A 57671-nucleotide genomic window follows, 5' to 3' on the forward strand; every position below is an offset into this window, starting at 1 on the left:
AAGCGAAGCAGTCCACACACCAGGCCCCGGAGGCCCGTCACCGCACCCACAGCCCCGCGCAGCGGACCCCGCCCGCCGCAGGCGAAACGGCGAGACAGCCAAAAACGTGGGCTAGAACGCCGGCCGTTCCGGGTCGAGGTCCGGTACGCCCTCCGTGGGCGAGGACGCCAGCGCGAAGTGACGGCGGGGGATCCGGCCCGCCCTATAGGCCAGCCGGCCCGAGGCGACCGCGTGCCGCATCGCCTCCGCCATCAGCTCCGGCTCCTGCGCACGGGTCACCGCGGTCGCCAGCATCACCGCCGCACAGCCCAGCTCCATGGCCAGCGCGACGTCCGACGCCGTTCCCGCGCCCGCGTCGAGGATGACCGGGACGCCGGCCCGCTCGGTGATCAGCTGGAAGTTGTGCGGATTGCGGATGCCCAGCCCGGAGCCGATCGGCGAGCCCAGCGGCAGGATCGCGGCGCAGCCCACGTCCTCCAGCTTGCGGGCCAGCACCGGATCGTCGTTCGTGTAGGGCAGCACGGTGAAACCGTCGTCCACCAGGGTCTCGGCGGCGTCGAGCAGTTCGATCGGGTCGGGCAGCAGGGTGCGCTCGTCGGCGACGACCTCCAGCTTGATCCAGTCCGTGCCGAGCGCTTCCCGGGCGAGCCGGGCGGTGAGCACCGCTTCACCCGCGGTGAAGCAGCCCGCGGTGTTCGGCAGTACCCGGATGCTGTGGCGTTCCAGTACGGACAGCACCGAGCCCTGCACGGTCGGATCCAGCCGCCGCATGGCGACCGTTGTCACCTCCGTACCGGAGGCGAGCAGCGCCCGCTCCAGGACGTCGAGGCTGGGCGCACCACCGGTCCCCATGATCAGACGGGAGTCGAAGGTGGTGCCGGCAAGAGTGAGCGGATCGTCGGCCATGTCTGCGGATCAGCCTCCCTGGACTGCGGTGAGTACCTCGACGCGGTCGCCGTCGCCGAGTGGGGTGGTGGGCCACTGGGTGCGCGGCACCACGATTTCGTTGACCGCCGCGGCCACCCCGGCGGGTGCCTGGGACAGCGTCGCGACGATCTGGTCGAGGGTGAGTCCGCCGGGGATCGCACGGGCCTCGCCGTTGACGGACACGGACACGGTGGACGCGCTCATGCGCCGGCCTCGCTTCGTTGGGCGGGTGTGCCGTGGCCACCCGCGTACCTCTTCACCGTTCGGTCACTGCGCTCGCTCATACGGGCTGCTCCTCGGGGGCACGGGTGCGCTCCGGTCCCGGGGTGGCGGGGGAGAAGCGCACGGGGGAGAAGGGGCGGGCCTCTTCGGGGAGGCTCCCGGTGGCCAGCACTTCGGCCATCGCGTCACCGGTGACCGGCGCCAGCAGGACACCGTTGCGGAAGTGGCCGGTGGCCAGATGGAGGCCGGGCAGCTCGGTCGGCCCGAGCAGCGGCGCGTTGTCGGGGGCGGTGGGGCGCAGCCCGGCGCAGGTCTCGACCAGCGGCAGCTCGGTGATGCCGGGGACCAGCTCGTGGGCGTCCCGCAGCAGCTCGTAGACCCCGCCCGCGGTCACCGTGGTGTCCCAGCCCAGCTCCTCGCTGGTGGCGCCGACGACCAGTTCGCCGTTCTCCCGCGGCACCAGGTAGAGGGGCCCGCCGCGGACGACGGCCCGTACGGTGCGCGACAGGAAGGCGGGGCTGCCGGCCGGCACGTCCGGCAGCCGCAGCCGCAGCACCTGGCCCTTGACCGGCCGCACCGGCGGCAGCACCTCGTCGGGGACGCCGGCGAGACGGCCGCTCTGGCTGCCCGCGGCCAGCACGACCTGACCCGCCGACAGCCGTGTGCCGTCGGCGAGTTCGGCGCCCGTGGCGCGCCCGCCGCTGACCGTCAGCCGCGCGGCCGGGCTCCGGTGGAACGCCACTCCGGCGCGCTCACAGGCGGCCAGCAGGGCGCTCACCAGCCGCCGCGGATCGACCTGATGGTCGCCGTCCACCCGCAGCCCGCCGCGCACCCCGGGGGCCAGCATCGGCTCCAGACGGCGGCACTCGCGCCCCGTGAGCCACTGCGAGTCCAGCCCCGAGCGGGTCTGCAGCGCATGCAGCTCGCGCAGATGGGCGCGGTCGTCGGCGTCCAGCGCGACGGCCAGGGTGCCGCACCGCCGGTAGCCGATCCGCTGCCCGGCGGCCTCCTCCAGCTCTTCCGTGAAACGGGGGTAGCGCTGTGCCGAGGCGAGATTGAGGCCCAGCAGGGTCTGCTCGCCGTAGTGGAGCTCGGTGACCGCGGCCAGCATCCCGGCGGCGACCCGGGCCGCGCCGCCGCCGGGCGCGGGGTCGGCCAGCGCGACGGTCAGCCCGCGGCCGGCCGCCCGCCAGGCGGTGACCAGGCCGATGATGCCGCCGCCGAGGACGAGTACATCGGGACCCGGCGCGGCCGCTCCCGACGGTGTGGCGGATGAATGCATGGGCTTCCAGCCCCTCCCTTCGCCGGCATGACCCGGATCAGGTTCGTACGGTCGGAGGCCGGCCAGCCTCCCTCTCAGCCCGGTCCGCCCGGGCTCCCGCGAGTGCGTGTATCCATCACCCTAATACGGGGCTGCGACGCGCCGTAAGGCCACGCTCCGCGGCTACCCGGGGCCCGCACCCCGGGACGGCCGATCGTGACGGTGTGTCAGAGATCTCCTTGCGTGCTGCTGCGAGCGGCGTCACGGACCGTCCTAGAGTGATCGGGTGAGCGAGCAGAGCAAGTCCTCCCAGGCCCCTGACCGCACGCCGCGCGTCGTGATCGTCGGCGCGGGAATCGCGGGAGTGCAGACCGCGGTCGCCCTGCGCGAACAGGGCTGGCGCGGCGCGATCACGCTCCTCGGCGACGAGCCCCACCAGCCCTACGACCGGCCGCCGCTGTCCAAGGCGGTCCTGCTGGGCAAGGCCGAAGGCTCCACCTTCGACGTCGACTTCGCCGCGCTCGGCATCGAGCTCCATCTCGGCCGCCCGGTCACCGCCCTGCTGCCGGACGCCCATGTCGTCGAGACGGCCGGCGGACCGGTCTCCTACGACTACGCGGTCATCGCCACCGGTGCCGACCCGATCGTGCTGCCCGGCAGTGAGGGCCTGCCCGGCGTTCACCTGCTGCGCACCCTGGACGACGCCGAACGGCTGCGGCCGGTGCTCGCCGCCCAGCACGAGATCGTGGTCGTCGGGGCCGGCTGGATCGGCGCCGAGTTCGCGACCGCGGCACGCGAGGCGGGCTGCGCGGTCACCGTCGTCGAGGCCGCCGACCGCCCGCTGGCCGGTGCGCTGCCCGCCGAGGTCGCCGCCCATATGACCGGCTGGTACACGGACGCCGGTGCCGAGCTGCGCACCGGTGCCCGGGTGGCGTCCGTCACCGCGGGCGCGGTCACCCTCGCGGACGGCACGACCCTGCCGGCCGACGCGGTGGTCATCGGGATCGGCGCCCGGCCCGCGACCGCCTGGCTGGCCGGCTCGGGCGTCGAGGTCGCACCGCAGGACGGCTCCGTCCTCGCCGACGACCAGCTGCGCACCTCCGTGGCCGACGTCTACGCGGTGGGCGACTGCGCCTCCTTCCCATCGGCCCGCTACGGCACCCGCCTGCTGATCCACCACTGGGACAACGCCCTCCAGGGCCCCCGTACGGTCGCCGAGAACATTGCCCGCGGCGACGCCGAAGGGCTGGTCTACGACCCTGTGCCGTACTTCTGGTCCGAGCAGTTCGGCCGGTTCGTGCAGTACGCGGGCCATCACGGGAACGCCGACGAGCTGGTCTGGCGCGGTGACCCGGCCGGGGCCGCCTGGTCGGTGATCTGGCTGCGGGAGGGGCGGCTCGTCGCGCTGCTGGCCGTGGGGCGGCCGCGGGACCTCGCCCAGGGGCGCAAGCTGATCGAGCGGGGCGTCGTACTGGACCGTGAGCGGGCCGCGAATGCGTCGGTGCCGCTGAAGTCCGCGGCCGTGTAGCGGGCGCCGGCCCGCCCTGTGACCGCCGGCTGCCGGCCTGTCGGACAGCCCCTTGCGCCGTCACCCGCCGGTGTGCAGGAAGCCCCTGATGGCGATGCCCGGCTACCGGCTGTCAGTGCGAGGTGGCAGGCTTGTCCTGTGACCGAGATTGACGCAAACATCGATGGACTCGTCCCCGCCTGGCTCACCCTCCCCGACATCGCCGAACAGCTCGGCGTCGAGGTGACGCGTGTGCGGCAGCTGGTCAAGGAGGGCCAGCTGATCGCGGTGCGCCGCGGCGAGAACAGGGCGCTGCATGTGCCCGCCGATTTCATCCAGGACGACAAGGTGGTCAAGGGCCTCGTCGGTACCCTCACCCTCCTCAAGGACGACGGCTTCACTGACGTGGAGATGCTGGAGTGGCTGTTCACCCCGGATGAGAGCCTGCCCGGCACGCCTGCCCAGGCGCTGCGCGAGAATCGCGGTACGGAGGTGAAGCGCCGGGCCCAGGCGCTCGCCGTCTGACCCGCCCGGCGCGGCGCGCTCGGCCGCCGCACCCGCATCCGTAACCGCACCCGAGGGGCGTACGTGCCGGAAGGCCCGGCCGTACGCCCCCGACCTGGGGGGAAGCCGCCCGATGAGCACCGCACGACAGGCCCTGTCCGACGCCCGGCTCTATCTCTGCACGGACGCCCGTAAGCGGCAGGGCGATCTCCCGCAGTTCCTGGACACGGTGCTCGCCTCGGGCGTGGACATCGTCCAGCTGCGCGACAAGGGCATGGAGGCCGGAGAGGAGCTCCGGCATCTCGAGGTCTTCGCGGACGCCTGCCGGCGGCACGGAAAGCTGCTGGCGGTCAACGACCGGGCGGATGTCGCCCATGCGATCGGCAGCGAGGTGCTGCACCTCGGCCAGGGCGATCTGCCGGTGCCGGCCGCCCGCGCCCTCCTCGGCCCGGACATCCTCATCGGCCGCTCCACCCATGCCGAGGCCGAGGTGGACGCCGCGCTCGCCGAGGCCGGTGTGGACTACTTCTGCACGGGCCCGTGCTGGCCCACCCCCACCAAGCCGGGCCGCCACGCCCCCGGCCTCGACCTGGTCCGCCATACGGCTGCCCGGGCCCCCGAGCGCCCCTGGTTCGCGATCGGCGGGATCGACGCCGGGAATCTGGACGAGGTGCTGCGGGCCGGTGCCCGTCGGGTCGTCGTGGTCCGCGCGATCACCGAGGCGGACGATCCGGGAGCTGCGGCCGCCTCCCTGGCCAAGCGCATCCGGACCTGGGACGCCCAGAAGCTCCCGGGGTGACCGGGATCACTTCGCGGCGGCGACTTGCGGGCGAGGGAAACTTTCCTGTCGTCCTGGCGACCGGAAAATGTCCAACCAGTGGACACGAAGCCGACCAACCAGGCATTACGCCGATGCCGGTTGGTGTGCGCCCGGCCGGTGGTTAACCTGCCGGTATGGCCCTAGGTACAGCTTCCACCAGGACTGATCGTGCGCACACGGTGCGCGAACTGCTCGCTTCCGGCAAGCAGTCCTATTCGTTCGAGTTCGCTGCCCCGAAGACCGAGAAGGGTGAGCGGACCCTGTGGAACGCCATTCGTCGGATCGAGGCCGTCTCCCCGACCTTCGTTTCCGTGACGTACGGCGCCGGCGGCACCTCCCGTGACGGCACGGTGCGCGCCACTGAGCGCATCGCCACCGACACCACCCTGACCCCGGTCGCCCATCTGACCGCGGTCAACCACTCCACGGCGGACCTGCGCAACATCATCGGCCAGTACGCCGGCGCCGGGATCCGCAACATGCTCGCGCTGCGCGGCGACCCGCCCGGTGACCCGATGGGCGAGTGGGTCAGGCACCCCGACGGCGTCGGCTACGCCGCCGACCTGGTCCGGCTGATCAAGGAGTCCGGCGACTTCTGCGTCGGCGTCGCGGCCTTCCCCGAGATGCATCCGCGCTCGGCGGACTGGGACACCGATGTGGCACACTTCGTCGCCAAGTGCCGGGCCGGTGCGGACTTCGCCATCACCCAGATGTTCTTCTACCCGGAGGACTACTTCCGGCTCCGGGACCGGGTTGCGGCGGCGGGTTGCTCCACGCCGATCATTCCGGAGATCATGCCGGTGACGAACGTGCGCCAGATCGAACGGTTCGCTCAGCTCAGCAACGCGGCTTTCCCGCCCGAGCTTGCGGAGCGCATCCTGGCCGTCAAGGACGACCCCGCGGCGGTACGCTCCATTGGGATCGAGTACGCAACGGAACTGTGCGCACGCTTGATGGCCGAGGATGTTCCCGGGTTGCACTTCATTACCCTGAACCACTCCACGGCGACCCTGGAAATCTACGAGAATCTGGGCCTGCACCAGCAGTCCTGATCACGGTGGCCGGCGAGCGGCGGAAGAGGGGCGTATATGGGCTGGACGATCCTCTACATCGCATTCGGTCTGGTCGCCCTGTGGCTGCTGGGTGAGGTGCTGCTCCAGTACAAGGCGCGGCTGCGCTGGCGACTGGTCGCCTTCACCGGCTTCCTCGGTGTGGTCATCGGCGTGATCATCCCCTCGGTGATCGTGATCGGGCTGGGCCTGATCGCCTTCGCCATCGGGCAGACGAATGTGACGCTCTCCTTCCGCCGCGGCTTCACCACCGGCTGGTCCCTGGGCGGCAAGCCCGGTGAGAGCCGGCGCCGGCGGGCCCGCCCGGCCGGTCCGCCGTCCGCCGAACCGACCCTGCAGGTCTCCGGCCTGGAGGCGGTACCGCCCACCGACGGCACCGGCCCGGTCCTCGACGGGGGCCCGGACACCTTCGAGAGCACCGGCGGCTTCCAGAGCCGGGACGCCTTCGCCGCGCAGGAGACCTTCGTCGCACAGGAGCCCTTCGCCGCGCAGGAAACCTTTGCCGGGCAGGGCTCCTACGGCGGGCCGGGCTCCTACAACTACAACGCCGACGACGGCTACCGCGGCCAGGACCCCTACCAGCCGCAGCAGGACCAGGACGCCTACGCCACCCAGCCGTTCGCGGTCCAGGACGACTACGCGGCACGGGCCGACGCCACCGCCGTCTACGCCCCGCAGCCGATGCCCGACGAGACGGGCCAGTACGGCATCTACAGTCCCGATGCCCGCGCCCAGCAGAACGGCTACGGCTACGACGCCTACAACGGCGCCGCGGGCAACGGGAACGGCGACGGCAACGGCTATGCCTACGACGGCAGTTACGGCCAGGGCCCCGGCGCCCAGGACCCCTATGCCGACCCTTACGCGGCATACGGCGACGGCCTGGGCCAGGGCGGGCAGGCGCCCTACGCAGACCCGTACCTCGGCACCCAGCAGTACGCCGCGCCCTACGACCCGTACGCGCAGCCGGACCCCTACGCCCAACCGCCCTACGCCGCGCAGCAGTACGACAGCCAGGGGCAGCCGCTGGGCCAGTACCCGGGCCAGGGCTACGGGGAGACCCCGCCCGGCGGCGTCTGGGTCCCCCAGCAGCGCGACGGTGAACTCCCGCCCGAGCAGCCCTATCCGCCCTACCAGCAGCCGGGTTACGACGGGCAGCAGTACCGCTACTGAGCCGGCGGCCGGATGACCGGCCGGACGGTGCTACGGGTCCCCGCGGCCCGTCACCCTTCCCTTCAGTCGAGCCGTGTCTCAGGTGGAGGCGCGCATCGCGTCGAGCCGTGCCTCAGGTGGAGCCGTGCCTCACGTCGAGCTGCGCATCGCGTCGAGCCGTGTCTCAGGTGGAGCCGTGCCTCGCGTCGAGCCGCGCCTCGCATCGAGCCGTGCCACGCGTCGAGCTGCGCCTCAGGTGGAGCCGTGCTTCACGTCGAGCTGCGCCTCAGGTGGAGCCGTGCTTCACGTCGAGCCGTGCCAGTCGTCGCCGTTCACGATGAGGCCCGCGACGATCGCGCCGGACATCCCGGCATGCGCCGGCCCGCCGCCCGGGTGCGACCAGCCACCGACCGCGTAGAGCCCCGGTATCCGGGTGCGGTTGCCGGGCCGCAGGAACCGGCCCTCCTGGCCCGCCAGCGCCGGTCCCGGCACCAGCGCGTCGTCCGCCGGGGGTAGCACCTCCCGCCACAGCACCCGCTCCCGCAGCCCGGGAACCGCGGCCTCGGCGACCTCGGTCATCCGCTCCGCGCCGGCCGCCACGGCCTCCCCGTCCTGCCAGTCGACCGGCCCGTGCGGAGCCACCGTCGCGGTGAGGGTCACGGCCTCATGGGCATCGTCCGGCCGGGTGGTCGGGTCGTCCGGGCGCAGCACCGTCACCGTGGGCCGGTCACAAGGGGTCCGCGGCCCGGACCCGTCGCCGAACACGCCCTCCAACTCGGCCGTGCGGTCCGCAGCATGGACCACCGTCCGATGCGCGGCGTCCCCGGGGCGCGCGCCGCGCAGCGCGAGACAGACCGTGAGCCGTCCGGTGGCACGGTCACCCGGCCCCAGGGCGGGGCGGACATCGTCCGCACCCCACGGCTCCCGCCCCCGGCAGAGCTCCACGAGCCGCACCGGGTCGACGCCCGCGACCACGAACTCCGCCTCGGACACCCGGCCGTCGGCCAGCTCGACGCCCGCCGCCCGGCCGTCCTTCTCCACGATCCCGGTCACCGCCGCGCCGAAGCTGAACTCCACCTTGCGCGCCACACAGCGCTCGTACAGCGCGTCGGCCAGCGCCCCCATACCGCCGCGCGGGTACCAACTCCCGAAGGTCTGCTCCATGTACGGCAGCACGACGGCGCTCGCCGGGGCGCTGCGCGGGTCGAAGCCGTACGCCAGCGCATGGCTCTCCAGCAGCGCGATCAGCCGGGGATCGGCCAGCTCGCGGCGGGCCACCTCGGCGAGGGTGGCGGTCGTGGGGCCCTTGCCCCGGCCGAACAGGCCGCGTCTGCGCACCGCCGGATACGGATCGCGCCCCAGCACCCGCCAGTCCTGCCACAGCGGCTCCTCCAGGAGCGGCCGGCGGGTGGCGTCCCAGGCATCGCGGGCGCGGCCCACCAGCTCGCTCCAGCGCTCCCCGGAGCCCGCGCCCAGCGCCTCGTCCAGGGCCGCCAGCACCCCGGCCCGCGAGGCGTTCGGCAGCGAGACGGCCGTGCCGTCGGCGAAGACATGCCGGGCCGCGGGGTCGACCTGGGACAGCTCGATACAGCTCTCCAACGGCTCCCGGCCGGTCTTGAGAAACAGATCGCGGTAGACGGCCGGCAGATGCAGCAGCCCCGGCCCCGTATCGAAGGCGAAGCCGTCCCGTGCCAGCCGCCGCACCGCGCCGCCATACGTCGCGCCGCGCTCGAACACCGCCACCCGGTGGCCCGCGACGGCCAGCCGGGCAGCGGCTGCCATCGCGCCCATCCCGGCGCCGATCACCGCAATCCGTGCCATGCCTGCGACTTTATCCGGACCCACTGACAACGCCCGCACGGCTGTGGAAGGCCGGGCCCGACAGCGCCCGCGCGCCACCGGCGGCAGCCCGCCGTCAGGTCACCGGAGGTGCCGCACCGTCCACCGCGGCCGGCCGCTTCTCCGCCCGCCGCTGCCGCCGCCGCTGGAGGAATCTGCGGATCCGCGACCACAGGAAGACCACCACCGCGATCCCCGCGGCCAGCAGCGTCCCCGCGATGACCGCCGCGGCCACCGGATGGAACACGGCGAAGGCGATGAGCGCAGCGACCCCCAGATCCTCGGCCAGGCTCACCACGATGTTGCTGGCCGGCTCCGGCGAGGTGTTGACCGCGATCCGTGTGCCCGCCTTGACCAGATGGCTCAGCAGCGCCGTGGAGCCGCCCACCACGCCCGCCGCCAGCTCGGGCAGCGAACCGTTGTGGCCGGCCAGCAGCGCCGCCACCACACCGCCGGCGACCGGCCGGATCACCGTGTGCACCGCATCCCAGACCGAGTCCACGAATGGGATCTTGTCGGCGACGGCCTCGACCACGAACAGCACCCCGGCCACGATCAGCACATCGGGGCGCTGCAGCGCGGCGGGCACCTCATCGGTGACGCCGGTCGCGCCGAGCAGACCGAAGAGCAGGACGACGGCGTAGGCGTTGATCCCGCTCGCCCAGCCACTGGTGAACACCAAGGGAAGTATGGACACTCCGCAGATCGTAGGCCCCGGCTGGGGGCCGGTGCTCAGGTTTGAGTATCCGTACTCAGACACCGAGATGAGTAGGTACGCGGATGGGCCGGAGCCCGCCCGGACGGAAGAGTAAGGGCCACGGAAGGGAAGCGGCGCCGCACCGCCGACACGGGGCGGCGGAGCGGCGCGGCTCCCGGACGTGACGGGGGAACACGGGGGAGTACGGGGGAGTACGGGGGAAGCGCTGTCCTGGTCGGATCGAAGGGGGAACGATCCGTGCCAGGGCAGCGCACTTTTTTGTGCAGGACCAGGGGGAAGGGAAAAGGGGTGCGCGCCGCACCTGACCACTACGGCGCGCGCCCTCTTCCCGATGCCGGGGGAGGCCCGCCCGTCACTGCGAGGGCCGGCCGCTGATCCGCCCCTGGAGCAGCCGCGACAGCGCCGCGTGCACCTCGTCGATCGACCGGTCCGGCTGGTACGACTGCCAGTCCAGGGCGGCCACCAGGACCATGCCGAACAACGCCGAGGCGGTCAGCGGGATATCGATCTCCTCACTCAGCTCCTCACGGGCGACCGCCTCCCGCAGCACGTCCTCCACCACCGTGATGGCCCGCTCCCGCACCACCATCAGCGTCGACTGCCAGGCCCGGTTGGTGCGCCACAGCTCGGCGACGTAGAGCTGGGTGAGCGCCGGGTAACGGGAGATGAAGTCCAGCCCGGCCCGGATCATCGCGTCCAGCGCGTCGATCCGGCTGCCGCCCCGGTCGGCCACCTCCTCGGCGGCCGCCTGCAAGGACGTCGCCAGCATCTCGATGCCGTGCCGCAGCAGCTCTTCGAAGAGAACGTTCTTGCTCGCGAAGTTGTAGTAGACGGTGCCCTTCGCGACACCCGCCCGCTCGGCGATCTCGTCCACCGTGGTGGAGGAGAAGCCCTGTTCGGCGATGAGCGTGACCGCGGCCTCGAAGAGCTTGCGCCGGGTGGCGTCGCGGCGTGTATTGGAGCTGTCCATGGGGGCGATTGTGCCGCCCCCCGACGGCTGCGTGCTCACAGGCTCAATTCCGGATGCAGGTCCTTCATCCGCACCACCTGGCGGCTACGCGCCGTCAGGGACGTCAGCGCGAGCGCCCCCGCGGTGAACGCCAGCAGCACCACACCGCCCTGCCACACGGGCGCGAGATCCCCGCCCGTGATGAGCCGGCGCAGCCCCTCCACGATGTAACTCATCGGCAGATACGGGTGGATGGCGGCGAAGAAGCCGGGGCTGGTCTGCACCGGGTAGGTGCCGCCCGCCGAGGTCAGCTGCAGCATCAGCAGCGCCAGCACCAGGATCCGCCCGGCCGGTCCGAACTGCGCGTTCAGCCACTGGACGAGTGCCGAGAAACACGCCGTGACCAGGACGAGGAAGCCGATCGTGCCGGCCGCCCGCACCATCTCCAGGCCGATCGCGAAGTGCAGTACGGACATCAGCGCCGCGGTCTGCAGCACCCCCACACCGAACACCGGTAGCCACCCGGACAGCGCCACCCGCCAGGAGGCCGCGCCCATCGCCAGTGCCCGCCGGTTGAGCGGCTGGATCAGCATGTACGCCACCATCGCGCCGACCCACAGGGACAGCGGGATGAAGTACGGGGCGAACCCCGTGCCGTAGTTCGGCGCCTTGTGGGCCGCGTCCGAGGACAGCTGCACCGGGTCGGACATGACCAGGGTGTGCGCGTCACGGTCCTTCTTGCCGTAGTCGGGGATCTGCTTCGCCCCGTCGTGCAGCCCGCCGGCCAGCTTCTGCGAGCCGTCGGAGAGCTTGAACATGCCGCCGTTCAGTGTCTGCGCACCGTCCTTGAGCTTGCCCACACCGGAGTCGAGGTCGCCGATCCCGGCCGCCGCGCGGCCCGTACCATCGTGCAGCCGGTGCGCCCCGTCGTTGAGCCTGTCCGCGCCGGAGGCCAGCCGGGAATTGCCGGCGGCCAGTGTGCGCGCCCCCGCGGACACCTTGTGTGCACCGTCGTTCAGCTCGTTGATCTTCTTGACCGCGGCGTCCATGTCGGCGCCCAGGGTGGGCCCGCGCTGCGCCAGCTCGTTCGCCAGGGAGTGCAGCGTGTCCAGATCCCGGCCCAGTTGGTCGAGGTTCTTCTGGTCGTGGACGTAGCCGCTGACCTCCTCGGCCTTGTCCGCCGCGGTGGCCGCCTCCTCCTTGAGCTGCTTCAGCTCCGCACAGGAGGTGTCGAGCTGCACCCCGCCCGCACAGCGCAGCAGGCGGCCATGTGGTCGGAGATCCCCCGGGAGAGCTTTGCCTCCGTGGATGCCGCGGCGGGGAGCTTGTCCAGGTGGTCACGGACCGCCTGCGAACCGTCGGCCACGAGCTGCGCCGCCTCGCCGATCTCCTTGCCGTGCGCCCGGATGAAGGGCCCCACCTTGCCGACGACTCCGTTGACCTTGGCGGCCAGCTGCTGGGTGCCTTGCGCCACCTGCCCCGAACCGTCGGCCAGTTGGCGCGAGCCGTGGGCGGCGGTCCCGGCTCCCCGGGCGAGATCGGAGCTGCCCCGGGAGAGCTGCCCCGCGCCCGCGTCGAGGTCGCCCAGGCCGGTGACCAGCTTGCCGCTGCCGTTCTTCGCGGTGCCCAGACCGTCGGCCAGCCTGCCGGTGCCGTGCTCGGCCTGCCCGATGCCGTCCTTGAGCCGGTCGGCGCCGTCCGCGGCCTGTTCGGTCTTGCCGTGCAGTGTCGAGAAGGAGACAAAGATCTTGTCGAGGAAGGTGCGCGACGACTTTGTGGAGGCCGCGGAGCGCACCTCGGAGAACACCGTCCGGGAGATCTGCCCCACGATGTAGTTGTTCGCGTCGTTCGTCCGCACCTTGAGGGCACCGGTCTCCGGCTGGTCCCCGGAGCTGGAGGCGATCCGCCGGCTGAAGTCCTTCGGGATGGACAGCGAGAGGTAGTACGAGCCGCCCTCGACGCCCGTGGCGGCCTCCTCGGCGTCCACCGGCCGCCAGTCGAAGGTGTGGCTGTCCCGCAGCCCCGAGACGATGCTGTCGCCCGCCGAGATCCGCTTCCCGTCGACGGCCGCGCCCGTGTCCTCGTTGACCAGCGCGACCGGAATCTTGTCCAGCCGCCCGTACGGGTCCCAGAAGGACCACAGGTAGAGCGCGCCATACAGGAGCGGCAGCAGCAGGAGGGCGGCCAGCGCAGCGCGCGGCAGCTTCCCCCTCCCGAACCGCTTCAGCTCAAGCGCGGCCAGTTTCGGCGAGCGCATCGGCCGCCCCCTCCCCGTCCCTGTGCCCGTTCTCGTGCCCGTCGGTGGCGGGGGCGCCGACCGGTGTGCCGTCGGTGCTGTCAGCGCTGTCAGCGCTGTCAGCGCTGTCGGTGCCGTCCGGTCCGGACTGGCCGCCCTGGCTGCTCTTCCCGGTCTCGCTGTCCTCGCTGTTCTTGTTGTTCTTGCTGTCCGTGGCGTCCGTGGGGTCCGTCGCGTCCGGGCCGTCCGGGCCGTCCGGGGTGGCGGTGGATGTGCTGGGCGCGCCCCCGGGGGCGGTGGGTTGCGGGCGGGTGCCGGTACGCACCAGCACCACGTCCTCGTCGCCCTCCGGCGGCTCGCTGCACACCGCGAGCACCGTGGTGCCGGCCGCCGCGAGGCCGCGCAGCATCTTCCAGGCCGCGGCGCGCTCGCCGCCGGACAGCTTCAGATCGGTGTCGTCGACGGCGAGCAGCCGGGGGCCGCCGATCAGTGCGAGCGCCACGGAGAGCCGCAGCGCCTCCAGCCGTTCCAGGTCGCGCACGGACGTACGGATCCCCTTGGGCAGCGATTCCAGGTCGAGGCCGGCCGCCGTCAGCGCGGTGTCCACCAGGGCGCGGGCCGCGGCCCTGCGCCCGTGCCGTGGCCGCAGCAGTGCCCGCAGGGAACCGCCGAACCGGCCCTGCAACAGGGCGCGTTCCCGCAGATGCTCGCCCACGGTGAGCGCCGGATCGAGCTCGGCGACGCCCGGCACATGGGCGAGCGCGGTGACGGACCGGACCGCGGCCTTCTTCTGCGGCAGTGGCAGTCCGCCGACCTCGGCGGTGCCCGCGGCGGACTTCATCCGGCCGGTGAGCGCGAGCAGCAGACACGTACGGCCCGAGCCCGAAGGGCCCTGAACGGCGATCAGCGAGCCGGGTCCGGCCGTGAAGTGGATGTTCTGGAACGCCCATCCACGGGGGCCCTTGACTCCGAATCCCGCGGCCGTGACCGCCGCCCCGTGCGGGGTGCTGTCCACGATCCCCTCCCTTGAACTGACTGGTCAGTTCAAAAAATATGCCGCACCCCACCCCCCGCTCCGCAAGGGGACGTTGGGAATCCGTTCCCGCGAATCCGCGGGCGAACCCGTCCCCTTTTCGACGAAAGAGCAGGTCAGTGCCGATTGTCAGTGGTGTACGTCACGATGGGTTCATACGGTCCGAATCGGCATTCGGTCCCGAACCGGCATGCGACGACAGGAGGTTCGTCATGGCAGCTCGTCCCGACAGGGGCAGCTCCGCTGCGTACGGTCCCCCGAGCGATGTCCACCCCGTCCTGCGGCGGGCGGCCGCACCACCCGCCGCACTCGACCTGCTCGCCCAGGCCCAGCAGGGCCTCGACGAAGCCCAGACCCTCGAAGCCCCCAACGAGCAGTTCGCCACGGCCCATCTGGCCGCGCTGCGCACCGCCGCCGCCGTCCTCGCCGTCCGCGGCCGGCCGGAGACCACCGTGCGCCGCAGGCAGCGTATCCGCAGCGCCTGGGAAGTGCTGCCCGAGGTCGCTCCCGAACTGGCCGAGTGGAGCGCCCTGTTCGCCGCCGGCGCCGCCCGCCGCGCGAAGGCCGAGGCGGGTATAACCGGCGCGGCGAGCCGCCGTGACGCCGACGATCTCCTGCGCGACGCCGCCATGTTCCTGCGCCTGGTGGAGCGGATGCTGCTCCTCCAGCCCTCTCTGCCGCCCCAGCGGGCGGGGTGACAAGCGGCTGAGCCCAGGAATCCGGAGGAGGGGAGCGGGTGAGTGGGGGAGGGGGATGGGGTGGGGGTGGGGTGGAGCCCCCGGGGGGGAGGGGGAGCGGAGGGGGAAGGGAAAGTACCGGCGCTCGCCCCCACCGCCGCCCAGCGCGTCCGCCGCCCCGCCTGCCCACCCTTCTCTACCGCCACCTCCCCTCCCGCCACCCACCCCGACCACGACCTTCCGCGACCGCCGCCCCCCCCGGCACCGCCCCTCCACCCACCGCCTCCACCCACCGCCTCCACCCACCGCCTCCACCCACCGCCTCCACCCACCGCCTCCACCCACCGCCTCCACCCACCGCCTCCACCCACCGCCTTCACTCACCGCCTCCATCACCGCCTCTGCCCCCGCCCCGTCGAGCGCCACGTTCGCTGCGGGCGTCTCCGCAGGCGGTGGACGGCGCGGGACGGAATAGGGTGGTGGACGCCTAGACGTTCATGCCCCCGCCGAGGAGCCACCCGCCGTGTCTGACCCGCTGCGCCCGCGCGCATCCCTTCGTACCGCCGTGGTCTGGGAGGTCCTCAAGGACGCCCTGGAGCGCCGGGTCAAGGCCGCCGGCCGCGACGCCCTGGACGTCCTCGACACCGGCGGCGGCACCGGCAACTTCGCCGTGCCGGTCGCCCGCCTTGGCCACCGCGTCACGGTCGTCGACCCCAGCCCCAACGCCCTCTTCGCCCTGGAGCGCCGCGCCGCGGAGGCGGGCGTCGCCGACCGGGTACGCGCGGTCCAGGGCGACGCCCACGGGCTGTTCGACGTCGTCGAGCGCGGCGGCTACGACGCCGTGCTCTGCCACGGCGTGCTGGAGTACGTCGACGACCCGGCCGAGGGCGTCCGCAACGCCGTCGATGCGCTGCGCCCGGCCGGTACCCTCAGCCTGCTCGCGGCCGGTCTGGGCGGCGCCGTTCTCGCGCGCGCCCTCGCGGGCCACTTCACCGAGGCCCGCCAGGCCCTCACCGACCCGGCCGGACGCTGGGGCGAGGGCGACCCGGTGCCGCGCCGTTTCACTGCCGACCAGCTCACCGAGCTGGTGTCCGCCACCGGTCTGGAGGTCGGCGCGGTCCACGGCGTACGGGTCTTCGCCGACCTGGTCCCCGGGGTGCTCGTGGACACCGAGCCGGGTGCCATGGAGGCGCTGCTGAAGCTCGAGGCGGCCGCCGCCGAACAGCCCGCCTTCCACTCCGTGGCCACACAGCTGCACGTCCTCGCGGAGCGCGACTGACCCACCCGGCTCACGCGACTACCGCGTGCAGTCGGCCACAGACCACCCGATCAGCCCCTTCGCCCCGTATGATCGGGGTACGACGTTCCGGCATGACGGACAGGCGGGTGGGGAATGCAGGCAGCATCACCACCGGTCGCCGTGGCGGCCCGGACAGTGAACTGGCGTCGAGGGGCGGGTTTCACGGGGGCGATTCCCTGCCTATCCTGAAAGGGTCGCACCCCGGTCGCCCCCCGCGACCGACGAGTAGGAGGACTCCGTGCCGCTCTCGGAGCACGAGCAGCGCATGCTCGAGCAAATGGAGCGAGCGCTGTACGCCGAAGATCCCAAGTTCGCGACAGCGCTTGAGGGAAGCGGGCTGCGTACGTACACCCGGCGACGGGTCTACCAAGCGGTCGCGGGCTTCCTGGTGGGTATCGCCCTGCTCATGGCCGGCATGGTCGCGCAGCAGATCTGGATCAGTGTGGTGGGCTTCCTCGTCATGCTCGGCTGCGCAGTGCTGGCGGTCACCGGCTGGCGCAAGGCTCCCAAGCCGGGTGAGCAGCAGTCCGGTGCGGTTTCCGGAGGCGGCACAGGTGCCCCGGCGCGCCGTCAGGCCAGGCAGCGGCGCTCGATGATGAACCGTATCGAGGACCGCTGGCAGCGACGCAGGGACGAACAGCAGGGCCACTGAGCCACGACGGGCCGTGGGTTTTCCTCGGGCCCGTCGGGAGCGTGGCCTTGAGCGAGTCCCCCCGCGCTCCTGGAGACGTTTCTTTCCGTCGTTCTTCCAGTTGCGCCGTGCTGCACTTTGCGTGACTCTTTCCCGCCGAGTTTTGCCGTCGCAGTTGGCAGTTCGCAGTCTCCGGCCCGCAGTTCGCCCTCCGGTGGTCCCGGTAGATCTCCGCTGATTCCCGCTGATTCCCGCCCCTTGGTGCGCAACAGCGTTCCCCGGTGGCGCCGGAAGGCAAAAGGTGCTGGGGCCGCCCCATCCTGTCGGGCGGCCCCAGCACCTTTTCCGTGCCGTGTGGTCAGGCCCGCCGCGGGCCCGGCCGGAGGGCGGCCAGCGCGCGCCGTGCCGCGGCCACCGGGCGGCTGCTACGGCACCGGTGCAGAAGCGCCGACCAGCGGGCTGACCAGGCCCAGCGGAGCCGGGTCGCGGAACGCGGGGCGAGCTGGGCACGCAGTCGCAGACCACGGCTTGCGCCCGCCCGCAACCCGGCCCGCACCTGCTGGACGTCCGGGGCGAGCCCGGACACCGGCTGCGGATGCGGGGCGTACAGGACCTGTTCGACCGCCGCGGCTACCCTGCGGGCGGCCGCGGCGGGTTCCGGTTGCAGATCTCCGATGCGGATGATGCGCGCGGCGGCCTTGCGCGGCGTCAGTGACTCGTCCGGCAGGATGCCGAAGTCCCAGGCGGTGTCCAGCAGCTCCCGCCAGGCGGCGAGGGTGCCCGCCGCCGGGTCGCCGTCCGGGCCCGCCAGCCGTCCGGAGCGTATCCGCAGGCGCCAGAGCAGCGGGCCCGCGGGCAGCAGCAGGACGAGCAGCGCGGCCAGTGCCATGACGACGATCGTCCAGGGGGACGAGCCGCCGTCCGGCGGGCGGGTGCCGGACTCCGCGGGCAGCGATACGCAGGCCGTACCGGAGCCGGGCCGCTGCTCAACGGGGCCACAGGACGGGTCCGCCGAGGGGCCGTCCGAGGGGGCCGTGGACCGGGAGGGCTCGGGGTCCGGGCTGCCCGGGTCGGGGGTGTCCGGGGTGTCGGGGTACGCGTAGTCCGGGATGCTGCCGCGGCTCGGGGTCGGTTCGAAGCGGGTCCAGCCGATGCCCTGGAAGTACAGCTCGGGCCAGGCGTGCGCGTCCTTGAGGCCGACCGAGGTCGTGCCGTCGGGCTGCCTGGTGCCGGGGGTGAAACCGACCGCTACCCGGGCCGGTATACCCAGGGTCCGGGCCATTGCCGCCATGGAGAACGAGAAGTGGACGCAGAAGCCCTCCTTCTGCCGCAGGAACCGCGCGATGGCCTCGGAACCGCTGCCGGCCCGGACGTCGGTGTTGTAGCTGAAGCCGCCGTTGAGCGCGAACCAGTCCTGGAGCTTGACGGCCTTGGCATAGGTGGTCGGGGCGCCGCGGGTGACCTGACGTGCGGTGCTGCGGACGACCTGGGGCAGCGAGCGCGGGACCTTGGTGTACTCGCGCAGCAGGTCGGCGGGCGGCGCGGGAGCGGCGGCCAGCTGCTGGGACGTGGGCCGCACCTGCAGGCTCTCGACCTGGTACTGCAGGCCGCGGGTGTTCTGTCCGCGGTCCCCGACGAGCGTGCGGCCCTGGGGCTCGAAGCGCCAGCGCCCGGAGATGTCCACCTTGGACGCCGGGTAGGGGAGCGGCAGCCAGTTCTGGGCGTACCATTCGGCGGTCGAGATCGAGGTGTTGACCCGGTTGAGGTCGACCGCGGAGCTGAGGCCGGGCGGTCCCGGCAGCCGCTCGGGGACGTCCGTGACCGTGCGCTCGGACGGCTTCCAGGTCGTGCCGTCGAACTGGTCGAGGGCGACGATCCGCAGATACAGGTCGCGGGTGTCGGCGGCGGTCGTGCGGTAGTTGAGGACTTCCTTGTCCTCGGGCTGGTTGAGGCTGTCCTGCAGTGAGACCAGGGGGTTCACCGCGGAGATCGTGCCGCCCCCGCTGCCGGGCCCCGAACCACTGCCGGCGGTGCCGAACAGCCCGCCGCCGAGAGAGGGCAGGAGGGCGGGCACCACCAGGGCGATCCCGAGGACCAGCGCGCCGATCCGGCGGCCCGTACGGACCGGGGCCGGGGCGGGATCGCCGATGGCGGCGGTGAATCTCTGTCCGCGACCCGGCGGGCCCGCTCCGCCGCCCGCCCCGCCGAACACCCGGCCCCACTGGGAGAGCCGGTCTCGGCCCTCGGCCAGCAGGAGCAGCAGATAGCCGGCCGCCGCGATCAGGAACCGCAGCCAGCCCGCGCCGCCCTGGGACAGGCCCGCCGCCACCGAGTAGAGCGCGAGCAGCGGCAGCCCGGCGGGTGCGGCGCTGCGGTATGTGACCGCCAGCGCGTCCACGATCAGGCCGATCACCAGCACGCCGGCGATCAGCAGCAGCCGGATGCCGGGGGTGCCGGGGGCGGGGGTGGCGTACCGGCCGACGTCCCGTACACCTGCCTGCACCAGCCGGCTGAATTCCGTGAGGGCGTCCGGGCCCGGCACCAGGCCGAGGATCGCCTCGCCCGGGGTGAAGAGCAGGGTCATCAGCACCACGCCGGTCAGCACCTGTGCGCCGATGATCAGGGGTCCGGCCAGGGGGGCCCGGCGGGCGGCCGCGCCCACTCCCGTCACGATGGCCAGCAGGACCGCCGCCTGGATCAGCCAGCTGATCGGTTCCACCAGCGGCAGCAGTGCGCCGGCGGCACACAGCGTGGCCACCGCCGCACACAGCGCCAGCCGCGCCCGGCCGCTCATGCCTGTGCCTCACTTCGCTCGGGGCCGCCCGGGCAAGGCCCGGGCCGGCCGCTGATCCGGCCGCGGGGGCTCCGCGCACCCGGCCGTCCGTTCGTGGGCAGCCCCTCGTCCCTCAGCGGCGGCCCGGCCGTGATCCGTCCACGGCTCACGCTCCCGTTCATGACCAACCTCCCGCCATGGTCTCCGGGGTGCCCGTACGGTCCCCGGCCGCGCGCCACAGGGCGGCGAGCGGGTCGCCGGGCAGCACCGGCAGTGCCGTCCAGCCGGCCTTCCGCAGCAGCCGTAGACGTTCGGCCACCGGGATCTGGCCGTCGGAGAAGCTGATGCCGCCGGGGCCCCGTGTCCAGGCGTCGCCGTCCAGGACGAAGGCGACGGCCGCGCCGCTGCGCTGCCGCATCCGCCCGGCGACCGCCGCCTGCTCCTCGTCCAGGTCGCCGAAGAAGGCGACCAGCAGTCCTTCGTTGCCGCCGCGCAGTACGTCGTACGCCGCCGACAGGCCCTCCTCCTCGGAGTGCTCCACGACGGCGAGGGTGTCCAGCAGCAGTCCCGCGGCGTCGGCGGAGTCGGTGCCGCCCGCGAAGCTGCCGGCGCCGTCGGCGCCCGGCACCGAGCTGCCGGTGTCGGTCAGCAGCCGCACCGAGTAGCCGCGCTCCAGCAGATGTACCGCGGTGGAGGCGGCGCCCGCCACCGCCCACTCGAAGGGTGAGTCGGGGCCCGAGCCCGGGTGGGCGGTCTCGCGGGTGTCGAGCAGGACCGTGCAGCGCGCCTTCTGCGGCTGTTCCTCCCTGCGGACCATCAGTTCGCCGTAGCGCGCGGTGGAGCGCCAGTGGATGCGGCGCAGATCGTCGCCGTGCCGGTAGCCGCGCGGAATGACGTCGTCCTCCCCGGCCAGTGCCGGTGAGCGCTGCCGTCCGTCGCCGTATCCGGCGGCCTCGCCCACCTGCCGCACCGCCGGCAGCTGTTCGACCCGCGGCACCACCGTCAGGGTGTCGGAGGAGCTGAACGAGCGGGTCAGCTCGCACATCCCGAACGGGTCCGAGAGGCGCAGCTGCAGCGGCCCCAGGGGATAGCGTCCGCGCAGGTCGGAGCGGACACGGTAGGAGACCTCGCGGCGGCCGCCGGCCTCGACCCGGTCCAGGATGAAGCGCGGCCGGGGCCCGAGGACGTACGGCACCCGGTCCTGGAGCATCAGCACGCCCGTCGGCAGCCGGGAGATGTTCTCCATCCGCAGTCGCACCCGGGATTCGGCGGCCGCGGGCACCCGGGCGGGGGTGAGCGTACGGCGGCCTGCGACGCGGTAGCGGGTGCGGTGCAGGACCAGGACACACACCAGCGGGAGGGCGGCGAGCAGCAGACCGACTCGCAGCAGATCCGCCTGCCCGAGGAGGTAGGAGCACACCGCGGCGGCCATCCCGGCCGCCAGGAACGACCTGCCCCGGGTCGTCAGGCCCCCGAGGGCCGCCCGCAGCCCGTTCCGTTCCGGAGCGCCCTCGCCTCCCCCGTCGGACATCACAACCCCCGTACACCGGGCGGCTGCTGGCCGGGTGTCCGCCACGGCTGTGCGGACGGCTCGGGGACCGGGACGCGCTGCAGGATCTCCAGCACGATCTGCTCGGCCGTACGGCGGTTCAACTGGGCCTGGGCGGTGGGCAGCAGCCGGTGCGCGAGCACCGCCACCGCCAGCGACTGGACATCGTCCGGGAGGGTGTACTCCCGCCCCTGGAGCGCCGCGGAGGCCTTGGCGGCGCGCAGCAGATGCAGGGTCGCCCGCGGTGAGGCACCGAGCCGCAGCTCGGGGTGGCTGCGGGTGGCCACCACCAGATCGACGGTGTATCTGCGCACCGTGTCGGCGACATGGACCGTGCGCACCGCGTCGATCAGCTTCACGATCTCGTGGGCGTGCGCGACCGGCTGGAGGTCGTCGAGCGGCGAGGCGCCGCCGTGCACATCCAGCATCTGCAGCTCGGCCGCCGGGCTGGGATAGCCGATGGACACCCGCGCCATGAAGCGGTCCCGCTGCGCCTCGGGGAGCGGGTAGGTGCCCTCCATCTCCACCGGATTCTGGGTGGCGACCACCATGAAGGGGTCGGGCAGCTCGTAGGTCTGCCCGTCCATCGTGACCTGACGCTCCTCCATGGACTCCAGGAGCGCCGACTGGGTCTTGGGCGAGGCGCGGTTGATCTCGTCGCCGATCACGATCTGGGAGAAGATCGCGCCGGGCTTGAACTCGAAGTCCCGCTGCTGCTGGTCGAAGATGCTGACGCCGGTGATGTCGGAGGGCAGCAGGTCCGGTGTGAACTGGATGCGCCGCACCGAGCAGTCGATGGAGCGGGCCAGCGCCTTGGCGAGCATGGTCTTGCCGACGCCCGGCACATCCTCGATGAGCAGATGTCCCTCGGCCAGCAGCACGGTCAGCGCGAGCCGTACGACCTCCGGCTTGCCCTCGATCACTTCCTCCACCGACCGGTGAACCCGCTCCGCGGTGGTGGTCAGATCGCTGAGGCTCGCTCGTTCGTCATACGTCGTCACTCGGCCCTCCTCGGCCCCGTACTACGGGCCGATGCCCCCTCTGCGGACCCGGCCCACCCCGAAAGTTGCGCGTCGCGCCCGGCCGGGGCCAGGACGACGGCACCTACGCATTCTTGCTGCCCGCGCGGCTTCGCGTCATGACCTGTGGATAACTCACAAGGTTATCTCCCGGCCTTCCCGGCGAACTAGGACTTTCCGGGCCGGTTCGCCGGGAAGGCCGGGGCGGGTCAGCGCTGCGGGTCGATCTCCCGCAGCAGGCCGGTCGTCACGTCGAAGACGAAGCCGCGGACGTCGTCGGTGTGCGGGAGGAAGGGGGAGGTGCGCACCCGCTGCATGGACTGCCGGACATCCTCGTCGAGGTCCTTGAACGCCTCGACGGCCCAGGTGGGACGCTGTCCGACCTCGGCCGCCAGCTCGTGGCGGAAGTCCTCGGTCAGGCTGAGCAGACCGCACCCGGTGTGGTGGATGAGGACGACGGAGCGGGTGCCGAGCGCACGCTGGCTGATCGTCAGGGACCGGATGATGTCGTCGGTGACCACTCCGCCGGCATTGCGGATGGTGTGGCAGTCGCCGAGTTCGAGGCCGAGCGCGGCGTGCAGATCGAGCCGGGCATCCATGCAGGCGACCACGGCGACCTTGAGGACGGGCCGGGCATCCATTCCGGGATCGCTGAAGGCGGCGGCATAGCGCTGGTTCGCCTCGACGAGACGGTCGGTAACCGTGCCGCCGGTACGGGCGGCGGCGCTGTCGGCGGAGGAGGGCAACGGCTGCGACGCAGGTATGGACATGGATTCACCGTAATCGGCGTCGGTCTTTTCGGCTGCATGAGAGGTCGGGCATAGGGGTCATCGTCACTCCTTGTGAGGTAACCCACAGGTCCGGCCGTCTCGCCGCCGTCCGGGTGAGAAGCCCGCGGGAAGGGCGGCGGGAAAGCCGTCGCAGGACGCGCGGAACCAGTTGATTGACCGGGGCAGCCGGTGGACTAAAGTGGCGCGAAGTGGGAGGCGTGACGCTCTCCTTGGATACCGGATTCCTCGCGTGCGCGCATCGTACGTACGGCTCGGCCTCCTCCCGCTCCCATGGTCTTCCGACGTCACTTCCCCGTCGCCGGAGGGCCACTTCCCCTTCAGAGCGGGCGGGGACCAAGCGGTACGTGCGGCATCCCCCAGCCAGCGGCCGGGGCCCCACCTGCCGCCCAGCCCATCGGAAGGCACATGAGCGAGCGTAGCGAGCGAATCAGGAAGAGGTGCGCGCTCTGCCGAGGCAGGCGCGCTGAGCGCGGCGAGGTCGTCGCATGAGCAGCAGCACTCGCCACGTACCCGTCATGCTCCAGAGGTGTCTGGACCTGCTCGCCCCCGCGCTCGCCGAGCCCGGTGCGGTCGTCGTCGACTGCACGCTCGGCCTGGGAGGGCACAGCGAGGCACTGCTGTCCACCTTCCCGGCGGCCCGGCTCATCGCCCTCGACCGCGACCCGTCCGCCCTGAAGCTGGCGGGCGAGCGGCTCGCCCCGTACGGAGACCGCGCCACCCTGGTGCACGCCGTCTACGACGAGCTCCCCGAGGTGCTCGACCGGCTCGGGACCCCGCGCGTCCAGGGCGTGCTGTTCGACCTCGGCGTCTCCTCCATGCAGCTCGACGAGGCCGACCGCGGCTTCGCGTACGCGCAGGACGCCCCGCTGGACATGCGGATGGACCAGACGACCGGTATCAGCGCCGCGGATGTGCTCAATACCTACGCGCCCGGTGAGCTGGTCCGGATCCTGCGCTCCTACGGGGAGGAGAAGCAGGCCAAGCGGATCGTCGAGGCCGTCGTCCGCGAGCGCGCCAAGGAGCCGTTCACCAACAGCGCGCGGCTGGTCGAGCTGATCCGCGACGCGCTGCCGCAGGCCGCCAAGCGCACCGGCGGCAACCCCGCCAAGCGCACGTTCCAGGCGCTGCGCATCGAGGTCAACGGGGAGCTCGCGAGCGTGGAGCGCGCCGTCCCGGCCGCCGTGCAGGCACTCGCGGTGGGCGGCCGGATCGCCGTGCTCGCCTACCACTCGCTGGAGGACCGCCTGGTCAAGCAGGTCTTCGCGGCCGGCGCGGCCAACACGGCGCCGCCCGGGCTGCCGGTGGTCCCCGAGCGCTACCAGCCCCGGCTCAAGCTGCTGACCCGCGGCGCCGAACTCCCCACGGAGGAGGAGATCGCCGAGAACCGCCGGGCCGCCCCCGCCCGGCTGCGCGGCGCGGAGCGCATCCGCGAGAACGTCGAGGACACCGCATGAAAGGGCAGGGGCCGCGCGGCAGACAGAAACGCCTCGCCGCGCTGTTCCCCTCCGGCGCCGGTGCCCGCGGCACCGCGGCGCGCACGCCCTTCGTGCTCCTCATCGTCGTCCTCCTCGGCTCCGGCCTGATCACTCTGCTGCTGCTCAACTCCGCCCTCAACCAAGGATCGTTCGAGCTCAGCAAGCTGGAGAAGCAGACCGACGAGCTGACGGACGAGCAGCAGGCGCTCCAGCAGGACGTGGACGCCTACTCCGCCCCGGGTGCGCTGGAGCAGCGCGCCCGGAAGCTGGGGATGGTGCCCGGCGGCACCCCGGTGTTCCTGCTCCCGGACGGCACGGTCCGCGGCAGGCCGAGCGTGGCCGGGCCGGAGGGCGCGCCGCTGAGCACCTCCGCCGAGCCGTCGCCCCTGGGCGCGACCGCCCGCACCGCGCTGCCCCGCCCGGCGGCGCCGCCGGTCCCGGCCCTGGCCAACGTGCTGGGCCCGGACAGCGCACCGGGCACGGAGGCGACACCGGCCGATCCGGCCCCTCTGGGCTCCCCGGCGCCCTCGGCCGCCCCGGCCTCCCTGACCTCGTCCGCCCCGCGCTTCCCGCCCGGCAGCGGCGCCCCCGCCGCACCCGGCACCGCGGCCGCCCCTTCCCCGACGACCTCCGGCAGGTGACCGCGGCATGACCGAGCCCAGGGACCCCCGCCGGGTGCCACGCCCCGCCCAGCGCGGCGGCCGGGCCGGCAGCGGGGCCGGCCGCCCGCCCGCCGCCAAGCGCCCCGCACCCCGGCCCGGCTCCCGGCCCGGCCCGGCCCGGCCCGCCGCCCGCCCCGTACGCCCCCGCCCCGGCTCCCCGGCGCTCCGCCTCGGCAGCCCGCGCCCGCGGCTGCGGCTGGTCTCGCTCGGGCTGACGCTGATCATGCTGGTCTTCGTCGTACGGCTCTTCCAGGTGCAGGCCGTGGACGCCGGAGCGTTCGCCGCCAAGGCCAACGAGAACCGCTATGTACCGGTCAAGCTGGCCGCCGAGCGCGGTGCGATCACCGACCGCAACGGTGTGGACCTGGCCACCACCGTCGATGCGTACGACATCACCGCCGACCCGAGCCTGCTGGCGCCCGACAAGACCAAGATCGACGACGCTCCGCAGCGGGCCGCCGCACTGCTCGCCCCGATCCTCGGCGAGGACAAGGCCACCCTGACCGAGAAGCTCGACCGGCCCGAGGCCCGCTACGCCCTGCTCGCCCGGCAGCAGACCCCGCAGGTCTGGAAGAAGATCAAGGATCTGCGCAAGACCCTTGACGCCAAGGCGGCCGCCGCCCCCAAGGGCGCGCCCCGCCCCGACGTCCTGGTCGGGATCTTCGCCGACAAGCACAGCAAGCGCCTCTACCCCAACAAGAACCTCGCCGCAGGTGTGCTCGGCTTCGTCAACGGCGCCGGCAAGGGCGGCGGCGGCCTGGAAGCGCGCCTGGACAAGAAGCTGGCGGGCAAGGACGGCAAGCTCGTCTACGCCCAGTCCGGCGGCCGCCGGGTGCCCACCGCCGACACCCAGGAACACCCCGCCGTCCCCGGCAGCGACGTCGAGCTGACCCTCGACCGTGACATCCAGTGGGCGGCCCAGCAGGCCATCACCGACCAGGTCGCCAAGTCCCGAGCCGACCGTGGCTATGTCGTCGTCCAGGACACCCGCACCGGGGAGATCCTTGCGCTCGCCAATTCGCCCGGATTCGACCCCAATGATGTGTCGAAGGCCGACCCGGAAGCGCTGGGCAATGCTGCGCTGTCCGACGCGTTCGAGCCCGGGTCCACCAGCAAGGTGATGTCGATGGCCGCCGTCCTGGAGGAGGGCGTCGCCACGCCGGCCACCAGGGTCACCGTGCCCAACCGGCTGCACCGGGGCGACCGGCTGTTCGCGGACGACGTCGACCACGCCACCTGGCATCTGACCCTCAACGGAGTGCTCGCCAAGTCCAGCAACATCGGCACGATCCTCGCGACCGGCCAGCTCGGCAAAACCCAGCCCGCGGCGAACCAGGTCCTCTACTCGTATCTGCGCAAGTTCGGGATCGGCAGGCCGACCGGACTCGGCTTCCCCGGGGAGACCGACGGCATCCTGGCCAAGCCGAAGGACTGGAACACCTCGCAGCAGTTCACCATCCCGTTCGGCCAGGGGCTGTCCCTCAACGCCGTACAGGCCGCCTCCGTCTACTCCACGATCGCCAACGGCGGTGAGCGCATCGCCCCCTCACTGGTCCGTGGCAGCACCGGGCCCGACGGGCACTATGTACGGGCGCCCAAGCCCGAGAAGAACCGCGTGGTCAGCCGGGAGACCGCGGCCACGCTCGCCACCATGCTCGAATCGGTGGTGGACGACGAGGAAGGCACCGGAGCGAAGGCGAAGATCGACGGCTACCGCGTCGGCGGCAAGACCGGCACGTCCAACCGGGTGGACCCCAGGACCGGCCGCTACCACGGCTACACCGCCTCGTTCGCCGGCTTCGCCCCCGCCGACAAACCCCGCATCACGGTCTACTGCGCCGTCCAGAACCCCACGACGGGCAGCTATTTCGGCGGCCAGGTCTGCGGCCCGATCTACCAGCAGGTCATGGCCTTCGCGCTGAAAACCCTCCAGGTCCCGCCGACCGGCGCCAAGCCCCCGCGGCTGCCGGTCACCTTCACGCCAGGCCAATGAAATCGAGGCAATCCCGCCGTGACGACCATCACCCCCGACGGCACCCCGGACGGCACCCCCACCCCGGGAAACTGCTCCTCTCCGCGGCCCTCACTTCGCCCCGGGCCGGTGGTGCCCGGTACGCTCACCGCCGTGTCACACCCTGATCAGTCCCCGAAAGCCCAGCACGCCGAGAAGGGCGGGTCCGCTACCTATCCGGGAGCGCCGCGCCCTGAACAGGTCCGTCCCACCCCCCTGGCGGACCTCGCCGAGCAGCTGGGAAGCCCGGCCCCCGACGCCGGAGCGGCCGATGCCGCGCAACCCGTGATGGTCACCGGCATCACCCATGACTCCCGGGCGGTCCGCCCCGGTGACGTCTACGCCGCGCTGCCGGGCGCCCGTCTGCACGGTGCCGACTTCGTCGCCCAGGCCGCCGACCTCGGCGCCGCGGCGGTGCTGACCGACCCGTCGGGTGCCGAGCGCGCCGCCGCGACCGGCCTGCCGGTCCTCGTCGTCGACAACCCGCGCGCACGGATGGGCGCCCTGGCCGTCTCCATCTACGGGGCGCCGGGCGAGGACCTCCTCCAGATCGGCATCACCGGCACCTCCGGCAAGACCACCACCGCCTACCTCATCGAGGGCGGGCTGCGGGCCGCGGCCGCCGCAGGCGGGGACGGGCGACTGTCAGGCGGGCTGACCGGGCTGATCGGCACCGTCGAGACCCGCATCGGCGACAAGCGCATCAAGTCCGAGCGCACCACCCCCGAGGCCACCGACCTGCAGGCGCTGTTCGCGGTGATGCGCGAGCGCGGCGTCCGCGCGGTCGCCATGGAGGTCTCCAGCCACGCTCTGGTCCTCGGCCGGGTCGACGGCTGCGTCTTCGACGTCGCGATCTTCAACAACCTCAGCCCGGAGCACATGGAGTTCCACTCCGGCATGGAGGACTACTTCCAGGCCAAGGCCCAGCTGTTCACCAAGGCGCGCAGCCGCGCCGGCGTCGTCAACCTCGACGACGAATACGGCAAGCGGCTGGCCGAGGGCGAGTCCGAGGTCCCGGTCACCACCTTCTCCGCGGAGGGCCACCCCGACGCCGACTGGCGGGCGTCCGACGTCGAGGTCGGCACGCTCGGCTCGACCTTCACCGTGCACGGCCCGGACGGCCAGACCCTGCGCGCCGCCTCCCCGATCGCCGGCCCGTTCAACGTCGCCAACGCGCTCGCCGCGATCACCTCCCTGGTCGTCGCCGGCGTCGACCCGCAGACCGCGGCCGACGGGGTCGCCGCGGTGCCCGGTGTCCCCGGCCGTCTGGAGCGCATCGACGCCGGCCAGCCGTACCTGGCGGTGGTCGACTACGCCCACAAGACGGACGCCGTCGAATCGGTTCTGCGCGCCCTGCGCAAGGTCACCGACGGCAAGCTGCACGCCGTCCTCGGCTGCGGTGGCGACCGCGACCCGCACAAGCGCGCCCCGATGGGTGCCGCGGTGGCCCGGCTCGCCGACACGGCCGTACTGACCTCCGACAACCCGCGCGGCGAGGACCCCCTCGCGATCCTCGCCACGATGCTCGCGGGCGCCGCGGAAGTCCCCATTCACGAACGCGGCACGGTGCTCGTCGAAGAAGAGCGCGCCGCCGCCATCGCCGCCGCCGTCGCCCGCGCCGAGCCCGGTGACACCGTGATCGTCGCGGGCAAGGGCCACGAGCAGGGCCAGGACATCGCCGGAGTGGTCCGCCCCTTCGACGACCGCCAGGTACTGCGCGAGGCCATCGAGGCTTCCTTGAAGTCACCGCAGCCGAACCACCAGGGATGACACACCGCCATGCGCGCACAACCCCTTTACCGTCACCGCCCGCCCCGCGCCGGGGGTGACCTGTGATCTCCCTGTCGCTCGCCGAGATCGCGAGCACCGTCGGAGGGCAGCAGCACGACATACCGGACGACGGCCGCCGGGTGACCGGACCGGTCGTGGCGGACTCCCGTGCGGTGGGCCCCGGCGCGCTGTTCGTGGCCTTCGCCGGTGAACGCGTCGACGGCCATGACTTCGCGGCCGGCGCCGTCGAGGCGGGCGCGGTGGCCGTACTGGCCGCCCGTCCCCTCGGCGTCCCCGCGATCGTCGTCGACGACGTGGTCGCCGCGCTCGGCGCGCTCGCCCGCGCCGTCGTCGCACGTCTGGGCACCACCGTCGTGGGCCTCACCGGCTCGGCCGGCAAGACCAGCACCAAGGACCTGATCGCCCAGCTGCTGCAGCGCCACGGCCCGACGGTCTGGCCCGAGGGAAACCTCAACAACGAGATCGGGCTGCCGCTGACCGCGCTGCGCGCCGACGAGTCCACCCGTCATCTCGTCCTGGAGATGGGCGCCCGCGGCGTCGGCCACATCCGCTACCTCGCCGGGCTGACCCCGCCGAGGATTGGTGTGGTGCTGAACGTCGGCAGCGCGCACATCGGCGAGTTCGGCGGCCGTGAGCAGATCGCCCTGGCCAAGGGCGAACTCATCGAGGCGCTGCCCCCGGCCGAGGACGGCGGGATCGCGGTGCTCAACGCCGACGACCCGTACGTCCGCGCCATGGCTCCGCGCACCAGGGCCCGCACGATCCTCTTCGGTGAGGCCGCGGAGGCCGCCGTACGTGCCGAGAATGTCCGGCTCACGGAGCTAGGACAGCCTGCCTTCACGCTTCACACACCCTCCGGGTGCAGTGATGTGACCATGCGGCTGTACGGTGAGCACCACGTGTCGAACGCGCTCGCCGCGGCCGCCGTCGCCCATGAGTTGGGCATGCCCGTAGACGAGATCGCCACCGCGCTCTCCGAAGCCGGCACGCTCTCCCGCTGGCGTATGGAGGTCACCGAGCGCGCGGACGGTGTGCGGGTCGTCAACGACGCCTACAACGCGAACCCCGAGTCCATGCGAGCGGCGCTGCGTGCGCTGGTCGCCATGGGCGCAGCCGGCAAGGTGACGGGTGCTCGTACGTGGGCGGTGCTCGGTGAGATGGCCGAGCTCGGCGAGGAGTCACTCGCCGAACACGACGCGGTCGGGCGGCTGGCCGTCCGGCTCAACGTCAGCAAGCTCGTGGCAGTCGGCGGCAGGGAAGCGGCCTGGCTCGACATGGGCGCCAAGAACGAGGGTTCGTGGGGTGAGGAGTCGGTGCACGTGTCCGACGCGCGGGCGGCGGTCGACCTGTTGCGCAGCGAGCTGCGGCCGGGAGATGTCGTGCTGGTGAAGGCGTCCAGGTCGGTGGGGCTGGAGCGGGTCGCCGCAGCTTTGCTGGACGAGGGCATGGGGGGCGCCGCGGGCGCTGAGGGTGGAGCCGCGACCCGATGAACTCGATGAAGCAGATCCTCTTCTCCGGAATGATCGGGCTCTTCCTGACCCTGATCGGCACTCCGCTGCTGATCAAACTGCTGGCCAAAAAGGGATATGGGCAGTTCATCCGCGATGACGGCCCGCGCGATCACCACAGCAAGCGCGGTACGCCCACCATGGGTGGTATCGCCTTCATCCTGGCCACGATCATTGCTTACGCGCTGACCAAGGTCATCACGAGCAGCGACCCCACCTTCTCCGGTGTGCTGGTGCTGTTCCTGATGGCGGGCATGGGCCTGGTCGGCTTCCTCGACGACTACATCAAGATCGTCAAGCAGCGCTCGCTGGGCCTGCGGGCCAAGGCCAAGATGGCCGGCCAGCTGATCGTCGGTATCGCCTTCGCGGTGCTGTCGCTGCAGTTCGCGGACCTGCGCGGGCAGACCCCGGCGTCCGACCGGCTCTCCTTCACGCAGGACTTCGGCTGGCAGATCGGCCCGGTGATCTTCGTGATCTGGGCGCTGTTCATGATCCTGGCGATGTCCAACGGCGTGAACCTCACCGACGGCCTCGACGGCCTCGCCACCGGCGCCTCGGTGATGGTCTTCGGCGCCTACACCTTCATCGGCATCTGGCAGTACCAGGAGTCGTGCGCCAACCAGATCACCGCCGGACCCGGCTGTTACGAGGTCCGCGATCCGCTCGACCTCGCGGTCGTCGCCTCCGCCCTGATGGGTGCCTGCTTCGGCTTCCTGTGGTGGAACACCTCGCCCGCCAAGATCTTCATGGGCGACACCGGTTCGCTGGCCCTGGGCGGCGCGCTGGCCGGTCTGGCCATCTGCTCCCGTACGGAGCTGCTGCTGGCCATCCTGGGCGGTCTCTTCGTCCTGATCACCATGTCCGTGGTCATCCAGGTCGGATCGTTCCGGCTGACCGGCAAGCGGGTCTTCCGGATGGCGCCACTCCAGCACCACTTCGAACTCAAGGGGTGGTCCGAAGTCCTTGTGGTGGTCCGGTTCTGGATCATTCAGGGCATGTGCGTCATCGTGGGACTCGGCATCTTCTACGGCGGCTGGCAGGCAGCAAAGTGACCATGCAGAGCCCGGCGGACTTCGCCGGCCGGCGCATCACCGTTGCCGGCCTGGGCGTGAGCGGCGTTCCCGCCGCCCGCGCCCTGGCCGGCCTCGGCGCCCATGTCACCGTCGTCAACAGCAGCGACGGTGAGCGTGAGCGTGCGCAGGCCGCCGAGCTGGAGGAGCTGGGGGCCACCGTCCGCCTGGGCGATGGCGACACCCTCCCCGAGGGCACGGAACTGATCGTCACCACCCCGGGCTGGAAGCCGACCAGCCCGCTCTTCGCCGCGGCCGAGAAGGCCGGCGTCGAGGTGTGGGGCGATGTCGAACTGGCCTGGCGGCTGCGCGGCCCCGACTCCGCGCCCTGGCTGGCGGTCACCGGCACCAACGGCAAGACCACCACCGTCCGGATGCTGGCCTCGATCCTGCAGGCGGCGGGTCTGCGGACCGCCGCCGTCGGCAACATCGGAGTCCCGCTCGTCGATGTGGTGCTGGGCGAGGGGCAGCCGGACGGCGCCTCGTACGACGTCCTCGCCGTCGAGCTCTCCAGTTACCAGCTGCACTGGGCGCCCTCCGTACGGGCGCACTCCGCGGCCGTCCTCAACCTCGCCCCCGACCACCTGGACTGGCACGGTTCCATGGCGGCGTACGCCGCCGACAAGGGCCGCGTCTACGAGGGCAACACCGTCGCCTGCGTCTACAACGCCGCCGACCCGGTGACCGAGGAACTGGTCCGGGCGGCCGACGTCGAGGAAGGCTGCCGTGCCATCGGCTTCACCCTCGGCACCCCGGGACCCTCCCAGTTGGGCGTCGTCGAGGGCATCCTCGTCGACCGTGCCTTCGTGGCGAACCGGCAGCAGCAGGCCCAGGAGCTCGCGGAGGTCTCGGACGTCACGCCCGCGGCCCCGCACAACGTCGCCAACGCCCTCGCGGCCGCGGCGCTGGCCCGTGCCTTCGGGGTGGCTCCCGCCGCCGTACGCGACGGACTGCGCGCCTTCCACCCGGACGCCCACCGCATTCAGCACGTCGCGGACCTCGACGGCGTCAGCTACATCGACGACTCCAAGGCCACCAACACCCACGCCGCCGAGGCGTCGTTGGCGGCGTACGAGCACATCGTGTGGATCGCCGGCGGCCTCGCCAAGGGCGCGACCTTCGACGAGCTGGTGCAGAAGTCGGCGGCCCGGCTGCGCGGGGTGGTGCTGATCGGCGCCGACCGGGCGCTGATTCGGGAAGCCCTGGCGCGACACGCCCCCGATGTCCCGGTGGTCGACCTCGACCGGACCGACACTGGGGCGATGCCCGAGGCGGTCCGGGAAGCGACCCGTCTGGCCGAGCCCGGCGACACCGTCCTGCTGGCTCCGGCCTGCGCCTCGATGGACATGTTCGTCAACTACAACAAGCGGGGCGACGCCTTCGCCGAAGCGGTCGGTGAGCTGACCGCACGGGATCACTAGACCGTTTCTCCCCGCTGTCGTCGAGAGCCGGCGGCGAGCGCACCTGTGGAGGGGACGAGGATGACGGCCCGATCGGCGAAGGCGGCCACGCCGCGTCCGGCGCGCCGGCCCTCCACGGTGCGCAAGCCGCGCGGCGGCCGCACACCGGGCGGTCTCCGGGGGCTCCACACCCGGCTGAAGCGCGCCTGGGACCGCCCGCTGACCGCGTACTACCTGATCCTCGGCGGCAGCCTGCTGATCACCGTCCTGGGGCTGGTGATGGTCTACTCGGCGTCCCAGATCAAGGCGCTGCAGTCCGGTCTGGCCCCGACGTACTTCTTCCGTAAGCAGCTGCTGGCCGCCGTCCTCGGCGGCGGGCTGCTGCTGGCCGCCTCCCGTATGCCGGTGCGGCTGCACCGCGGGCTGGCCTATCCGCTGCTCGCCGTCTCGGTGTTCCTGATGTGCCTGGTACAGATTCCCGGCATAGGGGTCGCGGTCAACGGAAACCAGAACTGGATCAGCCTCGGCGGACCTTTCCAGATGCAACCGAGCGAGTTCGCCAAGCTCGCGCTGGTGCTGTGGGGCGCCGATCTGCTGGCCCGCAAACAGGACAAAAGGCTGCTGGTGCAGTGGAAGCATCTGCTGGTGCCGCTGATCCCGGTGGCGTTCCTGCTGCTCGGGCTGATCATGCTCGGTGGCGACATGGGCACCGCGATCATTCTCACCGCGATCCTCTTCGGGCTGCTGTGGCTGGCCGGGGCGCCGACCCGGCTGTTCGTGGGGGTGCTGGGCGCCGCCACGCTGATCGGGGCGCTGCTGATCAAGACCAGCGCCAACCGGATGTCCCGGCTGGCCTGCATCGGAGCGACCGATCCGGGGCCCGGTGACCAGTGCTGGCAGGCCGTGCACGGCATCTATGCGCTGGCGTCCGGCGGATTCTTCGGTTCCGGGCTCGGTGCGAGTATGGAAAAATGGGGTGAACTCCCTGAACCGCACACCGACTTCATCTTCGCCATCACCGGGGAGGAACTGGGTCTGGCGGGGACGCTGTCGGTGCTCGCCCTCTTCGCGGCTCTAGGCTATGCGGGTATCCGCGTGGCCGGACGCACGGAGGACCCCTTCGTACGGTACGCCGCGGGAGGCGTGACCACCTGGATCACGGCCCAGGCCGTGATCAACATCGGTGCGGTGCTCGGCCTGTTGCCGATCGCCGGTGTCCCGCTCCCGCTGTTCTCCTACGGAGGCTCCGCCCTGCTGCCGACGATGTTCGCCATCGGACTCTTGATCGCCTTCGCGCGTGACGAGCCCGCTGCACGGGCGGCGTTGGCCATGCGGCAGCCGGTCTTCGGCAGGAGGCAGGCTGGGGTGAGATGGAAGACGATGAGACGGCGCGTCAAGAAGCGGCCGTCCGGAGAGCGGTGAATTTCGGTGCATGTCGTACTCGCCGGTGGGGGGACCGCCGGCCACATCGAGCCCGCGCTCGCCCTCGCGGACGCACTGCGGAGGCAGGACCCCACCGTGGGGATCACGGCACTCGGTACGGAGAAGGGCCTGGAGACCCGGCTCGTCCCGGAGCGCGGCTATGAGCTGGGCCTGATCCCGGCCGTGCCGCTGCCGCGCAAGCCCACCCCCGAGCTGATCACCGTCCCCGGGCGGCTGCGCGGCACGATCAAGGCCGCCGAGCAGATCCTGGAGCGCACGAAGGCGGACTGTGTCGTCGGCTTCGGCGGCTATGTGGCGCTGCCCGGCTATCTGGCCGCCAAGCGGCTCGGGGTGCCGATCATCGTCCATGAGGCCAATGCCCGCCCCGGCCTCGCCAACAAGATCGGCTCGCGGTACGCCAAGTTCGTCGCCGTCAGCACCCCGGACAGCAAGCTGCGCGGTGCCCGCTATGTCGGGATCCCGCTGCGCCGCACCATCGCCACCCTGGACCGTGCCGCGGTCCGCCCCGAGGCGCGGGCCGCCTTCGGCCTCGACCCCAACCTGCCGACCCTGCTGGTGTCCGGTGGTTCCCAGGGTGCCCGCCGGCTGAACGAGGTCATCCAGGCCGCCGTTCCGGCCCTCCAGCGCGCCGGTATCCAGGTCCTGCACGCGGTCGGCCCGAAGAACGAACTGCCGCATGTGAACAACATGCCCGGGATGCCCCCCTATGTCCCGGTACCGTACGTGGACCGGATGGATCTCGCGTACGCCGCGGCCGACATGATGCTCTGCCGCGCGGGCGCAATGACCGTCGCCGAGTTGTCCGCTGTCGGGCTCCCGGCCGCCTTCGTCCCGCTGCCCATCGGCAACGGCGAGCAGCGGCTCAACGCCCAGCCGCTGGTCAACGCCGGTGGGGGCCTGCTGGTCGACGACGCCCAGCTGACCCCGGACTGGGTGCAGAACAGCGTGCTCCCGGTCCTGGCCGATCCGCACCGGTTGTACGAGATGTCGCGCGCGGCCTCCGAGTTCGGCCGCCGGGATGCCGATGAGCTGTTGGTCGGCATGGTGTACGAGGCGATCGCGCAGCGCAACAAGTAGCGCACGAGAGAAGGCAGGGAGCGTGGCCGGACCGACAACCGCCCGGCGAGGCGAGAAGAAGTCACTGTCCGGCCCGCCCTCCGCCGCGGCGCCACCCGGGCGAAGATTCCGGTGGGAGCGCCTTCCTCTTCGCGCGCCGAGCCGCCGTGGTCTGATCATCATCCTGGTCGTCACGGTGCTGCTCGGCGCGTTCGGCGTCTGGGCCCTCTACGCCTCGAACTGGCTTCGGGTGGAGCGCGTCAACACCACGGGCACCAAGGTTCTGACGCCGCATGAAGTCATCGCCGCGGCGGACGCCCCGATGAACGCCCCGCTGGTCTCGGTGGATACGGACGCGCTGGCCCGCCGGCTGCGCGCACGGCTGCCGCGCATCAGGACGGTGGACGTCGAGCGGTCCTGGCCGCACACAATCGGCCTCAAAGTGACCGAAAGAGTGCCGGAACTGCTGATGCGATCGGGCGGAAAGTTTGTCGAAGTGGACGCCGAGGGCGTCCGGTTCGCCACCGTCAGCACGGCTCCCCAGGGCGTTCCGCTTCTGGAAATGGCCGCATCCGACTCCCCAAGTCTGCGCCGGTTCGGAATCGACCGGTTGCGGCGCGCCGCGGTCGAGGTCGCCCAGGGGCTGCCCGCAGTCGTACACAAGGACGTACGGAAGGTCCGCGTACGGTCCTACGACGCCATCACCCTCGAACTGGCCGGCGACCGCACGGTCGCGTGGGGCAGCCGCGAACAGGGCGCCGACAAGGCAAAGGTGCTGACCGCGCTGCTGAAGGCGGCACCTGACGCGCGCCACTTCGACATCTCGGTGCCCAGTGCCCCTGCGGTGTCCGGGAGTTGACGTCCGTAGCCGCAGGCCAGCACCCTGGATGGCTACGACTATGGGTGATCACATAGGGTGAAAAGAAAAACGGGAGGTTCGGCGTGTTCGTTGAACGGGCGCGCCTTGTCGACTTAGTGTCTCGTTCCAAAGGGACTATGGAACCAAGGAACACAGGCACAGGTAACCCTAAACTTCAACGTTAGGGTTCGGGTCGGCGATACGAACCGTCCCATCGGCATCAGTCGGCGTCCACACGCACGTGCGGCGACGACACGTAACTCGAGGCGAGAGGCCTTCGACGTGGCAGCACCGCAGAACTACCTCGCAGTCATCAAGGTCGTCGGCATCGGCGGCGGTGGCGTGAACGCCATCAACCGGATGATCGAGGTCGGGCTCAAGGGCGTCGAGTTCATCGCGATCAACACCGATGCGCAGGCGCTGCTGATGAGCGACGCCGACGTCAAGCTTGACGTCGGCCGCGAAATGACCCGCGGGCTCGGCGCCGGCGCCAACCCGGATGTGGGTCGGAAGGCGGCCGAGGACCACCGCGAGGAGATCGAGGAGGTCCTCAAGGGGGCCGACATGGTCTTCGTGACCGCGGGTGAGGGCGGCGGCACCGGCACCGGCGGTGCCCCCGTCGTCGCCAACATCGCCCGCTCGCTGGGCGCCCTGACGATCGGTGTGGTCACCCGGCCGTTCACCTTCGAGGGCCGCCGTCGCGCCAACCAGGCCGAGGACGGCATCGCCCAGCTGCGCGAAGAGGTCGACACCCTCATCGTGATCCCCAACGACCGACTGCTGTCCATCTCGGACCGCCAGGTGAGCGTGCTCGACGCGTTCAAGTCCGCGGACCAGGTCCTGCTGTCGGGTGTCCAGGGCATCACCGATCTGATCACCACCCCGGGCCTGATCAACCTCGACTTCGCCGACGTCAAGTCCGTGATGTCGGAGGCCGGATCGGCCCTCATGGGGATCGGTTCGGCGCGTGGCGACGACCGCGCGGTGGCCGCCGCGGAGATGGCGATCTCCTCGCCGCTCCTGGAGGCGTCCATCGACGGCGCCCGTGGTGTGCTGCTGTCCATCTCCGGCGGCTCCGACCTCGGTCTCTTCGAGATCAACGAGGCCGCCCAGCTGGTCAGCGAGGCCGCACACCCGGAAGCCAACATCATCTTCGGTGCGGTCATCGACGACGCGCTGGGCGACGAGGTCCGGGTGACGGTCATCGCCGCGGGCTTCGACGGCGGCCAGCCGCCGGCCCGCCGGGATTCGCAGTCCTCCGCACTGTCGTCACCGAAGCGCGAGGAGCCCGCCCCGGCCCCGAGCCGTCCGGTCACTCCGCCCGAGCCGCGTTCGTCGTCCTTCGGCGGACTGGGTTCGGTGCCCGTACGGGACGAGGAGCCGGCGCCCGCCGAGTCCTCCTCCTCACTGGGCGAGGTCCCGTCGTCCCCGGCGAGCGCTCCGCAGGTTCCCCCGGCCCGTCCGTACTCGGACTCCGCGGCCGAGGAACTGGACGTCCCCGACTTCCTGAAGTGACCGAAGCACTGAAGTGATAGGGCAACAGCACCACGAGAGCGGCGCGCATTTCGCCTTCACCGACAGGTGGGGCGGGGTGAGCGCCGCTCCGTATGATCAGCTCAACCTGGGTGGTGCGGTCGGCGACGACCCGCAGGCCGTACGCACCAACCGTGCCCGCGCCGCCGTGGAACTCGGCCTCGACCCGGCCGCGGTGGTCTGGATGAACCAGGTCCACGGCCGGGATGTCGCGGTGGTCGACGGGCCCTGGCGCGGCGACGACATCCCCGGTGTGGACGCGGTGGTGACGGCTCGCCGGGGCCTTGCGCTCGCGGTCCTGACCGCTGACTGCACCCCGGTCCTGCTCGCCGACCCGGTCGCCGGGATCGCGGGGGCCGCCCACGCCGGCCGGCCCGGCCTGGTGGCCGGGGTCGTCCCGGCGGTGGTCGAGGCGATGGTGCAGCGTGGCGCGGAGCCGGCGCGGATCATCGCGTACACCGGACCGGCGATCTGCGGACGCTGTTACGAGGTGCCCGAGGCGATGCGCTCCGATGTCGCCGCGGTGGTGCCCGAGGCCCGTGCGACGACCAGTTGGGGCACTCCCGCGGTGGATGTCACCGCAGGCGTACGGGCCCAACTCGCCGCGGAGGGCGTGCTGGTGCGTGAGGATTCCCACATCTGCACCCGCGAATCCGCGGACCACTTCTCTTATCGGCGCGACCGTACGACGGGGCGGCTCGCGAGCTATGTATGGCTCGGGGGCACCCCCGGCCCGGGGCTGGGGGAGGCCACACCGTGACGGACGACCGGAAGACGCACCTGGCGCAGAACCTGGCCCAGGTGGAGGAACGTATCTCCGCTGCCTGCGCCAAGGCCGGCCGGCCGCGTGAGGAGGTGACCCTGATCGTGGTCACCAAGACCTACCCCGCGAGCGATGTCCGGCTGCTCGCGGAGCTGGGAGTACGGCAGGTCGCGGAGAACCGCGACCAGGAGGCGGCACCCAAGGCCGCCGAATGCGCCGATTTGCCCCTTACTTGGCACTTTGTTGGTCAACTGCAGACGAACAAGGTGCGGCCTGTGGCCGGTTATGCCGGAATTGTTCAGTCGGTCGACCGGGCCAGGCTCGTCACCGCGCTCTCCAAGGAGGCGGTGCGCGCCGAGCGTGAACTTGGTTGTCTGATCCAGGTGGCGCTTGACGCGGAGTCGGGTGTGCGGGGCGAGCGGGGAGGTGTGGCGCCGGACGGCGTCGCGCCGCTCGCCGAGCAGATCGCCGGGGCCCAAGGTCTGCGTCTGGACGGTGTGATGACCGTCGCGCCGCTGGCCGGGCCCTACTCCGGACGCGAACTCGCCGCCTTCGAACGGCTCATGGAAATCTCATCCGACCTGCGCGGGAACCATCCTGCTGCCAACATGGTGTCAGCAGGTATGAGCGCGGACCTCGAAGACGCCGTGGCGGCCGGGGCGACACATGTGCGCGTCGGCACTGCGGTACTCGGAGTCCGACCACGGCTCCGGTAACGTCGCCAAGCAAGTCGGACCACAGCACAAAATATGGTCATTCCCGTAAAAAGCGGGGCAGGCCGAGTGGATCCAAGGCCCCTGGTGACGGAGCCGATCCACCACAGAGCGGAGGACGCAGAGAATGGCCGGCGCGATGCGCAAGATGGCGGTCTACCTCGGCCTCGTGGAGGACGATGGGTACGACGGCCGGGGGTTCGACCCCGATGACGAGTTCGAGCCCGAGCTTGACCCGGAGCCCGATCGGGGGCGGCGTCAACAGCACCAGGTGCAGGCCGAAATTCCCCCGGAACGGGAGGAACCCGTCCGTGCCGTGACGCCTCCGGCGCAACGTGAACCGGCCCCGCTTGCCGCGGAAAACGGACGACCCGCGCGAATCGCCCCCGTGGCATCCATCACACCCGACCGTCCGAATCTGGAGAAGAACGCACCGGTGATCATGCCCAAGGTTGTGTCCGAGCGGGAGCCCTACCGCATCACCACACTCCACCCCCGGACCTACAACGAAGCCCGTACCATCGGGGAACACTTCCGTGAGGGCACTCCGGTGATCATGAATCTGACGGAGATGGACGACACCGACGCGAAGCGACTTGTCGACTTTGCGGCCGGTTTGGTGTTTGGTCTTCACGGCAGCATCGAGCGGGTGACGCAGAAGGTGTTCCTGTTGTCGCCTGCTAACGTCGATGTCACGGCGGAGGACAAGGCCCGTATCGCAGAGGGCGGGTTCTTCAACCAGAGCTGAGACGCAACACCGGGCACACCGAGGCCGTGAGGCCAACACAGGAGCAAGGCAAGGGGAGAGGGACGGCGCGAGATGAGTGTCTTTGGTCAGGTGATCTACATCGCGCTGTACTGCTTCCTGATCGTGTTGATCTTCCGGCTGGTGATGGACTATGTCTTCCAGTTCGCCCGTTCATGGCAACCCGGCAAGCCGATGGTGGTCATTCTTGAGGCCGCCTACACTGTCACTGATCCGCCACTCAAGCTTCTGCGGCGGGTCATCCCGCCGCTGCGTCTCGGGGGCGTGGCGCTCGACCTGTCCTTCTTCGTATTGATGATCATCGTGTACATCCTGATCACCGTCGTGAGGTCGGTGTTGTTGGTGTGAACGATACGGTCTTGCCGATTGCCGACGACTACGTTGAGGTGAAGTAGAGATGCCGTTGACCCCCGAGGACGTGCGGAACAAGCAGTTCACGACCGTCCGCCTCCGAGAAGGCTATGACGAGGACGAGGTCGATGCCTTCCTCGATGAGGTCGAAGCCGAACTGACCCGGCTCCTGCGGGAGAACGAGGACCTTCGCGCCAAGCTGGCCGCTGCCACCCGCGCCGCCGCGCAGAACCAGCAGCAGCAGGGCCTGCGCAAGGGACCGGACCAGCAGCAGCAGGAGCAGCAGCAGCGTCCCGGGGCTCCGGTGCCCGCCGCCATATCCGGTCCGCAGCCGGTGCCGCCGCAGCAGCAGGGGATGGGTGGACCTCCCCAACTGCCCGGTGGAGCACCGCAGCTGCCTCCTGGTCCCGGTGGCCACGGACCGCAGGGTCCGCACGGTCCCGGTCCGATGGGTCCCGGCGGCCCCATGGGTGGCCCGATGGGCGGCCCCGGCGGTCCTCAGCAGCTGCCGCAGGGCGGCCAGCAGGGTGGACCCGGTGGTGACAGCGCCGCACGCGTGCTGTCGCTGGCACAGCAGACCGCCGACCAGGCGATCGCGGAGGCCCGTTCCGAGGCCAACAAGATCGTCGGCGAGGCGCGCAGCCGTGCCGAGGGCCTGGAGCGGGACGCCCGCGCCAAGGCCGACGCGCTGGAGCGGGACGCGCAGGAGAAGCACCGCGTGGCGATGGGCTCGCTGGAGTCGGCCCGCGCGACGCTGGAGCGCAAGGTCGAGGACCTGCGCGGCTTCGAGCGCGAGTACCGCACGCGGCTGAAGTCCTACCTGGAGAGCCAGCTGCGTCAGCTGGAGAACCAGGCGGACGACTCGCTGGCTCCGCCGCGGACCCCGGCGGCCGCTTCGCTGCCGCCGTCGCCGTCGATGGCGTCGGCCGGTGCGGGCACCATGGGCGGCAACCACACCATGGGTGGCGGTCAGTCGATGGGTGGCGGCAACCACTCCATGGCCGGTCAGTCCAGCGGCGGTCCGTCCTACGGCGGTCAGCAGCAGATGTCGCCGGCGATGACCCAGCCGATGGCTCCGGTGCGTCCGCAGAGCCCGCAGCCGATGCAGCAGACGCCGTCGCCGATGCGCGGCTTCCTGATCGACGAGGACGACAACTGACGTCCGCGTAGCGCGCACCGTCGGCAATCAGGGCCGGGCCCCGAGGGAACACTCCTTCGGGGCCCGGCCCTTTTGTGTGGACTTGTGCGCGCGGTGCCGGTCGGTCAGCGGGGACGGAAGAGCCCCCCGGCGCGGTGGCGCCGGGGGGCTCGGTGTGTGTCGCGGTGCACCGCGACCGCGGTTACGCCTTGCGCAGCTGGAACGTGAGGGCCAGGCTCTCGTCGGTGAACGCGGAGCCGTAGGAACCGTCCGCCTCGCCGGGGGCGAAGTCGGTGGCGAGCACTTCGTCGGAGATCAGGCCGGCGTGGTCGGCCAGCGCCGTGCGCACCTCCTCGTCGGTGGACTGCCAGCGCAGCGCGATCCGGTCGGCGACGTCGAGGCCGCTGTTCTTACGGGCCTCCTGGATCAGCCGGATCGCGTCACGGGCCAGGCCCGCCCGGCGCAGCTCCGGGGTGATCTCCAGGTCGAGGGCGACCGTGGCGCCCGCGTCGGAGGCCACCGACCAGCCCTCGCGCGGGGTCTCGGTGATGATGACCTCGTCGGGGGCGAGCGAGACGGTTTCGCCGTCGACTTCGACGCTCGCCGTGCCCTCGCGCAGCGCGAGCGAGAGGGCCGCGGCATCCGCGGCGGCGACGGCCTTGGCGACCGCCTGGACGCCCTTGCCGAACCGCTTGCCCAGGGCACGGAAGTTCGCCTTGGCGGTGGTGTCGACCAGGGATCCGCCCACCTCCGACAGTGAGGCCAATGAGCTGACGTTGAGCTCCTCGGCGATCTGTGCGCGCAGGTCCTCGGACAGACCGGCGAACCCGTGGGCCGCGACCAGCGCACGGGACAGCGGCTGGCGGGTCTTCACCCCCGACTCGGCGCGGGTCGCCCGGCCCAGCTCGACCAGCCGGCGCACCAGCTGCATCTGGCCGGACAGCGCCGGGTCGATGAGCGACCGGTCGGCGGCCGGCCAGCCGGTGAGGTGGACGGAGTCCGGGGCGTCCGGGGTGACCGGGACGACCAGGTCCTGCCAGACCCGCTCGGTGATGAACGGGGTGAGGGGCGCCATGAGACGGGTGACGGTCTCGATGACCTCGTGGAGCGTGCGCAGCGCAGCCGCGTCGCCCTGCCAGAAGCGGCGGCGGGAGCGGCGTACGTACCAGTTGGAGAGGTCGTCGACGAAGGACGACAACACCTTGCCGGCGCGCTGGGTGTCGAAGGACTCCAGCGACTCGGTGACCTGCTCGACCAGGGTGTTCAGCTCACCGAGCAGCCAGCGGTCCAGCAGCGGGCGGTCGGCGGGGGCCGGGTCGGCCGCGGAAGGCGCCCAGCCGGACGTGCGGGCGTACAGCGCCTGGAAGGCGACGGTGTTCCAGTACGTCAGCAGCGTCTTGCGGACGACTTCCTGGATGGTGCCGTGGCCCACCCGGCGGGCGGCCCAGGGAGAGCCGCCGGCGGCCATGAACCAGCGGACCGCGTCGGCGCCGTGCTGGTCCATGAGCGGGATCGGCTGGAGGGTGTTGCCCAGGTGCTTGGACATCTTCCGGCCGTCCTCGGCGAGGATGTGACCGAGGCAGACCACGTTCTCGTACGAGGACTTGTCGAAGACGAGCGTGCCGACGGCCATCAGGGTGTAGAACCAGCCGCGGGTCTGGTCGATGGCCTCGGAGATGAACTGCGCCGGGTAGCGCTTCTCGAACAGCTCCTTGTTGCGGTACGGGTAGCCCCACTGCGCGAACGGCATCGAGCCCGAGTCGTACCAGGCGTCGATGACCTCCGGGACGCGGGTCGCGGTGCCCTGGCACGTCGGGCAGGCGAAGGTGACCGCGTCGATGAACGGGCGGTGCGGGTCCAGGTCGGACTGGTCGGTGCCGGTCAGCTCGGTCAGCTCGGTGAGCGAGCCGACGCAGGTGAGGTGGTTCTCCTCGCAGCGCCAGATGGGCAGCGGGGTGCCCCAGTAGCGGTTGCGGGACAGCGCCCAGTCGATGTTGTTGTTCAGCCAGTCGCCGAAGCGGCCGTGCTTGACCGAGTCGGGGAACCAGTTGGTGTGCTCGTTCTCCCGGAGCAGGGCGTCCTTGATCGCGGTGGTGCGGATGTACCACGACGGCTGGGCGTAGTAGAGCAGCGCGGTGTGGCAGCGCCAGCAGTGCGGGTAGCTGTGCTCGTACGCGACGTGCCGGAAGAGCAGGCCGCGGGCGTCCAGGTCGGCGACCAGCGTCTCGTCGGCCTTCTTGAAGAACTGGCCGCCGATCAGGGCGAGTTCTTCCTCGAAGGTGCCGTCCGGGCGGACCGGGTTGATCACCGGCAGGTCGTACGCCTTGCAGGTCTTGAGGTCGTCCTCACCGAAGGCCGGGGCCTGGTGGACGAGGCCGGTGCCGTCGTCGGTGGTGACGTACTCGGCGTTGACGACGATGTTGGCGCCTTCGAGCTCGGCGAGGCCGAAGGGGCGCTCGTAGGCCCAGCGCTCCATCTCGCGGCCGGTGAACGACTCGCCGGTGGCACTCCAGCCCTCGCCGAGGGCCTTCTCCAGCAGCGGCTCGGCGACGACCAGCTGCTCGGTGCCGTCGGTGGCGACGACATAGGTGACGTCGGGGTGCGCGGCGACGGCGGTGTTGGAGACCAGGGTCCAGGGGGTGGTCGTCCAGATGAGCAGCGCGGCCCGGCCGGCCAGCGGGCCGGACGTCAGCGGGAGGCGGACGAAGACCGAGGGATCGACGACGTTCTCATAGCCCTGCGCCAGCTCGTGGTCCGACAGGCCGGTGCCGCAGCGCGGGCACCAGGGGGCGACGCGGTGGTCCTGGACCAGCAGGCCCTTGCCGAAGATCTCCTTCAGTGACCACCACACCGACTCGATGTAGTCGGGGTCCATCGTGCGGTACGGGGCATCCAGGTCGGTCCAGTAGCCCATACGGGTCGTGAGCTCGGCGAAGGCGTCGGTGTGGCGGGTCACCGACTCCCGGCACTTGGCGTTGAACTCGGCGATGCCGTACGCCTCGATGTCCTTCTTGCCGTTGAAGCCCAGCTCCTTTTCCACGGCCAGCTCGACCGGGAGGCCATGGCAGTCCCAGCCGGCCTTGCGGTCGACGTGGTAGCCCTGCATCGTGCGGAACCGGGGGAAGACGTCCTTGAAGACGCGCGCCTCGATGTGGTGCGCGCCGGGCATGCCATTGGCGGTCGGGGGGCCCTCGTAGAAGACCCACTCCGGCCGTCCCTCGGACTGCTGGAGGGTGCGGGCGAAGACCTTCTGCTCCTGCCAGAACTCAAGCACGGCGTGCTCAAGGGCGGGGAGGTCTACCTGGGCGGGTACCTGGCGGTACTGGGGCTGCGGACTCATCGGGGGCTTCCTCCGGGCGGACACCTGCTGCGTTCTCCGTCCGGAGGGACGAGAACCTGGGCTCCCGCGGTACCACCCTCCTTGGCGGTGCTGCTGCACCGCCCCCTCATTGGGGTCGCGCTGCCGGTTCTACTCGCCCTGCGGGGGACCCGCGGGCTTTCTTCCGGCGGCTCCGGGGTGATCTTCACGTCGTGCACGCCCCCGGGCTCCCACCGTCCCCGGGTCGCTGCTGGCTGCGTACGGCGCTACTCGTCCCGTCAATGCCTCTCGCTGGGGCCAGTGTACGGGGCGGCGCCGACAGCGGCCGACCGGATTTCGGCGGCCGGGGGCGGGGCCCGGCGCGGGCCGCGCTACGGGGGTGGTCCGGGCCTTCGCCGCGGCGCGCCCGCGGGCCCGGGCGATGACCCGAATGGCCAGCGGTCCGCTGCCCCTCCTCCGGGCGGATTCGCCGGGCGGGGAGCGGGCACAACCGAGGCGGACCGCCCTTCCGGGCCGGGTGGCGGGAGGCGAAGGGCGGTGCGTCCCGTTGCCGCGTGGCCTGCGGCGATTTATCGTTCCCGTCACGATTCGCGAACAATGTCACATATGTGAAGGGGTCGCGGCCATGGTGGCGAAAAAGACCGCCGCGGAGAAGAGCACGACGCCTGCCGACGAGGCCGTCGCGAAGCAGTCTGCAGCGAAGAGGACAGCTCCGAAGAAGGCCGCGGCCAAGAAGACGGCGGCCGGCACGACCACGCCGGAGAAGGCGACGGCCAAGAAGGCGGCGCCGAAGCGGGCTGCCGCGAAGAAGACGGCGGCGAAGAAGACGGTGGTGAAGAAGACGGCGGCGAAGAAGGCCGCGAAGAAGGCTCCGGCCAAGACGGCCGCGGTGCCCGCTAAGAAGACGGGAGCCAAGACGGTGGTGGCGAAGAAGACTGCGGCCGCATCGGCCACGGCGCACGGCGATGACTCCGCGGTGCCCATGGCCCGGGTGGCCGCGGCGCCGGGCGAGCTCGCCGTACGGCCCGGCGAGGACCCCTGGACGCCCGCGGAGGTCGCCGCGGCACGGACCGAACTGATGGAGGAGACGGCACGGCTGCGGGCGGAGATCGTCTCGGCCGAGGACGCCATCGCCGGGCTGATGCGTGACTCCGGGGACGGCGCGGGTGACGACGAGGCCGACACCGGCAGCAAGAACATCACCCGCGAACACGAGCTGGCGCTCGCCTCCAACGCCCGCGAGATGCTCCACCAGACCGAACGCGCCCTCGGCCGGCTGGACGCGGGCACCTACGGGCTGTGCGAGAACTGCGGCAACCCCATCGGCAAGGCGCGGATGCAGGCCTTCCCGCGCGCGACGCTGTGCGTGGAGTGCAAGCAGCAACAGGAGCGCCGCTGAGGTGGCAACCGGTGGCGCGTACGGCACCCGTACCGCCCGCTGCCGTACGCGTGTGCCGTACTCTCGTGGTTCAGCCGGGCACGTCCCGGCCGGGGACACAACGGGCTGAGGGACTCACACGTGGCAGAGGCGGAACGCATCACCGGTACGCCGGAACCCGAGCCGGGTACCGGAGCGGATCCCACGACGGGGTCCGAAGGGGGAGGTCCGGTGCAGCCGGAGCAGGGCAAGGGCCGCGGTAAGCGGCGGATCGTCGCGCTGCTGCTGGTCGCGCTCCTCGTCTACCTGCTCGACCTGGGCAGCAAGCTCCTCGTGGTCGCGAAGCTGGAGCATCACGCGCCCATCGAGGTGATCGGGACGCTGCTGCGGTTCACGGTGATCCGTAACCGCGGCGCCGCGTTCGGCATGGGCGAGGCGCTGACGATCTTCCTCACCATCATCGCGGCGGCCGTGATCCTGGTGATCGCCCGGATCGCCCGCAAGCTCTACAGCCTGCCCTGGGCGATCGCGCTCGGGCTGCTGCTCGGTGGCGCCTTCGGCAATCTCACCGACCGGATCTTCCGTGCGCCGGGCGTCTTCGAGGGTGCGGTGGTCGACTTCATCGCACCGGCGCACTTCGCGGTCTTCAACCTCGCCGACTCCGCGATCGTCTGCGGTGGCGTGCTGATCGTGATCCTTTCCTTCCGGGGGCTGGACCCCGACGGGACCGTGCACAAGGACTGACCGGCCCCTCCGGAGCCGTCCGCCCGTCCCGGCCCCGGCCGCCGGGCAGGACACCATGGTGGGACTGCCATACTCGTGGGGTGAGCACCATTCCCGAGATCCGCACCCTGCCCGTACCGGACGGCCTGGAGGGCGAGCGCGTAGACGCCGCGCTTGCCCGGATGTTCGGCTTCTCCCGTACGAAGGCGGCCGAACTCGCCGCCGCCGGAAAGGTCCGGGTCGACGGATCCGAGGTGATGAAGTCGGAGCGGGTGCACGGCGGCGCGTGGCTGGAGGTCGAGATGCCGCAGGCCGCGCCGCCCGTCGAGATCGTCGCCGAGCCCGTCGAGGGCATGGAGATCGTCCATGATGACGACGACATCGTCGTGATCATGAAGCCGGTCGGGGTTGCCGCCCACCCGAGCCCCGGCTGGAGCGGAACGACCGTCATCGGCGGTCTGGCCGCGGCCGGCTACCGCATCTCCACCTCCGGCGCCGCCGAGCGCCAGGGCATCGTGCACCGCCTGGACGTCGGCACCTCGGGCCTGATGACCGTCGCCAAGTCCGAGCGCGCCTACACGCTGCTCAAGCAGCAGTTCCGCGAGCGTACGGTCGACAAGCGCTACCACGCCCTGGTCCAGGGCCACCCGGACCCGATGAGCGGCACCATCGACGCCCCCATCGGCCGCCACCCCCAGCACGACTACAAGTGGGCGGTCACCGCCGAGGGCAAGCCGTCCGTCACCCACTACGACCTCATCGAGGCGTTCCGGGCGGCCAGCCTGCTCGACATCAAGCTGGAGACCGGCCGCACCCACCAGATCCGGGTGCACATGGCCGCGCACCGCCACCCCTGCGTCGGCGATCTGACCTATGGCGCGGACCCCACGCTCGCCAAGCGGCTGGGCGTCGGCCGGCAGTGGCTGCACGCGGTCCGGCTGGGCTTCGAGCACCCCTCGGACGGCCGCTGGGTCGAGTTCGAGAGCTCTTACCCGGACGATCTGCAGCACGCGCTCGACACCGTCCGGGACGAGAGCAGCTGACGCAGCGGCTTTCCCGGTGCCGACACGGCGGGCAACCGGCAGCTTCGTGGCAGGCTGGGGGCGGAAATTGACCGGATCCGACCCCGGAGCGTAGCCACCGTGGACCAGCTGGCTCTGATGTTCGTCCTGCTGCTCGGAGCCGTGGTCATGGTTCCGGTCGGTGACCGGCTGGGGCTCCCGTCACCGGTGCTGATGACCCTCGCCGGTGCCGTCCTGGCACTGCTGCCCTTCGTGCCCAACGTCGAGGTGCCGCCCGAGTTCATCCTGCCGGTGGTGCTGCCGCCGCTGCTCTACGCGGCCGTACAGCGCACCTCCTGGCGGCAGTTCACCGCCAATCTCCGGCCGATCTTCCTGCTCGCCGTGGCGCTGGTCTTCGCCACCACCGCCGCGGTCGCCGCGGTCGCCCAGGCGGTGGTGCCCGGGATGCCGGTGGCCGCGGCGGTGGTGCTCGGTGCGCTGGTCGCACCGCCCGACCCGGTCGCTGCGACCGCCGTCGCCGGCAAGCTCGGGCTGCCCCGCCGGCTGGTCTCCATCCTGGAAGGCGAGGGGCTGTTCAACGACGTCACCGCGATCGTGCTCTACCACGTGGCCCTCGCCGCGGCCATCAGCGGCACCTTCTCGCTGCCCGCCGCGGTCGGCTCGCTGGTGCTGTCCGCGGTGGTGGCCATAGCGGTCGGCCTGGCGCTCGGCTGGGTCACCAACAAGCTGATGGGGCTGCTCGGGGACCCGACGCTGCAGATCGGTCTGACGCTGCTGGTGCCGTTCGTCGCCTATGTCCTGGCCGAGGAGTTCCGCGGGTCAGGTGTGCTCGCGGTGCTGACCTGCGCGCTCTTCCTGGCCGAGTACGCCGTCGACGCGGACGATGTGATGGGCCGGCTGGCCGGCTACACCTTCTGGGAGGTCGTCGACACCCTCGTCACCGGCGTCGCCTTCGGGCTGATCGGGCTGGAGCTGCACAACATCTTCGGCGCCGCGTCGCAGCGCTGGGGGCAGCTGCTCGGGGCCGGCGCCGCCGTCGTCGGGGTGGTCGTCGGCGTCCGGCTGCTGTGGCTGCTGCCCGCCGCCTGGCTGGCCAAGCGGATGCACAAGCTCCGCGACTACGACGAGGAGATCCCGATGAGCTGGCGGGAGACGCTCATCATGTGGTGGTCGGGGATGCGCGGGGTGGCGTCCGTGGCGCTGGCGCTGGCCATTCCCTACAGCATCGACGGCAGCGACGGCTTCCCGGTCCGCGACGACATCCTCTTCATCGCCTTCGCGGTGGTGCTCAGCACCCTCCTCGTCCAGGGCCTCACCCTGCCCTGGCTGGTGCGCAGGCTACGGGTGCGGGCCGACACCGATGCCGTCGACGCACTGGAGCGGGAGCTGGCGATCCGGGTGATCAAGGCGTCCAAGCGGCGGCTGAAGGAGATCCTGGAGGTCGAGGAGCTGCCGGACGAGGTCAGCGACCAGCTGTCGCGCCGGGCGTACGACATGGGCGCCCGGATCGCGCCGGACATCGTCGACGACGAGCGGCGCGAGCTCTTCGAGAAGCGCATCCACCGGATGAAGAAGGTGCAGCGCATCCAGGGCGAGATGCTCTCGGCCGCCCGGCACGAGGTGCTGGCCGCGCGCAGTGAGCCGGGTGCGGACCCGGAGATCGTCGACCGGGTGCTGCGGCATCTGGACATGCGCAGTCTGCGGCACACCCCGTGACGCCGGGGTGCGGGCGGGCGGCCGCGCCCCTCAGTCCTTCGACAGTCGCCGGGCGTCCGGCGACTCGCCGTGGCGGGCCTCCGGGACCCCGGGCGGGGCGGGCGCGGTGCTGATCCGCGGCAGCGCATAGGCGTGCTCGGTCCGCAGCCACTCCAGCATCCGCTCCCGGACCTCGCAGCGCACGGTCCAGAGGGTGTCCGCGTCCCGGGCGGTGACCAGCGCCCGCACCACGATCGTGGACGGGGTGGTGTCGGTGACCACCAGGTTCCAGGACCTGCCGTCCCAGTCCGGGCACTCCTGGAGGATTTCGAGCAGCTGCTGGCGCATCTTCTCCACCGGCGCGCTGTGGTCGAGATGGAAGAGGACCGTGCCGGTCATCTGCGCCCCGCCGCGCGACCAGTTCTCGAACGGCTTGCCGGTGAAGTACGACACCGGCATGGTGATCCGGCGCTCGTCCCAGGTCCGTACGGTCAGCGAGGTCAGTGTGATCTCCTCGACGGTGCCCCACTCGCCGTCCACGACGACGGTGTCCCCGATGCGCACCATGTCACCGAACGCGATCTGCAGCCCCGCGAAGAGGTTGCCGAGGGTGGACTGGGCGGCTATACCGGCGACGATGCCGAGCAGCCCGGCCGACGCCAGCATGGACGTGCCGACCGCCCGCATCTCCGGGAACGTCAGCAGCATCGAGGCGGCCGCGACGACGATCACCACGGCGGTCACCACCCGCTGGATCAGCGTCACCTGGGTCCGCACCCGCCGCACCCGCGCCGCGTCCCGGCCGCTGGCCGCATAGCGCGAGTACGACGACTCGACGATCGCCGCCGCGGCCCGGACCACCAGCCAGGCGGTGGCCGCGATCAGGACCAGGGTCAGCGCCCGGGCGATGCCCGCCTCATGGTTCTCGGCGATCTTCAGCCGGGTCTCGTCGTACGAGCCGCGCAACAGGGCCGTGCACAGTGCCACTTGCAGCGGTATCCGGCAGCGGCGCAGCAGCCCCCACAAGGGCGTCTCCGGGTGGGCGGCGTCGATCCGGCGCAGGGCGCGGTCGGTGAGCCAGACCAGGATGAGGGTGAGGACGATCGAGCCGCCGACGACGACGATCGGACGCAGCACGGCCTCCAGGGACACGGTGTTCCTCCTCGCTGTGGTGCGTGCGGTGTGCTCCTGCCGGTCCTGTCGACCGTAGCTGGCACGATGGGGCAGTGCGATCCAACTCCAGGGAAGTGATGTCAGTGCCGGCCTCCACCGAGTCCTCGACCAGCGGACTTTCGACGATTGTGCTGTTTCATTCGGTGTGCGGGCTGCGACCCGCGGTGCATGCCGCGGCCGACCGGCTGCGGGCCGCCGGACACGAGGTGATCGTCCCCGATCTGTTCGACGGCCGGACCGCCGACTCGGTACCGGACGGCATTCTCATCAAGGACGAGATCGGCAAGGAGGAGCTGCTCAAGCGGGCCATCACGGCCGTGGCGCCGTACTCCGACCGCGGGCTGGTCTACGCCGGCTTCTCCTTCGGCGGCTCGGTCGCCCAGAACCTCGCACTGGGCGATGAGAAGACCCGCGGGCTGCTCCTGCTGCACGGCACCTCGGACATCGCGGAGGACACTGTCGCCGACGAGCTGCCGGTGCAGCTGCATGTCGCCGACCCGGACCCGTACGAGCCGCACGACTGGCTGAACGCCTGGTATCTCCAGATGCGCCGGGCCGGCGCGGACGTAGAGGTCTTCCGCTACGCCGGCGCCGGCCACCTCTTCACCGATCCCGAGCTGCCCGACTACGACGCAGAGGCCGCGGAGCGCGCCTGGAAGGTGGCGCTGGGCTTCCTCGCCGGCCTGTGATCCGGGAAGCCGGCGAGGCCCGGGACATGCTCGGCTAGCCGGCCGGCTGGTCCGCCCGCTCCATCTGCTGGGTGCCGGACCGGGTGCGGTACGAGCGCAGCAGCGCGCTGGTGGCCTGCGGATCGGTCTTGTCGGAGATCCCGAAGTAGTCCATCTGCGTACGCTCGGCGCTGACGTCCAGGACCCCGTAGCCGTGGGAGTCCATGTCCAGCCACTTCACGTGCCGGTTGGCGGCCTTCAGGGCGGCGACACCGGCCAGCGAGATCGTGTGCGGGGCGACATGCAGGAAGTCGTCCACGTTGTCGGAGGTGACGGAGGTGACCACGAACTCCGTCGCCACCGCGCGGTCGGCGGGGTACGTCGCCGCCTGCAGCGGCACCTCGTTGGCCCAGGCCATGTGGATGTCACCGGTCAGGAAGACGGTGTTGTCGATACCGCGGTCGCTGAGGTGGCTCAGCAGCTCGCGCCGGTCATCGGTGTAGCCGTCCCACTGGTCGGTGTTGATCGCCAGACCCTCCTTGGGTATCCCGAGGATCTCGGCGAGCGGGCCGAGCAGCTTCGCGGGGACGGCGCCGAAGGCGACCTGCGACATCATCACCGAGGTGCCGACCAGCCGCCAGGCGGTGTCGGAGCGTTCGAGGCCGGCCTTGAGCCAGTCCAGCTGGGCCCGCCCGGTGAGCGTACGGCTCGGGTCGTCGACCGCGCCGCTGCCCGGCTTGGCCTGCTCGTCGCGGAACGACCGCAGATCCAGCAGGTGCAGATCGGCGAGGGTGCCGAAGCGCAGCCTGCGGTAGGTGGTGCCGGCGATCGAGGGGCGCACCGGCATCCACTCGAAGTACGCCTGCTTCGCGGCGGCCATCCGCGCGGACCAGGAGCCCTCGCTGTCCGGCGTGTGGTTCGTGGCACCGCCCTTCCAGGCGTTGTCGGCGAACTCGTGGTCGTCCCAGATGGCGATGACCGGGTGCGTGGCGTGCATGGCCAGCGCGTCCGGGTCGGTCTTGTGGACGCCGTGCCGGATGCGGTAATCGGCGAGCGTCAGCAGCTCGTGGGCGGGGGAGTGCGGGCGGACGACGTACTTGAACTCCGGGTACTCGCCGGACTTGTACTCGTAGAGGTAGTCGCCGAGATGCAGCACCGCGTCCAGGTCGGTACGGGCGGCCAGGTGCCGGTACGGGGAGAAGTAGCCGGACTCCCAGTTGGCGCAGGAGACCACGCCGAAGCGGACGTTGCCGGCGGTGGTGTCGTGGGCCGGGGTGGTGCGGGTCCGGCCGACGGGGGAGTGCTGCCCGTCGACGGTGAAGCGGTAGTAGTAGGGGGTGGCGGGCTGCAGGCCGCGGACGTCCGCCTTGACGGTGTGGTCGGCGGCGGCCGAGGCGGTCAGGCTCCCCCGGGCGACGACGGACGCGAAGTCCTTGTCGGCCGCCACCTGCCAGCTCACCTTGGTGGCCGGCCCCCGGCCGGAGCCGGGGGTGGCCGCCGGGGTCGGCGTGACCCTGGTCCACAGCAGGACACCGTCCGGGAGCGGGTCACCGGAGGCGACTCCGTGCTGGAAGAACCGGGCCTGGTCCGGGGACTCTTGGGCGTGCGCCGTGGCGGCGCCGGCGAACGGCAGAAGTGCGGCGGTGGCGGCTACGGCCGTGACGGCAGTGCGGCGCGAGATCTGGTCATGATCGGTCACGGCCGCTCACCCTACTGGTCGGTAAGTGGCCCCGGGAGGGCAAATTCACGGGAACTCCGAGAATTCGCCCACCCGTTGTCCGAAAGGTACTCAGCGAGTGCCCGAGGGGTCCTTTTCGCCCTCGCGAATGCCGTTCGAACCGTCTTCGTCCTTACTGCCGTCCTTGCCCGGGTCCGGCTTCCCGGATCCCTTCGCCGGGCCGAACTCCTGGTCGATCATCTTCTTGAAGTTGGTCTGCGCGAGCTGGTTGTACTGCTGCTGCGTCATCTGCTGCTGAGGGACCTGGGGAATCGTCAGCTTCTTGTCGCCGTGCATGAAGGTGGGCGTGCCCCGGACGCCCTTACGGCCGAACAGTGCGGTCATGTCCATCGCCCAGCGGTCGTAGGTGCCCTTCTTCACCGCCGTCTCGAACGCCTTGTTGTTCTTCAGCTCCGGCACCGCGGAGGCGACCTTGAGCAGCTCGGCGTCCTTGCCGTAGGTGTCCACCTGCTCTTCGGGGTGGTACTTGGTGGAGTACAGCGCCGTCTTGTACTTCAAGAACGCCTCCGGGCTGACGTTCAGGGCCGCGCCGAGCGCGCTCAGCGCGTTCTTCGAGCCCTCGCCGCCGGCCGGAGAGTCGTCGATGAAGGTGTACATGGTGAAGCGGACCTGGTAGCGGCCGTCCTTGATGTCCTTGAGCAGCGCCTCGCCGGTGCTCTGCTCGAAGGACGCGCACGACGGGCAGCGGATGTCCTCGAAGACCTCCAGGGTCTCCTTGGCGTTCTTGTCACCTATCAGGATCTCGGTGCCGTTCTTGCCCTGGGTGTTCGCGGGCGCGACGGGCTTGGCCTCCTTGGCGGCCTCCCAGCCCTTGGGCTCGTTGGCCTTCATCACCAGGAAGCCGGCGCCGCCGGCCACCACCAGGACTCCGGCGAGGGCCCCGGCCACGACGAGTTGACGGCGCAGCTTCTCCTTCTTCTTCTGGCGCTCGCGCTCGGCCCGGATGCGTTCGCGGGCCGCGGCCTTGTTGGCCTGGTTGTTGCGGTTGCTCATGGGGGGTTCCGTCCCTCAGGGGTGTCGTGACTGCTGCGGACTGGTCAGGCGGCGGCCGGCCGGGGAGGGCCGCGGCGCCGAACGCAGTGCACGAGGAGGGGGAGCGGACGGGCCGGCGGCAGCGGGTGCAGCGGGCGGATCTGCCGGCGGGGCGGGGCGAAGACGGTGGTGACCACCGCGACCGCGGTCAGCAGCGGGCGGCAGGCGCCGGCCGCGGCGGCCCGCAGCAGGGCGTCCAGGGCGGCGTCACCGCGGTGCAGCCAGCCGGCGGCGAGCAGGCCGACGGCGACATGGGCGGCGAGCAGCAGCCAGGGCGCTGCCGTCGGCACCGGCGGCAGCGGGGTGCCCGTATGGGCCGCGATTCTGGCGAGCGGAGTGCCCAACTCGCCGCCCCCGCACAGCAGATCGACGCCGACCGAGCGCAGAGGGCCGGTGACCGGGCCGCCGGCCCCGCCGTAACAGGTGTGCTGTCCGGCGGTGAAGACGGTGTCGGCGGCCAGCTCCAGCGGCACCAGCAGCGCCGCGATCCGGCCGTAGCCACGCTCCCGTCCGGTCAGCGCATAGGCCGCGGCGAAGACGCCGGCGCAGATCGCGACGACCGACGCGGGCGGCAGCGGGGCCTGGGAGAGCAGGACATGGGAGCCCGCGGACAAGGTGGTGCACAGCGCGGTGAACAACGCCGCCCGCACCGCCCTGAGCTGGACCCCCGGCGCGGCCGCCGGGCGGGTCCCGGGACGTCCTCCCGTCGCCTGCACGGTCGGGAGTCTGCCATGTGCGCGGCACCGGGGCGGGTCAAGATTTGGCATCGGCCGGCGTGCACGGAGCACGCCGGCCGAAGAAGGCAGCACGGAGGCCGGCCTTCGCCTACATCACTTCTTCAGTTCCTTGTTCACCAGGGAGTTGAAGGCGGCCGGGCTGGACGGTGCCGCCTTGCCCTGTGGGCCGTCCGTGCCCAGCACCGTGCCGTTCAGCTTGATCGTCGGGGTGCTCTTGACGTCCTTGACGGAGTTGAAGGCCTCGGACACCTCCAGCGCCCAGCGGTCGTACGTGCCCGACTTGACGGCCTTCTGGAAGGCGGCGTTCCCCTTGAGTGCGGGGACAGTGTCGGCGACCTTGATCAGGTAGCTGTCGTCGGCGAACTTGTCCGGCCCGGTCTCCTCCGGGTGGAACTCCTTCGAGAACAGCGCGTACTTGTACTTCAGGAAGGCGTCCGGGCTGACGTTGAGGGAAGCGCCCAGCGCGTTCAGCGCGTTCTTGGAACCGGTGCCCTGGAGGTTGCCGTCGAGGAACGTGCCCAGGTGGTAGGACGCCTTGTACTTGCCGTCCTTGATGTCCTTCTCGACCGTGGCGCCGACGGCCTGCTCGAAGGAGGCGCAGCCGGGGCAGCGCGGGTCCTCGAAGAGGTCCAGGGTGTTCTTGGCCTCGGGCTTGCCGACGACGATCGTGGTGCCCTTGGCGCCGCTGGTGTTGGCGGGCTTGACCAGCGGGCCGTCCCCGTCGTCGCCCATGTTGGCGACGGCCACCGCGATACCGCCGGCTATCGCCAGGACGCCGACGATCGCGCCGCCGACGATCAGCTGCCGGCGGAGCCGGTCCTTCTTCGCCTGCCGCTCGCGCTCGGCGCGCAGCCGCTCGCGGGCTGCCTGCTTGTTGGCCTGGTTGTTGCGGTTGCTCATGACTGTTCCTGCTCCGGGAGGATCCGTGGGACGGGTGTGTGTGCTGTGGCCTACGCGGCGAGCGCGCAGGGCGGCCCACGGCGCACGACACAGTGCACGAGCAGGGGCACGGTGCGGGCGGGATGCCCGGACCGTACGGGAGCGGGCGCCGGGCGGCGCGGGGCGGTGGCGCCGATGACCGCGACGGCGAGGAGCAGCGGGCGGAAGGCGAAGCCGGCCACCGCGCCCAGCAGCCGGCCCAGCGCGGCCTCACCGCGGCGCAGCCAGCCCGCGGCCAGCAGCCCGATGGCCAGATGCACCGCGAGCAGGACGAGCCAGCTGCTCACCGGCCCGGCCTGGTCCTGGGGCAGCCGGGTCAGCGGTGCACCGACCGGGTCGCCGCCGCACAGCAGATCCACGCCGAGCGAGCGCAGCGGGCCGGCGACCGGGCCGCCGGCCGCCCCGTAACAGGTGTGCTGACCGAGGCTGAAGACCAGATCGGCGGTGAGCTCCAGGGGGACCAGCAGCGCGGCGATGCGCCAGTAGCCGCGCTCCCGGCCGGCCAGCGCATAGGCGAGGGCGAACACGGTGGCGCTGAGCACGGCGACGGTGGTCAGCGGCAGCGGCATACGGGACAGCAGCACATGGGACGCCGAGGACAGCGTGACGCACAGCGCTGTGAAGAGCGCCGCGCGCAGTGCCCGCAGGTGTGCTGCCGAAATGTCCATCGCAGCCGAGTGTGCCATGGGCGGGGATAAGCGGCGGCTAAGGGGGCCCGAAGCCGTACGCACCGGACGATACGGGGCGTACGGCACGCCTCGGGTCCGTGGCCTCTACAGGCCGGGGATCCGGCCGTTGCGGAAGAGGTCCACGAAGACCTGGTGGTCGGCGCGGGCGCGGGCGCCGTAGGAGTGCGCGAAGTCCACCAGCAGCGACGCGAAGCCCTCCTCGTCGGCCGCGATGGCCGCGTCGATGGCGCGCTCCGTCGAGAACGGGACCAGGGAGTGGCCGCTCTCGTCGTCCGCGGCGGCGTGCATGGTCGCGGTGGCCCGGCCCAGGTCGGCCACCACCGCCGCGATCTCCTCCGGGTCGTCGATGTCGGACCAGTCCAGGTCGACCGCGTACGGCGAGATCTCGGCGACCAGCTGGCCGGCGCCGTCGAGTTCGGTCCAGCCCAGCCACGGGTCGGCGTGGTCCTGCAGGGCGCGCTGCGAGATCACCGTGCGGTGGCCCTCGTGCTGGAAATAGCCGCGGACCTCGGGGTCGGTGATGTGCCGGGAGACGGCCGGGGTCTGCGCCTGCTTCATGTAGATCACGACATCGTTCTCCAGGGCGTCGCTGTTGCCCTCGAGCAGGATGTTGTACGACGGCAGACCGGCCGAGCCGATGCCGATGCCGCGCCGGCCCACCACGTCCTTGACGCGGTAGGAGTCCGGGCGGTCCAGGCTCGACTCCGGCAGCGTCTCCAGATAGCCGTCGAAGGCGGCGAGGACCTTGTAGCGGGTCGCCGCGTCCAGCTCGACGCTGCCGCCGCCCGCCGCGAAGCGCCGCTCGAAGTCGCGGATCTCCGTCATCGAGTCCAGCAGCCCGAACCGGGTCAGCGAGCGGGCGTCGCGCAGCGCGTCCAGCAGCGGGCCCTCGGCGGTGTCCAGCGAGAAGGGCGGCAGCTCGTCCCGGTCGGAGCCCTTCGTCCCGGAGGCCAGCGCGTGGATACGCTCCCGGTAGGCGGCCGCGTAGGTGCGCACCAGGTCGGTGATCTGCTTGTCACTGAGCGCCTTGGCGTAGCCGAT

At 71.5% G+C, this 57671-nt stretch carries 48 protein-coding genes, 1 pseudogene and 1 riboswitch (1 of these 50 running past the window's edge); of the genes and pseudogenes, 29 read left to right on the plus strand and 20 right to left on the minus strand.

Annotation, left to right across the window (positions count from 1 at the left end; genetic code table 11):
- Nucleotides 1–111: 111 nt before the first annotated feature.
- From AB0C46_RS35145 to thiO, 3 genes are all read right to left on the minus strand, one after another.
- Nucleotides 112–906, minus strand: a complete 795-nt coding sequence (locus AB0C46_RS35145; RefSeq protein ID WP_362832985.1) for a thiazole synthase — start codon at nucleotides 904–906, stop codon at nucleotides 112–114.
- 9 nt (nucleotides 907–915) lie between these two features.
- On the minus strand, nucleotides 916–1131 hold the full coding sequence (gene thiS, locus AB0C46_RS35150; RefSeq protein ID WP_362832987.1) for a sulfur carrier protein ThiS: 216 nt from the start codon (nucleotides 1129–1131) through the stop codon (nucleotides 916–918).
- A gap of 76 nt (nucleotides 1132–1207) precedes the next feature.
- Nucleotides 1208–2431, minus strand: coding sequence for a glycine oxidase ThiO (gene thiO / locus AB0C46_RS35155; protein WP_362832989.1), 1224 nt, complete (start codon nucleotides 2429–2431; stop codon nucleotides 1208–1210).
- A riboswitch (TPP riboswitch) is annotated at nucleotides 2429–2541 on the minus strand. (Overlaps the previous gene by 3 nt.)
- A 155-nt stretch (nucleotides 2542–2696) precedes the next feature.
- Between thiO and AB0C46_RS35160 the strand changes: the two genes are divergently transcribed.
- From AB0C46_RS35160 to AB0C46_RS35180, 5 genes are all read left to right on the plus strand, one after another.
- Nucleotides 2697–3938, plus strand: a complete 1242-nt coding sequence (locus tag AB0C46_RS35160) for an FAD-dependent oxidoreductase (RefSeq protein ID WP_362832991.1) — start codon at nucleotides 2697–2699, stop codon at nucleotides 3936–3938.
- A 138-nt stretch (nucleotides 3939–4076) separates the two neighbouring features.
- Entirely contained in the window at nucleotides 4077–4442 is a 366-nt protein-coding gene (locus AB0C46_RS35165; protein WP_018090227.1) for an Rv2175c family DNA-binding protein, read from the plus strand.
- Between the two features lie 112 nt (nucleotides 4443–4554).
- Nucleotides 4555–5220 carry a thiamine phosphate synthase gene (gene thiE, locus AB0C46_RS35170; protein WP_362832993.1) on the plus strand — a complete coding sequence of 222 codons (666 nt, stop codon included), beginning with the start codon at nucleotides 4555–4557 and terminating at the stop codon, nucleotides 5218–5220.
- 155 nt (nucleotides 5221–5375) lie between these two features.
- Nucleotides 5376–6293 carry a methylenetetrahydrofolate reductase [NAD(P)H] gene (gene metF, locus AB0C46_RS35175; RefSeq protein ID WP_362832995.1) on the plus strand — a complete coding sequence of 306 codons (918 nt, stop codon included), beginning with the start codon at nucleotides 5376–5378 and terminating at the stop codon, nucleotides 6291–6293.
- A gap of 36 nt (nucleotides 6294–6329) precedes the next feature.
- Nucleotides 6330–7484: a hypothetical protein gene (locus AB0C46_RS35180; RefSeq protein WP_362832996.1), complete on the plus strand. Its 1155-nt coding sequence runs from the start codon at nucleotides 6330–6332 to the stop codon at nucleotides 7482–7484.
- A gap of 282 nt (nucleotides 7485–7766) precedes the next feature.
- Here the strand turns inward: AB0C46_RS35180 and AB0C46_RS35185 are convergent, their stop codons facing one another.
- The 5 genes and pseudogenes from AB0C46_RS35185 to AB0C46_RS35205 all read right to left on the minus strand — a co-directional run bounded on the left by AB0C46_RS35185 (nucleotide 7767) and on the right by AB0C46_RS35205 (nucleotide 14220).
- The gene (locus AB0C46_RS35185) at nucleotides 7767–9284 is read right to left on the minus strand and encodes an NAD(P)/FAD-dependent oxidoreductase (RefSeq protein ID WP_362832997.1); all 1518 of its coding nucleotides are present in this window, start codon (nucleotides 9282–9284) and stop codon (nucleotides 7767–7769) included.
- A gap of 94 nt (nucleotides 9285–9378) precedes the next feature.
- Nucleotides 9379–9999 carry a DUF4126 domain-containing protein gene (locus tag AB0C46_RS35190; RefSeq protein ID WP_362832998.1) on the minus strand — a complete coding sequence of 207 codons (621 nt, stop codon included), beginning with the start codon at nucleotides 9997–9999 and terminating at the stop codon, nucleotides 9379–9381.
- A 373-nt stretch (nucleotides 10000–10372) separates the two neighbouring features.
- A complete protein-coding gene (locus AB0C46_RS35195; protein WP_026169738.1) occupies nucleotides 10373–10990 on the minus strand; it encodes a TetR/AcrR family transcriptional regulator in 618 nt (205 codons plus the stop codon).
- A 35-nt stretch (nucleotides 10991–11025) separates the two neighbouring features.
- A pseudogene (locus AB0C46_RS35200) lies at nucleotides 11026–13226 on the minus strand (YhgE/Pip domain-containing protein).
- Nucleotides 13198–14220: an ATP-binding cassette domain-containing protein gene (locus AB0C46_RS35205; RefSeq protein ID WP_362832999.1), complete on the minus strand. Its 1023-nt coding sequence runs from the start codon at nucleotides 14218–14220 to the stop codon at nucleotides 13198–13200. The pseudogene AB0C46_RS35200 and the gene AB0C46_RS35205 overlap by 29 nt, the downstream one beginning before the upstream one ends.
- Nucleotides 14221–14450: 230 nt before the next feature.
- Here AB0C46_RS35205 and AB0C46_RS35210 point away from each other — a divergent pair, with 230 nt between their 5' ends.
- From AB0C46_RS35210 to AB0C46_RS35220, 3 genes are all read left to right on the plus strand, one after another.
- A complete protein-coding gene (locus AB0C46_RS35210; protein ID WP_362833000.1) occupies nucleotides 14451–14936 on the plus strand; it encodes an SAV_6107 family HEPN domain-containing protein in 486 nt (161 codons plus the stop codon).
- Nucleotides 14937–15438: 502 nt separating this feature from the next.
- Complete coding sequence (locus AB0C46_RS35215; RefSeq protein WP_362833001.1) at nucleotides 15439–16194, plus strand: methyltransferase; 756 nt, start codon at nucleotides 15439–15441, stop codon at nucleotides 16192–16194.
- A gap of 259 nt (nucleotides 16195–16453) precedes the next feature.
- A complete protein-coding gene (locus AB0C46_RS35220; protein ID WP_362833002.1) occupies nucleotides 16454–16867 on the plus strand; it encodes a DUF3040 domain-containing protein in 414 nt (137 codons plus the stop codon).
- Nucleotides 16868–17204: 337 nt separating this feature from the next.
- On the opposite strand, the gene AB0C46_RS35225 is transcribed toward AB0C46_RS35220, so the two are convergent.
- The 4 genes from AB0C46_RS35225 to AB0C46_RS35240 form a co-directional block, all read right to left on the minus strand.
- Entirely contained in the window at nucleotides 17205–19640 is a 2436-nt protein-coding gene (locus tag AB0C46_RS35225) for a DUF3488 and transglutaminase-like domain-containing protein (RefSeq protein ID WP_362833003.1), read from the minus strand.
- Between the two features lie 157 nt (nucleotides 19641–19797).
- Complete coding sequence (locus AB0C46_RS35230; RefSeq protein WP_362833005.1) at nucleotides 19798–21150, minus strand: DUF58 domain-containing protein; 1353 nt, start codon at nucleotides 21148–21150, stop codon at nucleotides 19798–19800.
- Complete coding sequence (locus AB0C46_RS35235; RefSeq protein WP_362833006.1) at nucleotides 21150–22169, minus strand: MoxR family ATPase; 1020 nt, start codon at nucleotides 22167–22169, stop codon at nucleotides 21150–21152. The genes AB0C46_RS35230 and AB0C46_RS35235 overlap by 1 nt, the downstream gene beginning before the upstream one ends.
- A 227-nt stretch (nucleotides 22170–22396) precedes the next feature.
- A complete protein-coding gene (locus AB0C46_RS35240; protein WP_362833007.1) occupies nucleotides 22397–22957 on the minus strand; it encodes a carbonic anhydrase in 561 nt (186 codons plus the stop codon).
- A 506-nt stretch (nucleotides 22958–23463) separates the two neighbouring features.
- Here AB0C46_RS35240 and rsmH point away from each other — a divergent pair.
- The 16 genes from rsmH (at nucleotide 23464) to AB0C46_RS35320 (ending at nucleotide 41538) form a co-directional block, all read left to right on the plus strand.
- Nucleotides 23464–24432, plus strand: coding sequence for a 16S rRNA (cytosine(1402)-N(4))-methyltransferase RsmH (gene rsmH / locus AB0C46_RS35245; protein ID WP_362833008.1), 969 nt, complete (start codon nucleotides 23464–23466; stop codon nucleotides 24430–24432).
- Nucleotides 24429–25094 carry a septum formation initiator family protein gene (locus AB0C46_RS35250; RefSeq protein ID WP_362833009.1) on the plus strand — a complete coding sequence of 222 codons (666 nt, stop codon included), beginning with the start codon at nucleotides 24429–24431 and terminating at the stop codon, nucleotides 25092–25094. The genes rsmH and AB0C46_RS35250 overlap by 4 nt, the downstream gene beginning before the upstream one ends.
- Nucleotides 25095–25101: 7 nt before the next feature.
- A complete protein-coding gene (locus tag AB0C46_RS35255) occupies nucleotides 25102–27108 on the plus strand; it encodes a penicillin-binding protein 2 (protein WP_362833010.1) in 2007 nt (668 codons plus the stop codon).
- A gap of 18 nt (nucleotides 27109–27126) precedes the next feature.
- Nucleotides 27127–28896 (plus strand): UDP-N-acetylmuramoyl-L-alanyl-D-glutamate--2,6-diaminopimelate ligase, encoded by a 1770-nt coding sequence (locus AB0C46_RS35260; protein WP_362833011.1) that lies wholly within the window; start codon nucleotides 27127–27129, stop codon nucleotides 28894–28896.
- Nucleotides 28897–28958: 62 nt separating this feature from the next.
- Nucleotides 28959–30407 (plus strand): UDP-N-acetylmuramoyl-tripeptide--D-alanyl-D-alanine ligase, encoded by a 1449-nt coding sequence (gene murF, locus AB0C46_RS35265; RefSeq protein ID WP_362833013.1) that lies wholly within the window; start codon nucleotides 28959–28961, stop codon nucleotides 30405–30407.
- A gap of 5 nt (nucleotides 30408–30412) precedes the next feature.
- Complete coding sequence (mraY, locus tag AB0C46_RS35270; protein WP_030256539.1) at nucleotides 30413–31477, plus strand: phospho-N-acetylmuramoyl-pentapeptide-transferase; 1065 nt, start codon at nucleotides 30413–30415, stop codon at nucleotides 31475–31477.
- Nucleotides 31478–31479: 2 nt separating this feature from the next.
- A complete protein-coding gene (gene murD, locus AB0C46_RS35275) occupies nucleotides 31480–32916 on the plus strand; it encodes a UDP-N-acetylmuramoyl-L-alanine--D-glutamate ligase (RefSeq protein WP_362833047.1) in 1437 nt (478 codons plus the stop codon).
- 60 nt (nucleotides 32917–32976) lie between these two features.
- Nucleotides 32977–34317, plus strand: a complete 1341-nt coding sequence (ftsW, locus tag AB0C46_RS35280; protein ID WP_362833014.1) for a putative lipid II flippase FtsW — start codon at nucleotides 32977–32979, stop codon at nucleotides 34315–34317.
- A 6-nt stretch (nucleotides 34318–34323) separates the two neighbouring features.
- Nucleotides 34324–35415 (plus strand): undecaprenyldiphospho-muramoylpentapeptide beta-N-acetylglucosaminyltransferase, encoded by a 1092-nt coding sequence (gene murG / locus AB0C46_RS35285; RefSeq protein ID WP_362833015.1) that lies wholly within the window; start codon nucleotides 34324–34326, stop codon nucleotides 35413–35415.
- Nucleotides 35416–35437: 22 nt separating this feature from the next.
- The gene (locus tag AB0C46_RS35290) at nucleotides 35438–36253 is read left to right on the plus strand and encodes an FtsQ-type POTRA domain-containing protein (protein ID WP_362833016.1); all 816 of its coding nucleotides are present in this window, start codon (nucleotides 35438–35440) and stop codon (nucleotides 36251–36253) included.
- A gap of 282 nt (nucleotides 36254–36535) precedes the next feature.
- Nucleotides 36536–37768: a cell division protein FtsZ gene (ftsZ, locus tag AB0C46_RS35295; protein ID WP_362833017.1), complete on the plus strand. Its 1233-nt coding sequence runs from the start codon at nucleotides 36536–36538 to the stop codon at nucleotides 37766–37768.
- Between the two features lie 13 nt (nucleotides 37769–37781).
- Nucleotides 37782–38546 carry a peptidoglycan editing factor PgeF gene (gene pgeF, locus AB0C46_RS35300; protein WP_362833018.1) on the plus strand — a complete coding sequence of 255 codons (765 nt, stop codon included), beginning with the start codon at nucleotides 37782–37784 and terminating at the stop codon, nucleotides 38544–38546.
- Entirely contained in the window at nucleotides 38498–39265 is a 768-nt protein-coding gene (locus AB0C46_RS35305; protein ID WP_362833019.1) for a YggS family pyridoxal phosphate-dependent enzyme, read from the plus strand. Before pgeF ends, AB0C46_RS35305 begins: the two co-directional genes overlap by 49 nt.
- A gap of 124 nt (nucleotides 39266–39389) precedes the next feature.
- Complete coding sequence (gene sepF, locus AB0C46_RS35310; protein WP_362833020.1) at nucleotides 39390–40010, plus strand: cell division protein SepF; 621 nt, start codon at nucleotides 39390–39392, stop codon at nucleotides 40008–40010.
- A gap of 72 nt (nucleotides 40011–40082) precedes the next feature.
- A complete protein-coding gene (locus AB0C46_RS35315; protein ID WP_362833022.1) occupies nucleotides 40083–40376 on the plus strand; it encodes a YggT family protein in 294 nt (97 codons plus the stop codon).
- 49 nt (nucleotides 40377–40425) lie between these two features.
- The gene (locus tag AB0C46_RS35320; protein ID WP_362833023.1) at nucleotides 40426–41538 is read left to right on the plus strand and encodes a DivIVA domain-containing protein; all 1113 of its coding nucleotides are present in this window, start codon (nucleotides 40426–40428) and stop codon (nucleotides 41536–41538) included.
- A 181-nt stretch (nucleotides 41539–41719) separates the two neighbouring features.
- On the opposite strand, the gene ileS is transcribed toward AB0C46_RS35320, so the two are convergent.
- Nucleotides 41720–44857 (minus strand): isoleucine--tRNA ligase, encoded by a 3138-nt coding sequence (gene ileS / locus AB0C46_RS35325; protein ID WP_362833024.1) that lies wholly within the window; start codon nucleotides 44855–44857, stop codon nucleotides 41720–41722.
- A gap of 604 nt (nucleotides 44858–45461) precedes the next feature.
- Between ileS and AB0C46_RS35330 the strand changes: the two genes are divergently transcribed.
- The 4 genes from AB0C46_RS35330 (at nucleotide 45462) to AB0C46_RS35345 (ending at nucleotide 49675) form a co-directional block, all read left to right on the plus strand.
- Nucleotides 45462–46235 (plus strand): TraR/DksA C4-type zinc finger protein, encoded by a 774-nt coding sequence (locus tag AB0C46_RS35330; RefSeq protein ID WP_362833025.1) that lies wholly within the window; start codon nucleotides 45462–45464, stop codon nucleotides 46233–46235.
- A gap of 120 nt (nucleotides 46236–46355) precedes the next feature.
- Complete coding sequence (lspA, locus tag AB0C46_RS35335) at nucleotides 46356–46958, plus strand: signal peptidase II (RefSeq protein WP_362833026.1); 603 nt, start codon at nucleotides 46356–46358, stop codon at nucleotides 46956–46958.
- A gap of 80 nt (nucleotides 46959–47038) precedes the next feature.
- Nucleotides 47039–47980, plus strand: a complete 942-nt coding sequence (locus tag AB0C46_RS35340) for an RluA family pseudouridine synthase (protein WP_362833028.1) — start codon at nucleotides 47039–47041, stop codon at nucleotides 47978–47980.
- A 99-nt stretch (nucleotides 47981–48079) separates the two neighbouring features.
- Nucleotides 48080–49675: a Na+/H+ antiporter gene (locus AB0C46_RS35345; RefSeq protein WP_362833029.1), complete on the plus strand. Its 1596-nt coding sequence runs from the start codon at nucleotides 48080–48082 to the stop codon at nucleotides 49673–49675.
- A gap of 30 nt (nucleotides 49676–49705) precedes the next feature.
- Here the strand turns inward: AB0C46_RS35345 and AB0C46_RS35350 are convergent, their stop codons facing one another.
- On the minus strand, nucleotides 49706–50800 hold the full coding sequence (locus tag AB0C46_RS35350; RefSeq protein WP_362833048.1) for a mechanosensitive ion channel domain-containing protein: 1095 nt from the start codon (nucleotides 50798–50800) through the stop codon (nucleotides 49706–49708).
- 104 nt (nucleotides 50801–50904) lie between these two features.
- On the opposite strand from AB0C46_RS35350, the gene AB0C46_RS35355 reads away from it, so the two are divergent.
- Entirely contained in the window at nucleotides 50905–51516 is a 612-nt protein-coding gene (locus AB0C46_RS35355; RefSeq protein WP_362833049.1) for a dienelactone hydrolase family protein, read from the plus strand.
- Nucleotides 51517–51550: 34 nt separating this feature from the next.
- Here AB0C46_RS35355 and AB0C46_RS35360 read toward each other — a convergent pair whose 3' ends face one another.
- The 6 genes from AB0C46_RS35360 to AB0C46_RS35385 form a co-directional block, all read right to left on the minus strand.
- Complete coding sequence (locus AB0C46_RS35360; RefSeq protein ID WP_362833031.1) at nucleotides 51551–53194, minus strand: alkaline phosphatase D family protein; 1644 nt, start codon at nucleotides 53192–53194, stop codon at nucleotides 51551–51553.
- A gap of 90 nt (nucleotides 53195–53284) precedes the next feature.
- The gene (locus AB0C46_RS35365) at nucleotides 53285–54226 is read right to left on the minus strand and encodes a thioredoxin domain-containing protein (RefSeq protein ID WP_362833032.1); all 942 of its coding nucleotides are present in this window, start codon (nucleotides 54224–54226) and stop codon (nucleotides 53285–53287) included.
- A gap of 44 nt (nucleotides 54227–54270) precedes the next feature.
- A complete protein-coding gene (locus AB0C46_RS35370) occupies nucleotides 54271–54981 on the minus strand; it encodes a hypothetical protein (protein ID WP_362833034.1) in 711 nt (236 codons plus the stop codon).
- 114 nt (nucleotides 54982–55095) lie between these two features.
- A complete protein-coding gene (locus tag AB0C46_RS35375) occupies nucleotides 55096–55902 on the minus strand; it encodes a thioredoxin domain-containing protein (protein ID WP_362833035.1) in 807 nt (268 codons plus the stop codon).
- A gap of 50 nt (nucleotides 55903–55952) precedes the next feature.
- Nucleotides 55953–56609, minus strand: coding sequence for a hypothetical protein (locus AB0C46_RS35380; RefSeq protein WP_362833036.1), 657 nt, complete (start codon nucleotides 56607–56609; stop codon nucleotides 55953–55955).
- Between the two features lie 105 nt (nucleotides 56610–56714).
- A protein-coding gene (locus tag AB0C46_RS35385) for a DUF2252 domain-containing protein (RefSeq protein ID WP_362833037.1) crosses the window boundary here: on the minus strand, nucleotides 56715–57671 show its 3' portion. Its footprint extends 408 nt past the window's final position; the window shows 957 of its 1365 coding nt (coding positions 409–1365); its start codon lies off the right edge, out of view; it ends in the stop codon at nucleotides 56715–56717.

It is taken from the genome of Streptomyces sp. NPDC048637 (assembly GCF_040650675.1).
Lineage (GTDB): Bacteria > Actinomycetota > Actinomycetes > Streptomycetales > Streptomycetaceae > Streptomyces.

Bases quoted from the DNA above. Each gene is read 5' to 3' on its own strand.
- AB0C46_RS35145 (WP_362832985.1), bottom strand. From the start codon at position 906: ATGGCCGACGATCCGCTCACTCTTGCCGGCACCACCTTCGACTCCCGT.
- thiS (WP_362832987.1), bottom strand. From the start codon at position 1,131: ATGAGCGCGTCCACCGTGTCCGTGTCCGTCAACGGCGAGGCCCGTGCG.
- thiO (WP_362832989.1), bottom strand. From the start codon at position 2,431: ATGCATTCATCCGCCACACCGTCGGGAGCGGCCGCGCCGGGTCCCGAT.
- thiE (WP_362832993.1), top strand. From the start codon at position 4,555: ATGAGCACCGCACGACAGGCCCTGTCCGACGCCCGGCTCTATCTCTGC.
- metF (WP_362832995.1), top strand. From the start codon at position 5,376: ATGGCCCTAGGTACAGCTTCCACCAGGACTGATCGTGCGCACACGGTG.
- AB0C46_RS35180 (WP_362832996.1), top strand. From the start codon at position 6,330: ATGGGCTGGACGATCCTCTACATCGCATTCGGTCTGGTCGCCCTGTGG.
- AB0C46_RS35185 (WP_362832997.1), bottom strand. From the start codon at position 9,284: ATGGCACGGATTGCGGTGATCGGCGCCGGGATGGGCGCGATGGCAGCC.
- AB0C46_RS35195 (WP_026169738.1), bottom strand. From the start codon at position 10,990: ATGGACAGCTCCAATACACGCCGCGACGCCACCCGGCGCAAGCTCTTC.
- AB0C46_RS35210 (WP_362833000.1), top strand. From the start codon at position 14,451: ATGGCAGCTCGTCCCGACAGGGGCAGCTCCGCTGCGTACGGTCCCCCG.
- AB0C46_RS35225 (WP_362833003.1), bottom strand. From the start codon at position 19,640: ATGAGCGGCCGGGCGCGGCTGGCGCTGTGTGCGGCGGTGGCCACGCTG.
- AB0C46_RS35230 (WP_362833005.1), bottom strand. From the start codon at position 21,150: ATGTCCGACGGGGGAGGCGAGGGCGCTCCGGAACGGAACGGGCTGCGG.
- AB0C46_RS35240 (WP_362833007.1), bottom strand. From the start codon at position 22,957: ATGTCCATACCTGCGTCGCAGCCGTTGCCCTCCTCCGCCGACAGCGCC.
- rsmH (WP_362833008.1), top strand. From the start codon at position 23,464: ATGAGCAGCAGCACTCGCCACGTACCCGTCATGCTCCAGAGGTGTCTG.
- AB0C46_RS35250 (WP_362833009.1), top strand. From the start codon at position 24,429: ATGAAAGGGCAGGGGCCGCGCGGCAGACAGAAACGCCTCGCCGCGCTG.
- AB0C46_RS35255 (WP_362833010.1), top strand. From the start codon at position 25,102: ATGACCGAGCCCAGGGACCCCCGCCGGGTGCCACGCCCCGCCCAGCGC.
- mraY (WP_030256539.1), top strand. From the start codon at position 30,413: ATGAAGCAGATCCTCTTCTCCGGAATGATCGGGCTCTTCCTGACCCTG.
- murD (WP_362833047.1), top strand. From the start codon at position 31,480: ATGCAGAGCCCGGCGGACTTCGCCGGCCGGCGCATCACCGTTGCCGGC.
- ftsW (WP_362833014.1), top strand. From the start codon at position 32,977: ATGACGGCCCGATCGGCGAAGGCGGCCACGCCGCGTCCGGCGCGCCGG.
- AB0C46_RS35305 (WP_362833019.1), top strand. From the start codon at position 38,498: ATGGCTCGGGGGCACCCCCGGCCCGGGGCTGGGGGAGGCCACACCGTG.
- sepF (WP_362833020.1), top strand. From the start codon at position 39,390: ATGGCCGGCGCGATGCGCAAGATGGCGGTCTACCTCGGCCTCGTGGAG.
- AB0C46_RS35315 (WP_362833022.1), top strand. From the start codon at position 40,083: ATGAGTGTCTTTGGTCAGGTGATCTACATCGCGCTGTACTGCTTCCTG.
- AB0C46_RS35320 (WP_362833023.1), top strand. From the start codon at position 40,426: ATGCCGTTGACCCCCGAGGACGTGCGGAACAAGCAGTTCACGACCGTC.
- ileS (WP_362833024.1), bottom strand. From the start codon at position 44,857: ATGAGTCCGCAGCCCCAGTACCGCCAGGTACCCGCCCAGGTAGACCTC.
- AB0C46_RS35330 (WP_362833025.1), top strand. From the start codon at position 45,462: ATGGTGGCGAAAAAGACCGCCGCGGAGAAGAGCACGACGCCTGCCGAC.
- AB0C46_RS35355 (WP_362833049.1), top strand. From the start codon at position 50,905: ATGTCAGTGCCGGCCTCCACCGAGTCCTCGACCAGCGGACTTTCGACG.
- AB0C46_RS35365 (WP_362833032.1), bottom strand. From the start codon at position 54,226: ATGAGCAACCGCAACAACCAGGCCAACAAGGCCGCGGCCCGCGAACGC.
- AB0C46_RS35375 (WP_362833035.1), bottom strand. From the start codon at position 55,902: ATGAGCAACCGCAACAACCAGGCCAACAAGCAGGCAGCCCGCGAGCGG.
- AB0C46_RS35380 (WP_362833036.1), bottom strand. From the start codon at position 56,609: ATGGACATTTCGGCAGCACACCTGCGGGCACTGCGCGCGGCGCTCTTC.